Source organism: Variovorax sp. RCC_210 (assembly GCF_041355175.1).
Lineage (GTDB): Bacteria > Pseudomonadota > Gammaproteobacteria > Burkholderiales > Burkholderiaceae_C > Variovorax.
On record NZ_JBFUPJ010000011.1, the window covers coordinates 1 to 55940 of the forward strand.

The following is a 55940-nucleotide window of genomic DNA, read 5'->3' on the forward strand; positions in this document are numbered from 1 at the left end:
ACTCGCACCGCCGCTTGCGGATTGGAGAAGTCCCGGTAAAAGGAGGAGGCCGCAGGCCGGGGGACATTCGCGGAGGGAAGTACCCGACGGCCTGTTCACACGCCCTGAACAGCCATCCTCGGTAAAGCAAACAGCGACAGCCAAAGATTTCAGCGTCCAGTTCAGTTCGTTTCAACAAAACAAGGAGACCTCTCATGAAATTCCGCCGCACCCTGCTCGGCCTCGCCGCCGCTGCGACAGCCCTTGGCATGTTCTCGACCGGCGCCATGGCGCAGGCCGCCTACAAGCCCGAATACAAGATGTCCCTCGTGCTCGGCCCGCCCACCCCCTGGGGCCAGGCCGGAAAGATCTGGGCCGACCTGGTGAAGGAACGCACCCAGGGGCGCATCAACATCAAGCTGTACCCCGGCGTGTCGCTCATCCAGGGTGACCAGACGCGCGAGTTCAGCGCCCTTCGCCAGGGCGTCATCGACATGGCCGTGGGCTCGACCATCAACTGGTCGCCGCAGGTGAAGCAGCTCAATCTTTTCTCCATGCCGTTCCTGATGCCCGACTACGCGGCCATCGATGCGCTCACGCAGGGCGATGTGGGCAAGGAGATGTTCAAGACCCTCGACAAGGCCGGCGTGGTGCCGCTCGCGTGGGGCGAGAACGGCTTTCGCGAAATCACCAACTCCAAGAAGCCCATCAAGTCGCCGGCCGACATCAAGGGCATGAAGATCCGCGTGGTCGGCTCGCCCATCTACTCGGACATGTTCACCGCCCTGGGCGCCAACCCCACGCAGATGAGCTGGGCCGACGCACAGCCCGCGCTCGCCAGCGGCGCGGTCGACGGGCAGGAGAACCCGCTGTTCCTGTTCACCGTGCTGAAGATGCAGACCGTGGGCCAGAAGTTTGTCACCACCTGGGGCTACGTGGCCGACCCGCTGGTGTTCGTGGTCAACAAGGAAATCTGGGCCTCGTGGACGCCGGCCGACCAGGCCATCGTGCGCCAGGCCGCGCTGGACGCGGGCAAGGAAGAAATCGTCATCGCGCGCAAGGGCCTGGTCGAAGCCGACAAGCCCGTGCTGAAAGACATCGCCGGCATGGGCGTGACCGTGACCAGCCTCACCCCGGCCGAGCGCGACGAGTTCGTGAAGGCCACGCGCCCGGTGTACGACAAGTGGAAGTCGACGGTGGGCGCCGACCTGGTGGCGAAGGCCGAGCAGGCGATCGCGGCGCGCAAGAAGTAACCAGGCCGAGCAACGGGGCTTCGAGCAACGGGGCTTCGAGTCACGGGGCTTCGAGCCAGCGGGCGGCTCACGCGCCGTAGCCGCCTTCGCGGTAACGGCTCGGGTTCGCGCCCGCCACCTTTCTCATCAGGCGGCGCAGCGCGGTGGCGTCCTGGTAGCCCACGGCGGCCGCCACCTGCTCGACCGTCATGCGGCTGCCCTCGAGCAGCGCGCGCGCACGCCGCAGGCGCACGCTCTGCACCAGCGCCTGCGTGCTCTTGCCAGTGGCCTTCTGGATGTGGCGCGCCAGCGTGCGCTGCGACATGCAGAACTCGCTGGCCAGCGCGCTCACGGCGGGCGCGCTCGGCAAGGCCGACTCGACCCTGGCCGCAAGCCGCGCCACCAGGCCGTTGCCGTTGGCCAGCAACTCCGCGGCAATGAACGGCGACTGCGCCTGCCGCCCGTCGATCAGCAGCATGCGCGAGACCAGGTCCGTGAGCGCGCTGCCGCAGCGCTCGCGCAGCAGGTGCAGCATGAGGTCGGTCTGCGCGAACGCGGCGCCCGCGGTCACCACCGGGCCGTCGGCGCACACCATGCGGTCGGCATCGACCGTGCAGCCGGGTGACATGCGCGCGAGCAAGGGCGCGTACCACCACGACGTGGTCGCGCGCCGCCCTTCGAGCAGGCCCGCGGCGTTCAGCAGGAACACCGCCGAGCAAGACGCCGCGACCTGTCCGCCGGACTTCACATGGCGCACGAGGGCTTTCACGGCGTGGGCGGCGTCGTCGCTTTCCAGGCACTGGCGAATCTCGCCGGGCGTGTTCAGGCCCAGCCCCGGCACCACCCAGGTCGACCGGTCGTCGCGCGGCCTCGCGGGCAGGCGCGCGGTTTCCAGGCTCATGCCGGCCTGCAGCCCCACGGTGCCGCCCTGTACCGAGCACAGGCGCCAGCGCGGCGGCGCCACGCCGGCACGGGGCGCCACGGCCTGCGCGGCAGCCAGGATGTCGAGCGTGACCGCCACGCTCGAATTGAAGGCGCCGGGCAGCACCAGCACGGTGAAGTCATGCATTGCGGAGGTTGGCCGATAAGGCCCTGAAGCAGTCGAATTGGACACTGCCATTCTCTGGCCCGCGGCGGCCCAATACAAGCCTCGCCCGCTTCCCTCATCGCGCCGCATGCCCACCATCTTCGTGAAGATTCCCCACGGTTCATTCCCCGGCGAGCACCGCGCCTCGCTCGTTCGCAACATCAACGAAGCCGCTGCAGCAGCCGAACAGATGCCCGACGAGCCCCGCGCACGCGCCATGTGCTGGGTGCTGGTCGACGAGCTCGCGGCCGGCGCCCTGACCTGCGGCGGCGCCGACCTGAGCACGGAACTGCTGCCCTGCACCGCGCTGGCCTGCGTGCCGGCGGGCGTGCTCGACGCCGCATCGCGCGCCATGTTCGTCGCGCGCGTGCACGCCGCGTTCAAGCTGGCGATGCCTTCGGACGACAGGCGCCGCCTCGCGACCTCGGTGCTCGTTCACGAGGTGGCCGACGGCGCCTGGGGCGTGGGCGGCGACATCTGGCGGCTGCCCGACTTCGCGCGCGCCGCGGGGTACGCGCACCTGCAGCACCTGGTTCCGCTGACGCAAACCACCTGAACGACAAGGAGACCGCCCATGACACCGACACGCCCCCTGAACGAAGACGACCCGCTCGACGACTTCAGCGCGCGCGCCATCACTCTCGACGGCATCGAGAAGAAGGTCTACCTCACTGGCCAGGGCCCCGCCGTGATCGTGATGACCGAGATGCCCGGCATCAGCCCGCACGTGGCGCGCTTCGCGCGATGGGTGTGCGACGCAGGCTTCACGGTCTACATGCCTTCGCTGTTCGGCCGCGACGGCGCGGTGCCGCAGGCCGAGGAGGGCGCGGCCGTGTTCAGGCGCGCCTGCGTGAGCGCGGAATTTCGCGCCTTCGCGTCGAACGCGTCGAGCCCCGTCACGCAATGGCTGCGGGCGCTCGCGCGGCTGGCGCACGAAGAATGCGGCGGTCCGGGCGTCGGCGCGATCGGCATGTGCTTCACCGGCAATTTCGCGCTGTCGATGATGCTGGAGCCGGCCATGCTCGCGCCGGTGGTGTGCCAGCCCTCGCTGCCGCTGGACGACCCGGCCGGCACGAACGTGGCGGCCGACGAACTGGCCGCCGTGCGCCAGCGCCTGGAGCGCGAAGACCTCACGGTGATGGCCTACCGCTTCGACGGCGACAAGTTCTGCAAGGCCGAGCGCTTCGCGGCGTTCTCCCACGCGCTGGGCCCGCGCTTCGTCACGCGCGTGCTGCCCGACAGCGCGGCCAACCCCGACACGCCGCCCTTCTTCGCGCAGGTGGTGGCCAGCCCGCACAGCGTGGTCACGGCGCACCTGATCGACGAGGCCGGCCAGCCGACGCTGGCGGCGCGCGACGAGATCCTGGCGTTCTTCGCGCGGAGGCTGCGGGGCGGGCGCTGACGGGCGTGCGGGCGACATCACGAGGGGACTTGCAGTCGCGCCCGCAGGCGAACTTGCAAGCTCTGGCAGACTGGCCCGCCAAGGAGCCTTGCCATGCCGACCAACCCCTCCACCCACTCTCCCCACTCTCCCGACACCCCGTTGCACACGCTCATCATCGACACCGACCCCGGCGCCGACGACGTGATCGCGCTGCTGTTCGCCATGGCCGCGCCCGAGGCGCTGCACATCCAGGCGCTGACGACGGTGGCCGGCAACGTGCCGCTGGCCAAGACCTCGCGCAATGCACGCCTGGCCTGCGAGTGGGCTGGGCGGCCGGAGATCGCGGTGTACGCGGGCGCCGAGCGCCCCCTGCAGCGCACACCGATCTACGCGGCCAACATCCACGGCAAGGAAGGCCTCACGGGCGTCGACGTGTACGAGCCCGCCACGCCACTGGCCGAGGGCCATGCGGTCGACTACCTGGTTCGCACGCTGCGCGCCGCGCCCGAGAAGAGCGTGACGCTCGCCATGCTCGGCCCGCAGACCAACCTGGCGCTCGCGCTCGAACAGGCGCCCGACATCGTGCGCGGCCTGCGCGAGCTGGTGCTGATGGCCGGCGCGCATTTCAACGGCGGCAACATCACGCCCGTGGCCGAGTTCAACGTGTTCGCCGACCCGCACGCGGCCGAGGCGGTGCTGAAGAGCGGCGTGCCCATCACCCTGCTGCCGCTGGACGTGACGCACAAGATCCTCACGAGCGAGGCACGCATCGCGCGCCTGCGCGGCCTGGGCAACAAGGCCGGGGCGACGGTCGCGGACATCCTCGACGCCTATGCGCCGCAGGAAATGAAGCACTACGACATGCCCGGCGGCCCGGTGCACGACGCCACGGTCACGGCCTACCTGCTTCGGCCTTCGCTGTTCACGGGCAAGCGCATCCACGTGGAGGTCGACAGCCGCGAGGGCATGGGTTTCGGGCAGACGGTGGCCGACTGGTACGGCAGCCTGCATCGCACGCCCAACGCGACCTGGATCGTCGACGGCGATGCGCAGGGCTTCTTCGACCTGCTGACGGAACACATCGCGCGGCTGCCCTGAGCCGTCTGGCGCCGCTTTTCGCGCACTTCATCGCAATGCGATGGCCGCTGCGCAGCGGCGCGGCCACCATCCGGCTCCCGACACCGTCCAGGAGATCCGCGATGCGCACCGTTTTCCGCCACAGCCTGCTGCTTGCCTCAGGCTTGCTGCTGTCCTTCCAGCTCCTGGCCGCCGAGGCCGGCTGGCGCCCATGGAGCATTCCGGGTGCGACACCCGAGGCCGCGCCCACCGTGGTCGCGCTGTACTACCCGACGCAGGCGGCCGCCCGCGCCATTCCGATGGGGCCGTTCACGGTGCGCGTGGCCATCCAGGCGCCGCCCGAAGAGCGCGTCAAGGGCCTGATCGTGTTGAGCCACGGCGTGGGCGGCACCGAACTGGGCCACACCAGCCTGGCCGAAGCACTCGCGCGCAACGGCTACCTGGTCGCGGCGCTGCGCCATCCGGGCGACAACTGGCAGGACGGCACGCTGCTGCAGAAGGGCGCGGCCGCGTACTTCACGCAACGCCCGCAGCAGGTCTCGCATGTGATCGACGCGCTGCTGAAAGACCCGATGTGGAAAGACCGCATCGCCAGCGACGCGCAAGGCCCGCGCATCGGCGCGCTGGGTCATTCGGCCGGCGGCTACACGGTGCTGGCGCTGGCGGGCGGGCAGGTAGACCTGTCGCGCATCGCCAGCCATTGCGCGAGCGAGCGCGCCGCGGACCCGATCTTCTGCGGTGTCGGGCGCAACGCGGGAGCACCTGCTGCCACGGCAATGCACTCTGATTCGCCCACGCTGCTGCCCTCGCTTCGCGACCCGCGCGTGCGCGCGGTCGTGGCGATGGCGCCGGCCGGCGCGCCCTTCACGGCCGGCTCGCTCGCGCAGATCAGCGTGCCCACGCGCATCTACGAGGCCGAGCAAGACCGCTTCCTGGTTCCGCGCTTCCATGCCGAATGGGTCGCGCAGAACATGCCGGCCGCCGAGTTGCGGCGAATTCCCGACGCCTGGCATTTCGCCTTCATGGACACCCCGGCAAGCGCGATCCCGACCGACGACGGCGACGTTCGGGCCGACCCGCCGGGCTTCGACCGCAAGGCGCTGCTGGCGCGGCTGGGCGACGAGATTCCGGCGTTCTTCGACCGGGCGTTTTCGGCGAGCCCGTCCACGAAATAGGCTGAGGGGCCGGCGCCCGCCGCCATGAAAAAAGGGGCTGCGCCTTTGAAGCGCAGCCCCTTTGGGTCTTCGAAGAACCCTGCAGCGAAATCAGTGCTGCAGGATCTTGTTCAGGAAGTCCTTGGTGCGCGGCTGGCGGTTTTCCGGGTGGCTGAAGAACTCGTCCTTCGGGCAGTCTTCCAGGATCTTGCCGCCCACGTCGATGAAGATCACGCGGCTGGCCACCTTGCGGGCGAAGGCCATTTCGTGCGTGACCACCATCATGGTCATGCCTTCCTTGGCCAGGCTCACCATCACGTCGAGCACTTCGCCGACCATTTCGGGGTCCAGCGCCGAGGTGGGTTCGTCGAACAGCATCACGATCGGGTCCATCGACAGCGCGCGCGCAATGGCCACGCGCTGCTGCTGGCCGCCCGACAGCTGGCCCGGGAACTTGTCCTTGTGCGCCATCAGGCCCACGCGGTCGAGCATCTTCAGGCCGCGGGTCTTGGCCTCGTCGGGCGTACGGCCCAGCACCTTGATCTGAGCGATCGTGAGGTTCTCGGTCACCGACAGGTGCGGGAACAGCTCGAAGTGCTGGAACACCATGCCGACCTTGGAGCGCAGCTTGGGCAGGTTGGTCTTGGGGTCGTGCAGCGGAATGCCGTTGACGGTGATCTCGCCCTTCTGGAAGGGCTCGAGCGCGTTCACGGTCTTGATGAGGGTGGACTTGCCCGAGCCCGAAGGCCCGCACACCACCACCACGTCGCCCTTGGAGATGCTCACCGAACAGTCGTTGAGCACTTGCACCGGGCCGTACCACTTCGATACGTTCTTGATTTCAATCATTTTTTCGGACATTTCTTTCTCTCCGGTTCAGCACTCAGGTCAGCGAATGATGGCGATTTTCTTGTGCAGGCGCTTCACCAGCCAGGAAAGGGCGTAGCACATGACAAAGTAAACGACAGCGGCCAGCAGGTAGGCCTCAATGGGACGGCCGAAGTTCTTGCCCGCCGTCTCGAAGCCCTTGAGCATGTCGTAGGCACCGATGGCGTAGACCAGCGAGGTGTCCTGGAACAGGATGATGGTCTGCGTAAGCAGCACCGGCAGCATGTTGCGAAACGCCTGCGGCAGCACCACCAGGCGCATGTTCTGGCCGTAGGTCATGCCCACGGCCTGCCCGGCGTTCACCTGGCCGCGCGGAATCGACTGGATGCCCGCGCGCATGATCTCGGAGAAGTACGCGGCCTCGAACGCCACGAAGGTGATCACGGCCGAGATTTCGGAGCGGTAGTTGGAGCCCACCGAGCCGAACAGCGAGTAGAACGACGCCGGCACCAGCAGGAAGAACCACAGGATCACCATCACCAGCGGAATGCTGCGCATGCCGTTGACGTACAGGGCCGCGGGCGCGTCGAGCCACTTCTTGCCCGACAGGCGCATCAGCGCCAGCAGGGTGCCGAAGACCACGCCGCCAATGGTGGCCACCACGGTCAGCATGATGCTGAAGTAGAAGCCCTTGACGACGAAGTTGCTGATGACGTCCCAGTTGTAGAAGGACAGGTCGAGATTCATGTCAGTGTCCTCCGCCGCCCGCGCTGGCGGACACGATGAAGCCCGGCACGCGGGTCTTCTTCTCGATGTAGGCCATCAGCCGGTTGATGATGAGCGCCGACACCACGTAGCAGGCCGTCACCGCGAGGTACACCTCGATGCCGCGCGAGGTTTCTTCCTGCGCCTGCATGGCGAACATGGTGAGCTCGGTGACCGACACGGCGAACGCGACGGACGAGTTCTTGAAGATGTTCATCGTCTCGCTCGTGAGCGGCGGGATGATGATGCGGTACGCCATTGGCAGGATCACGTAGCGGTAGTACTGCGTGGTGGTGAAGCCCACCGCCATGCCCGCGTAGCGTTGCCCCTTGGGCAGCGCCTGGATGCCCGAGCGAACCTGCTCGGCGATACGTGCCGAAGTGAAGAAGCCCAGCGCCAGCACCACGAGGATGAAGCTCGGAACGCCCTTCATGACGGGAATGAGCGCCGGAATCACGTGGTACCAGAGAAAGATCTGCACCAGCAACGGAATGTTGCGGAACAGCTCCACCCAGGCATTGCCCAGGCGCACCAGCCACGGGCTGTCAGGCAGCGTGCGGATGATCCCGACCAGCGAGCCCAGCACCAGCGCGACGATCAGCGCCAGCAACGCAACCGACACCGTCCAGCCCCAGGCCGACAGCATCCATTGCAGGTAAGTCGGGTAATCCCCCCCGGGGTCTTGCAGGAAGACCTGCCAATCCCAGTTGCCCATGTTCATTCACTCCTTCAGCACTTAGAAAACCTGTCCCTTGAAAAGAAACGCCCACCGTGAAAGGTGGGCGTCATTCACGCAGCGACGCGACGCTTATTCCTTGGTGACGTACTCTTCAGCCGGCTTGTCGTTCGGGTTGGCCCAAGCGTTCTTGGTGGCTTCGCCGAGCGGCAGGTTGATGGTCACGCCTGCGGGCGGGATCGGCTTGAGGAACCACTTGTCGTACAGCTTGGTCAGCTCGCCCGACTTGGCCTGCGCCTTGATGCTGTCGTCCACGGCCTTCTTGAAGGCCGGGTCGTCCTTGCGGATCATGATGGCGATGGGCTCCACGGCCAGCACGTCCGGCAGGATCTTGTAGTCCTTGGGCGACTTCGACTTGGCGGCCAGGGCGGCCAGGATCGAGCCGTCCATCACGAAGGCGTCGGCACGGCCGGTTTCCAGCAGCAGGAAGCTGTCGGAGTGGTCCTTGCCGTAGACCTCCTTGAAGGTCAGGTTCTCGGCGCGCTTTTGCTTGCGCACGGTTTGCAGCGGCGTGGTGCCGGTGGTGGTGGCAACCGTCTTGTCCTTCAGGTCGGCCAGCGAGTTGATGCCCGAGTTGGCCTTGACGACGATCTTGGTTTCCTCGACGTAGGTGGTCACGCCGAAAGCCACGTCCTTCTGGCGGGTGGCGTTGTTGGTGGTCGAGCCGCACTCGATGTCCACGGTGCCGTTCTGCACGAGCGGAATGCGGTTTTGCGAGGTGACGGGCTGGTACTTGACTTCGAGCTTCTTGCCGGCGGCCTTCTCGAGGTCCTTGATGATGTTGGCGCAGACGTCGTAGTGGAAGCCGGTGTACTGGCCGTTGCCCAGCGTGTACGACAGGCCCGAGGATTCGCGCACACCTTCAGTGATGACGCCCGATGCCTTGATCTTGGCCAGGGTGTCGCTGGCTTGTGCCATTGCACCGCCGGCGGCCAGTGCCGCGATTGCCAATGCCAAAACTTGTTTTTTCATACGGTAAAACTCCTGAGGGTGACGTAAACAAATACAACGAAATTCTAGACACTCACATTTTGCGTGATACCCGGACCAACCCGGTGCACTCGCGCACTCTGCGCACCGCGCCGGCGCACATGGGCGCTGGCATGGTGCGATCCTGCCTCCTGGCATTGTCTGACTTTCACTAAGCAGCCTTTGTGCCCGACCCGCCCACCGGCGTGGTGCCCGAGGGCTCGGCCGCCGGGGGAACCGGCGCGGCCGACAGGCGCACGGGCTGCGTGAGGTTTTCGGGCACCAGCAGCGCCTCCATCTCGGCGCGCGTCATGATGCCCAGCGACTCGGCCACCAGGTCGATGGGCCCGCCCGTGGCCAGCGCGGTCTTGGCAATGAGCGCGGCCTTTTCGTAGCCGATGAGCGGGTTGAGCGCCGTGACCAGCGTGACCGACTCGCGCACCCTTTTGGCGAGGAACTCGCGGTTGGCCTCGATGCCTTCGACGCAGTTGGTCTGCAGCGTGGCGCAGGCGTTGGCCAGGTGCTTGATGCTCTTGAACAGGCTCCAGCCCATGATCGGCTCGAAGGCGTTCAGCTGCAGCTGGCCGGCCTCCGACGCCATGGTCACGGTGATGTCGTTGCCGATGACCTCGAAGGCCACCTGGTTCATCACCTCCGGGATCACCGGGTTGACCTTGCCCGGCATGATCGACGAGCCCGCCTGGCGCGCCGGCAGCCTGATTTCCCCGAACCCCGCCTGCGGGCCGCTGGACAGCAGCCGCAGGTCGTTGCAGGTCTTGCTGAGCTTGGTGGCCACGCGCTTCAGCACGCCCGACAGCTGCACGAAAGCCCCCGTGTCCTGCGTGGCCTCGATGAGGTTGGCGGCCTGCTTCAGCGGCACGCCGGTCTGCTCGGCCAGGTACTGGCAGGCCAGGTTGGCGTAGCCGTGCGGCGCATTGATGCCGGTGCCGATGGCGGTGGCGCCCAGGTTGATTTCCTCGATGAGCGCGCGGGCCTCGCCCAGGCGGGCCTCGTCCTCGCCGATCATGATCGCGTAGGTCAGGAACTCCTGGCCCAGCGTCATGGGCACGGCGTCCTGCAGCTGGGTGCGGCCGATCTTCAGCACGTCCTTGAACTCCAGCGCCTTGGCCTCGAAGGCGCGGCGCAGCGAGGCCATGGCCTCCAGCAGCCGGCCGATGGCGAACCACAGCGCCAGGCGCACCGCCGTCGGGTACACGTCGTTGGTGCTCTGCGAGGCATTGACGTGGTCGTTGGGGTGCAGCACGTCGTAGCGGCCCTTTTCGTGGCCCAGCTTTTCCAGCGCGAGGTTGCAGATGACCTCGTTGGCGTTCATGTTGGTCGAGGTGCCGGCGCCGCCCTGGATCACGTCGACCACGAACTCGTCGAGCAGCTTGCCTTCGATGAGGTCCTCGCAGGCCAGGATGATGGCCGCGGCGCGGTCGCGGTCGATGGCGCCCAGGTCGGCATTGGCGCGGGTGGCGGCCTTTTTCACGAAGGCCAGCGCGCGCACCAGGTCGGGCATGGCCGAGATGCGGGTGCCGGAGATGGCGAAGTTCTCGACCGCCCGCGCCGTGTGCACGCCCCAATAGGCGACGGCGGGAATCTGCTTCTCGCCGAGGAAGTCGTGTTCGGTCCTGAAATTGGTGCTCATACAGGTTCCTCGGCTTAAAAAAAAGCACGCGTGGGACGCGTGCCGGGAGTGTGCTTGTGACAGCGGCTAAAAAGCAGCCGCGACTGTAGTAGCGCCCGGCCCGGGGCGCCAATGCCGTATGCGGGGAGGCTCATGCGCGGCATTTATAGATTGTGCAGTGCACAAATTCAAGCGCGTCGTCAGTCCGCCGGCTGCGTGCCCACCAGGTACGACCACAGCGCGTCGGCCGTGCGCTTGGGCTGCAGCGCGGTGTCGGGCGCGGCGGTCTTGGCGGCGCGGCCGGTGCCGGTGCCGGTCTTGGCCGGGGCCGGCGCGGTCGGGCGCTCGCGGTAGGCGCGGATTTCCATCGTCGCCTCCAGGCTGTCGATTTCCGGGGGCAGCGCGCTCACCAGCTTGCGCGCCTTGATTTCGTTGCGCACCGCGCTCTGCGGCAGGAAGGCGATGCCATGGCCTTCGAGCGCCATCACCTTCAGGCCCTCGGCCATGTCGGTCTCGTAGACGCGGTCCAGGTGAATGGCGGTGCCCGACTCTTTCAGCAGCTGGTCGACCACCCTGCCCAGGTAGGCGCCCGGCGCATAGCCCAGGTAGGGCAGCGGCTGGCCCGGGCGGCCCGGCAGCCGGTAGCGCGGTGCGCCCTCGGCGTCGGCCTTGACCCAGGGGGCCACGGTTTCCTCGCCCAGGCTGACCATCTCGTACTTGTTGGCGTCGAGCTGCAGCGGCTGCGACGGGTGGTGGTACGCAATGAGCAGGTCGCAGCTGCCCTCGACCAGCCGCAGCACCGCGTCGTGCACGTTCAGCGCGATGAGCCGGCTCTTGATCGGCCCGAAATGCTCGCGCAGGCTGGTCACCCACGAGGGGAAGAAGGTGAAGGCCAGCGTGTGCGGCACCGCGATCTCGATCACGTCCTGCCCGGCCGCCGAATGGCCGCGCAGCATGGCGCGCGTGCTCTGCAGCGACTGCAGCATCTCGATGGCCTGGCTGTAGAGCGTCTGGCCCGCGGGGGTGAGCCGCGTGGGGTACGAGCTGCGGTCCACCAGGTCGGTGCCGGCCCAGCCTTCGAGCGCCTGGATGCGGCGGGAGAACGCCGGCTGGGTCACGTGCCTGAGCTGGGCCGAGCGGCTGAAGCTGCGGGTCTCCGCAAGGCTGATGAAGTCTTCTAGCCACTTTGTTTCCATGGGCGACGATTATGCGAGCGGCGCGCCATACTGGGCGCCCCCACCTTCCTCCCCTCTTTTTTACGCCTGCGCCATGCCTTCAGCCGACGACCTGCTCGCCCTCAGCGCCACCGAACTTTCCCGCCGCATCGCCTCGCGCGACGTGTCCTGCCGCGAGGTGATGCAGGCGTCGCTCGCGCGCATCGAGGCGCTGAACCCGCGCTTCAACGCCATCGTCTCGCTGCGCGAGCCGGCGCAATCGCTGGCCGAGGCCGACGCGCGCGACGCCGAGCTGGCGCGCGGCGAGCGGCGCGGCTGGATGCACGGTTTTCCGCTGGCCGTGAAAGACCTGAGCCACGCCGCCGGCCTGCCGACCTCGATGGGCTCCCCGCTGTCGCCGCGCTCGCCCGCGCGCACCGACAGCCTGCACGTGGCGCGCGCCCGCGCGGCCGGCGCGGTGGTCATCGGCAAGACCAACACGCCCGAGTTCGGACTGGGCTCGCACACCTACAACCCGGTGTTCGGCATCACGCGCAACGCCTATGCGCCCGAGCGCAGCGCGGGCGGCAGCAGCGGCGGCGCGGCGGTGGCGCTGGCCCTGGGCATGCTGCCGGTGGCGGACGGCAGCGACATGATGGGCTCGCTGCGCAACCCGGCGGCCTTCAACAACGTGATCGGCATGCGGCCCTCACGCGGGCGCGTGCCCGGCGACCCGGAGCAGGAGCTGTTCTTCCAGCAACTGGGCAGCGAAGGCCCGATGGCGCGCACGGTGGAAGACACGGCGCGGCTGCTGGCGGTGCAGTCGGGCTTCGACGCGCGCGTGCCGCTGTCGTCGCCGCACGCCATCCACCCGTCCTCGTCGCCCGACACGCTGCAGCTGGACGGCGACGGCAAGGGCCTGCGCATCGGCTGGCTCGGCAGCATCTGGCCCGACCTGCCGCTGGCGCCCGGCATCCGCGAGCTGGGCGAGAAGGCGCTCGACACCTTCCGCGCCATCGGCTGCGAGGTCGAGCCCTGCACGCTCGACGTGCCGCGCGAGCACAACTGGAGCGCGTGGCTGCGGCTGCGGCAACTGCTGGTGGGCGGCAAGCTGGGCGCGTACCTGAGCGATGCCAAGCTGTTCGCGCAGCTCAAGCCCGAGGCGCAATGGGAAATCGAGCAGAGCCGGCACCTGGACGCGGCGTCGCTGTACCAGGCCTCGCTGTACCGCTCGAACGTGTACCGCGCGTTCGTCAAGCTGTTCGAGCGCTTCGACTTCGTGGTGGCGCCGACGGCGCAGGTGTTCCCCTTCGATGCCGAGCTGCACTGGCCGGCCGAGGTGAACGGCGTGAAGAGCGACACCTACCACCGCTGGATGGAGATCGTGACGCCGTTCACGCTGGCCGGCTTGCCGACGCTGAATGTGCGCGCCGGGTTCGGCGAAGGCGGGCTGCCGATGGGGTTGCAGCTGGCGGGGCCGATTCATGCGGACCTGGATGTGCTGCGGCTGGGGCATGCGTATGACCAGGCCTGCGGGTGGGCGGCGCACCGCCCTTCGGTATTGGGTTGACTCCCTCCCCCGCTGGGGGAGGAGCCATGCATTTCTCCCTCCCCCTTTAGGGGAGGGCCGGGGTGGGGGCAAGCGGCGTACCCATCGGGCGCTCTGCCCGCCCGCATCCCAGCCTTCCCCCAGAGGGGGAAGGAGCAAGACGTCAGACCGGCGTGACGACGCCGCGCCCTGCGAAGTGCCCTTCGGCGTTCGCCATGAAATGGTCCACCGAGCGCTGCGTCGCCTCGGGCGACCAGCCGGCCACGTGCGGCGTCAGCAGCACGTTGTCCAGCCCGACCAGCGGTTCCGGCCGCTTCGGCTCGCTCTCGTACACGTCGACGCCCGCGCCCGCGATGCGGTTTTCGCGCAGCGCCGCGCCCAGCGCCTCGGTGTCGACCACGCTGCCGCGGCCGATGCTCACCAGGTAGCCGCGCGGGCCCAGCGCGTCGAGCACCTCGGCGTTCACCATGTGCTTGGTGGCCGGCCCACCCGGCGCCACCAGCACCAGGAAGTCGGCCCACGCGGCCAGCGACTTCAGGTCGCCGAAGTAGCGCTGCGTGGCGCCCTCGCGCGGCTTGCGGTTGTGATAGCCGACCTCCATGTCGAAGGCCGCCGCCCGCTTGGCGATCTTCTGGCCGATGGTGCCCAGCCCCAGGATGCCCAGCTTCTTGCCCGACACGTTCGCCGGCTGCTCGATGGCGTCGCGCCACACGCCTTCGCGGCACAGCCGGTCGAGCTTGCGAAAGTCGCGCACGATGCCAATCAGCAGGCCGAAGGCATGGTCGGCCACGCAGTCGTCGTTGGTGCCCGCGCCGTTGGCCGTCGCGATGCCGCGCGCGCGCGCGACCTCGAGCGGCACGCCTTCATAGCCCGCGCCCAGGCAGCAGATGAGCTCCAGCGCCGGCATGGCCGCGATTTCTTCGGGCGTGATGCCGATCACGCCGATGGTCAGCACCGCGCGAAACTTCTTGCCGTGCTCGGCCACGGCGGCGGCGCGCTCGGCCGCGCCGAAGGCGAAGGTCGCGTCATAGACCTCGGCAATCTGGGCCTGATGGGCGCTCGAAAGGCCGTTGAGCACCAGCAGGGGAATCTTGGTCGACACGTGGGAACTCCTGGAATCGATGGAAAAAAGAAATGGAAATGAATGATCGCGCTAGAGCAAGGGCGCCGCTTCGCTCTTCTGCAAAGCCCACATCTGCGCGTAGCGGCCTCGCCTGGCCAGCAGCTCGGCATGCGTACCGCGCTCGACGATCACGCCGGCCTCGAGCACCAGGATTTCGTGCGCGTCGACCACCGTCGACAGCCGGTGCGCGATGACCAGTGTGGTCTTGTCCTGCGCGGCGCTCTTCAGCTCCGACTGGATGGCGCGCTCGTTGGCCGAGTCGAGCGCCGAGGTGGCCTCGTCGAAGATCACGATGGGCGGGTTCTTCAGCAGCGTGCGCGCGATGGCCACGCGCTGCTTCTCGCCGCCCGAGAGCTTCAGCCCGCGCTCGCCCACCGTGGTCTCGTAGCCGCCCGGCGTGGCCGCGATGAAGTCGTGGATGCGCGCGGCGCGCGCGGCGTTTTCCACCTGCTCGCGCGTGGCGCCGGGGCGGCCGTAGGCAATGTTGTATTCGACCGTGTCGTTGAACAGCACCGTGTCCTGCGGCACGATGCCGATGGCGCGGCGCACGCTGGCCTGCGTGACCTCGCGGATGTCTTCGCCGCCGATGGTGATGCGGCCCTGCTGCACGTCGTAGAAGCGGTACAGCAGCCGCGCGAGCGTCGACTTGCCCGAGCCCGACGGGCCGACCACGGCCACGGTCTTGCCGGCCGGGATCTCGAAGCTCAGGTGCTTGAGGATGGGGCGGGCGGGCTCGTAGGCGAAGCTCACGTCCTCGAAGCGGATGGTGGAGTCCACCCCGGCCAGCGGCTGCGCGCCGGGCGCGTCGCGCACCTCGCGGTCTTTTTCCATCAGCACGAACATCTTGTCCAGGTCGGTCAGGCTCTGCTTGATCTCGCGGTAGATCACGCCCAGGAAGTTCAGCGGAATGTAGAGCTGGATCATGAAGGCGTTGACCATCACCAGGTCGCCCAGCGTCATGCGCCCTTCGACCACGCCCGAGGTGGCGCGCCACAGCATCAGCACAAGGCTCACGGCAATCAGCGCCTGCTGGCCGGTGTTGAGCATGCTCAGCGTGCGCTGGCTCTTGATGGCGGCCTTGCGGTAGCGGTCCAGGCTGGCGTCGTAGCGCCTGGCCTCGAACTCCTCGTTGTTGAAGTACTTGACCGTCTCGTAGTTGATGAGCGAATCGACCGCGCGGCTCTGCGCCACCGAGTCGAGCTCGTTCATGGTCTTGCGGAATTGCGTGCGCCACTCGGTCACGGTGACCGTGAAGCCGATGTACAGCACCAGCGCCGCCCCGGTGATCCAGACGAACAGCGAGTCGAACTTCACGCCCAGGATGGTCAGCACCAGCACCAGCTCGATGATGGTGGGCACGATGCTGTAGAGCGACATCGAGATCAGCGAGTGCACGCCGCGCGTGCCGCGCTCGATGTCGCGCGTCATGCCGCCGGTCTGGCGCTCCAGGTGGAAGCGCAGGCTCAGCGAGTGCAGGTGCTGGAACACCTCCAGCGCAATCTGGCGCGCCGTGCCCTCGGTGGCCTTGGCGAAGATCAGCTCGCGCAGCTCGCCGAACAGCGAGGTCGAGAAGCGCAGCAGCCCGTAGGCCAGCAGCAGCCCGATGGGCACGATGAGCAGCGCCTGGGCCAGGTCGGGGGCACCGGCCTTGGGCGTCATCGTGTCGACCAGGTTCTTCAGCAGCACCGGCACGCCCACGTTGGCCACCTTGGCGCCCACCATGAACGCCAGCGCGGCCGCCACCCGCCACTTGTATTGCCAGAGGTAGGGAAACAGCCGGCGCAGCGTGGCCCAGTCGGACCGGTCGCTGCGCTCGGGCGGATGGCCGGAGACAGGGTGGGAGGGGGACGTGGAGGAAGAAGACGCGGGGGGGAGGGCTTCGCCGCTGCGGCGCATGGAGGACAATCGTGGTTGCTTGTTTGTTCCAGATTGTGCCCATGTCAGATACTTCCAGCGCTGCCGCTGCCGCCACCCTCAAGAGCCTGCCCGCCGACATGGAGCTGGTGCTCAAGGTCATCCCGATGCCGGCCGACTGCAACGCCAACGGCGACATCTTCGGCGGCTGGGTCATGGCGCAGTGCGACCTGGCCGGCTCGGTGATCCCGGCGCGCTACGCCAAGGGCCGCATGGCCACGGTGGCGGTGAACGAGTTCATCTTCAAGCAGCCGGTGCGCCTGGGCGACATTCTTTCCTTCTATTCGAAGCTGGTGCGCATCGGGCGCACGTCGGTCACGGTCACGGTCGAGGTGTTTGCCGAGCGCTTCCGGGCGCAGGGCGAATACATCAAGGTGACGCAAGCCACCTTCACCTACGTGGCCATCGACGACAACGGCCGCCCGCGCCCCATCGACAAGCCGGCCGAATAAGCGCTCCCCGGTCGCTCAAACGCCGGGGTCGCGCACCCGCTCGAAGCGCTCGAACTCCCGGTTGACCCAGCGCCCGTCGCGCCGCTCCACGCGGCGGATGTACACGTTCTGCACGATGTCGCGGGTGTGGGCGTCGACCTCGAGCGGACCGCGCGGGCTGTCCAGCCGCAGGCCGCGGAAGGCGTCGACCAGGCGCTCGCCGCCCGTCACGCCGCTGACGCCCAGGCCTGCATTGCCGCCCGCATTCACACCTGCATTCACACCCGCATTTCCGCGCATGGCCGGCGAGCTCATCGCCGCATCGATGGCCGCCATCGCGTCGTGCGCCGCCACCGCGAAGTACGCCGGGCGCAGGTGGCTGCCGTACTCCGCCTCGAACGCGGCCGTGAAGCGCCGGTTGGCCGGCGATTCGTGCGCGAACGAATAGTGATGGCTCGTCACCAGCCCCTCGGCCAGCTCGCCCATGTTTTCCAGGTAGTTGTCGTCGGTGGCGTCGCCGGTCGCCAGCAGGCGGATGCCAGTGTCGGCCATGCCGCGGTCGCGCCAGAACTTCAGGAAGCTCGCCGGCATCTGCCCCGAGGGCAGGAAGAAGAACACCGCCTGCGGCTTCAGCTCGCGCAACCGCAGCATGTAGGCCGAGTAGTCGAGCGTGGCCAGCGGCACGCGCAGCATCGCGCCGACCCGCCCGCCACCCGCGGTGATGCCCGAGACGAAGGCGCTTTCGGCGTCCACGCCCGAGGCGTAGTCGGCCACCACCGTGCACACGTCGCGCAGCCCCTGCTGCAGCGCCCAGCGCGCCAGTGGCAGCGTGACCTGCCCGATGGTGAACGACAGCCGCACCGCGAACGGGCAACGCGCCGTGATGCCCGACGACGCCGCGTTCATCACCACCAGCGGAATGCGCGCCTGCGTGGCGACGGTGCCCACGGCGTAGGCGTTGGAGCTGAAGTCGAGGCCCGCGAGCAGGTCGACGCGTTCGGTATCGACCAATTCCTGGGCATGGCGGCGCGCCTGTTCGGGGGCGCTGCCGGGCACGTCGCGCCGCAGCAGCTCGACCGGCCGCCCGGCAATGTGCTGGTTGTGCGCCGCCAGCCAGACGGCCATGCCGGCATCGAACTGCCGGCCGCCGCCGGCATAGGGGCCGGTCCACGAGCCGATGACGCCGATGCGCAACGGCCGCACGCGCGCCAGGGCGAAGGTGGGAACGGTGGCAGCCGCCGCGGTGCCCGCAACCGCCGCCAGCAGCCCCAGAGTGCGCCGGCGCATCGGCTGGCCTGCTACTTTTTCAGTAGCACCATCTGCCCGCAGGCCGGTCGTTTCGGGCGTTTGTATCTCTGAGGCTGGCACGCCGGGGAGTTTAAGCGCCCGGGCATCGCCCGCCTGTAGGCCGGCGCGAGCTCAGAGCTTCGAAAAGTTGGGCTTGCGCTTTTCCATGAAGGCGCCGAAGGCCTCGCGCGCCGCGGGTTCGCGCAGCATGCGGCCGAAGCTGGCGCCCTCTTCGCCCATGCGTTCCAGCACGGCGGGCATCTGCGCCTTCTTCAGCAGGCGCTTGGTCTCGACCAGCGCGCTCAGCGGCTTGGCCGCGAGCTTGCGTGCCTGCGTCTGGGCGATGGCGTTGGCTTCGGTGGGGGGCACCACGCGGTTGACCAGGCCCACTTCGAGCGCGGCCTCGGCCATGAAGGGCTCGCCCAGCAGCAGCGCCTCGGCCGCGCGGTGGTAGCCCAGCATCTGCGGCACCAGCAGGCTGGAGGCCGCTTCGGGGCACAGCCCCAGGTTCACGAAAGGCATGGAGAACGCGGCGTTGTCGCCAGCGTAGACCAGGTCGCAATGGAACAGCAAGGTGGTGCCGATGCCCACGGCCGGGCCGCACACCGAGGCGACGATGGGCTTGGGAAAGGTGGCAATGCCGCGCAGGAAGCGGAACACCGGCGAATCCTGCGTCGACGGCGGGGCGTTCAGGAAGTCGCCGATGTCGTTGCCGGCGCTGAAGATGGTCGGGTCGCCCTGGATCAGCACGCAGCGCACGGCCGCGTCGGCCTCGGCCGTGGCCAGCGCATCGGCCAGTTCGGCGTACATGCCGCTGGTGATCGAGTTCTTCTTGTCGACGCGGTTGAAAGTGAGGGTCATCACACCGGCTTCGGTGTGGACGAGGATGTCGCTCATGGGAATGGTCCTTGAATGAAAACGTGAGGGCGGCGCGCTCAGGCCGCCAGTGCTTCGCGCACGAAATCGAGTCGGTCCTGGCCCCAGAACATCTGGGCGCCGACGAACATGGTGGGCGCGCCGAACACGCCGCGCTCCACCGCTTCCTGGGTCACGGCCTTCAGCCGGTCCTTGGTTTCCTGCGCCCCGGCCAGCGCGAGCAGGCCCTGGGCGTCGAAGCCCGCATTCTGCAAGACGGCGCCCACCGTGGCCGGGTCGTTGAGGTTCTTGGGCTCGACCCACATCGCGTGGTAGACCGCGTCGACGTAGGCGCCGAAGCGCGCCGGCTCCTTCATCTGGATGCCGGTGGCGCCGCGCATGAGCAGCAGCGTGTTGATCGGGAAATGCGGGTTGTGCTCGAACGGCACCCCGTAGCGCCTGGCGAAGCGCTGCAGGTCGGCGGTCATGTACGGGCCCTTGGGCTTGATCTCGGCGGGCGAATGGTTGCCCGTGGCCTGGAACACGCCGCCCAGCAGAATGGGCTTCCACACCAGCTCGGCGCCGGTGTCCGCGCACACGTGCGGTAGCTGCGTGGCGGCCAGGTAGGCGGCGGGGCTGCCGAAGTCGAAATAGAAGTCGACGGATTTCGTCATGGGGTGTCTCCTTCGCTGGATTCTTGTCAGAACTTCTCGGACCAGGGGCGCACGTCGATCTCGTGCGTCCACGCATCGCGCGGTTGCGAGTGCAGCATCCAGTAGGTGTCGGCGATGTGCTCGGGGTTGAGGATGCCGTCGCTCTCCTTCAGCGCGTAGCGCTCGGGGAAGTTGCTGCGGATGAACTCGGTGTCGATGGCGCCGTCGACCACCACGTGCGCCACGTGGATGCCTTGCGACCCCAGCTCTCGCGCCATCGACTGCGCCAGCGCGCGCAGGGCCATCTTGGCGCCCGAGAAGGCGCCGAAGTTCGCCGCGCCGCGCAGCGAGGCGGTGGCGCCAGTGAAGATGATGGTGCCGCGGTGCGCGCCCTGCGGCAGCGCGCGCGCCACCATGCGCCTGGCCACCTCTCGCCCGTTGAGAAAGCCCGAGAAGCAGGCCATTTCCCACACCTTGAAGTACTTGCGCGCCGTTTCCGTGAGGATGCTCTCGGGCACGTTCGCGCCGATGTTGAACACCAGCACCTCGATGGGCCCGATGGTCGACTCGATCTGCTCGACGAGCGCGACCACCTCCTCTTCCTTGCGGGCGTCGCAGGCAAAGGCGTGCGCCTGGCCGCCGTCGGCCTCGATCTGCGCCACCAGCGGTTGCAGCTTGTCGAGGCTGCGGCGCGTGACGCAGGTGGCATAGCCCTCGCGGGCGAAGCGCCGGGCAATGGCGCCGCCGGTGGCGTCGCCGGCGCCGACGATGAGCGCGGTCTTGGTGAGTGCCATGGCGTTCATTCCTTGTAGTACACGATCTGGTTCGACGTGGCCAGCAGCACGCCGCTCTCGCTCCACAGCTGCGCCGCCTGGTCGAAGAAGCCGTTGCTGAACTGCTGCCCGGTCGCGCTGCCCAAAAGGTAGCCCGTGCCCACCTCGGCCAGTTGCGCCGCGGTGGCGTGGAAGTAGGTGGTGATCGACACCGTGCCCGCCGGCACCGGCTTGGCGCGGCGCAGCCACACGCGCGGGAAGAACACGTCGCTCATGGCCGCGAGCGAGGGAAAGTCGAGCGCGCGCGATTGCGCGTCGCGCACCCAGATGCGGGTTTCGCTGTGGTGGCCGCTGCCGTCCCACTTTGCGGGGATGCCGCCGCTGACGGGGCGCATGTCGTACTGGCCGATCCACGCCACGCCCGACGGCCCGATGCTGATGCGCTCGACCGCCTCGGGCCGGGGCACCTCGGGCATGGGCAGGTCGTTCTCGCCCCAGGTCTCGCGGCGCACCGCCGTCACCACGGTGGCGGTGGTGGTCATGTTCGGCGCGCCGCTGGCGCCGGCCTGCGTGATCTGCACCGTCCAGTGCTGCGTCGAGCGGTTGGTGCGCACTGCCGTGGCCTGGATGTCGAAGGCGCCGGCCTCCAGCGCCGCGGCGTAGTTCACCGTGAGCGCGATGGGCGCGCCCAGCAGGTCCGGGTGCTTCAGCACCGCCTGCAGCGCCAGCGCCGCCGTGGTGCCGCCGAAGGGCCCGACCATGTTCCAGTAGTCGGGGCTGGTCATGCCCGTGAAGTGCCCCACGCGGATGTCGCTGTGGTGGATGTCCAGGGCCTTGTCGAAGGGATGGTGTTGCGTGCTCATGGTGATCGGCAGTGTGCCCTCGGTGGATGTCGCCACGCAGTCGTGTGCGGGACGTTGGCTTGCTGCACTGCGGAACGCGTGGCCCCGCCGGGGCACAGCACTCCCGGCAGGCATCGAGGGGGCGCACCGCCGCCGGTGCGTCCCCTCGCGCGGAGGGTGGGTCAGACCCTTTCGAAGATGCCCGCCGCGCCCTGCCCCATGCCCACGCACATCGTGACCATGCCGTACTTCAGGTTCTCGCGGCGCAGCGCGTGCACCACGGTCGCCGAGCGGATGGCGCCGGTGGCACCCAGCGGGTGGCCCAGCGCAATGGCGCCGCCCATCGGGTTGACCTTCGACGGGTCGAGCCCCAGCGTGTTGATGACGGCCAGCGATTGCGCGGCGAAGGCCTCGTTGAGCTCGAACCAGTCGATGTCCTCGTGCTTCAGCCCGGCGTAGCGCAGCGCGGCCGGAATGGCCTCGATGGGCCCGATGCCCATGATGTGCGGCGGCACGCCCTTGCTGGCGAAGCTCACGAAGCGCGCGAGCGGCGTGAGGCCGTACTGCTTTACCGCCTTCTCGCTCGCCAGGATGAGCGCGCCCGCGCCGTCGGAGGTCTGCGAGCTGTTGCCGGCCGTGACGGTGCCGCGCGCAGCGAACACGGTGCGCAGCTTGGCGAGGCCTTCGATGCTGGTGTCGGGGCGCGCGCCTTCGTCCAGGCTCACGGTGCGGGTCTTTGCAATCGTCTCGCCGGTTTCCAGGTCGGGCACGCGGTCGGTCACCTCGATGGGCGTGATCTCGTCGGCGAACTTGCCGGCCTTCTGCGCGGCCAGCGCCTTCTGGTGCGAAGCGAGCGCGAATGCGTCCTGCGCCTCGCGGCTCACCCTCCACTGCTGCGCGACCTTCTCGGCCGTGAGGCCCATGCCGTAGGCGATGCCCACGTCGCCTTCGCGCTCGAAGATGGAGGGCGACAGCGAGGGCGAGTTGCCCATCATGGGCACCATGCTCATGCTCTCGACACCGGCCGCGATCATCACGTCGGCCTCGCCCACGCGGATGCGGTCGGCGGCCATCTGCACGGCCGAGAGGCCCGAGGCGCAGAAGCGGTTGACGGTGATGCCGCCCACGCTGGTCGGCAGGCCGGCCAGCACCGCGCCGATGCGCGCGACGTTCAGGCCCTGTTGCGACTCCGGAATGGCGCAGCCGCAGATGATGTCCTCGATGGCCTTGGGGTCGAGGCTGGGCACGGCGGCGAGCGCGGCGCGCAAGGTCGTGGCCAGCAGGTCGTCGGGGCGGTAGTTGCGGAAGTAGCCGCGGTGGGACTTGCCGATGGGGGTGCGGGTGGCGGAGACGATGTAGGCGTCTTGGACTTGTTTCATGGCTTTCAATTCCTGGTGTCTTGTCTTTGTCTTGCTCCCTCTCCCGCTTGCGGGAGAGGGCTGGGGTGAGGGCTGCCTTCGTGCAGCGCCTGCAGGATTCGCTCGCGCACCGCGCCGGTCTGCGTCAGCACTTCGTTGTTCCAGAACCGCAGCACGCGATAGCCCTCGGCCTGCATGAAACGCGTGCGGCTCTCGTCGTAGGCGACAGCTTCCGCGTGTTGCCCGCCATCGAGCTCCACGATCAGCTTCGCCTCGAGGCACGCGAAATCAGCGAAGTACGGGCCGATCGCACGTTGGCGGCGAAACTTGAAGTCGGCCATGCGGCGATCGCGCAGATGGAACCAGAGCAGGGCTTCGGCGTCCGTCGGGGTTTCTCGAAGGCTGCGAGCCCTCACCCTAGCCCTCTCCCGCATGCGGGAGAGGGGACCGGACGTGTCGAGGTTGTCGCTCATGGTCCTTGCGTGAATGCCTGCGTCAGTTCCGCACCGGCTTACCCGTGCTCAACATCCCCATGATCCGCTCCTGCGTCTTCGGATGCACGATCAGCGAGCAGAACGCCTTGCGCTCCAGCGCCATCAGGTACTCCTCGTTCACGAGCGAACCCGCGTCCACGTCACCGCCGGTGACCACGTTCGCGATCAGGCTCGCAATGTGGAAGTCGTGTGCGCTGATGAAGCCGCCGTCGCGCATGTTCACCAGCTGCCCCTTGATGGTCGCGGCGCCGCTGCGGCCCGCCACGCGGAAGGTGCGGCGCAGCGGCGGGCGGTAGCCGGCGTCGGCCATCGCCTTGGCCTGCTGCAGCGCCACGTACAGCAGCTCGTCCTTGTTCGCCACGATCACGTCGCTGTCGAGCAGGTAGCCCAGCTTCTTCGAGTCGAGCGCGCCCGTGCCCACCTTCGCCATCGCGGCGGCGGTGAAGCCTTCGGTCAGGAACGGCAGCAGGTCGGTGCCCGTCGAGGCCGCGGCGTTCTCGGCCGCGCGGCGTGCGATGTAGGTCAGGCCGCCCGCGCCGGGAATCAGGCCCACGCCCACTTCGACCAGGCCGATGTAGCTTTCCATCGCCGCCACGCGCTTCGACGAATACACGGCCAGCTCGCAACCACCGCCCAGCGCCAGGCCGCGCACGGCCGACACCACGGGCACGTTGGCATAGCGGATCTTGAGCATCACGTTCTGCAGCTCTTCTTCCGCGCCTTCGACCGCGCCGATGCCCGCGACCACGAAGGCCGGCAGCATCGCCTGCAGGTCGGCGCCCACCGAGAACATCTCGTCGGGCGACCAGATCACCAGGCCCTTGTACTCGGCCTCGGCCAGCTCGACCGCGGCGCCCAGCGCCTCGGCCACGTCGGGGCTGATGGCGTGCATCTTCGAATGGATGCTGGCAATGAGCACTTCACCGTCCAGCGTCCACACGCGCACGTCGCCTTCGTCGCTGATCGTCGTGCCGGCCTTGTTGGCGTCGGCCGCGTTCGCGCCCAGCACGCTCTCGGGGAACAGCTGGCGGTCGTGCACCGGCAGCTTGCGCTGCGGCACGAACTTGTTCTGCGATGCGCTCCACGAGCCTTCGGGCGTGTGCACGCCGCCGGCCTCGGCCACCGGGCCTTCGAACACCCACCTGGGCAGCGGCGCCGTGCTCAGCGCCTTGCCCGCGTCGATGTCTTCCTGCACCCACTTGGCGACCTGCGCCCAGCCGGCTTCCTGCCACAGCTCGAACGGGCCCTGCTTCATGCCGAAGCCCCAGCGCATCGCGAAGTCGATGTCGCGCGCGCTCTCGGCAATGTCGGCAAGGTGCACCGCGGCGTAGTGGAAACCGTCGCGCAGGATCGCCCACAGGAATTGCCCCTGCGGCCCTTCGCTCTCGCGCAGCAGCTTCAGGCGCTCGCCGGCGGGCTTCTTCAGCATGCGGCCGTACACCTCGTCGGCCTTCGCGCCGGCGGGCACGTACTCGCCGCTCTTCAGGTCGAAGCGGAGGATGTCGCGGCCCACCTTCTTGAAGAAGCCGGCCTTGGCCTTCTGACCCAGGTTGCCCAGCTCCAGCAGCTTGGCAAGCACCGGCGGCGTCGCGAAGTTGGCGTAGAACGGATCGAACTTGGGAGCCCCTTCGCTGGCATCGGCGCTCAGGTTGTCCTGCAGCGTCTTCACGACGTGGGCCATGGTGTCCAGGCCCACCACGTCGGCGGTGCGGAAGGTGCCCGAGCTCGCACGGCCCAGCTTCTTGCCCGTGAGGTCGTCCACCACGTCGGGCGTGAGGCCGAACTTCTCGACTTCCTTCAGCGTGGCCAGCATGCCGGCGATGCCGACGCGGTTGGCGATGAAGTTGGGCGTGTCGTGCGCGCGCACCACGCCCTTGCCGAGCGTGCTGGTCACGAAGGTCTCGAGGTCGTCGAGCACCTGCGGCTGCGTGGTGGGCGTGTTGATCAGCTCCACCAGGAACATGTAGCGCGGCGGGTTGAAGAAGTGAATGCCGCAGAAGCGCGGCTTCAGCGCCTCGGGCAACGCCTCGCTCAGCTTGGTGATCGACAGGCCCGAGGTGTTCGAGGCCAGGATCGAATGCTTGGCCACGTGCGGCGCGATCTTCTTGTACAGATCGAGCTTCCAGTCCATGCGCTCGGCAATGGCCTCGATGATGAGGTCGCACTCGCCGAGTTTGGCCAGGTCGTCTTCGTAGTTGGCCTGCTCGATCAGCACCGCGTCGGCCACGTCGCCGAGCGGCGCGGGCTTGAGCTTCTTGAGGTTGTCGATGGCGCGCGTGACGATGCCGTTCTTCGCTGCGCCTTGAGCAACGGCGCCGGTCGCGTCCTTCGCGGCCAGGTCGAACAGCACCACAGGCACGCGCACGTTGACGAGGTGGGCCGCAATCTGCGCGCCCATCACGCCGGCGCCGAGCACGGCGACCTTCTTCACTTGAAATCGGGACATGTTGATTGGTATGTGTTGTGAGAAACCGTGCGCCGCTTACTGCACGCGGTTCCAGGTTTGGGTGCGCCAGAAGGGGCCCAGGTAGCCGCGCACTTCGAGCTTCTTGCCACCGTCGATGGGCGTAAAGCTCGCGCGGTATTCCTTGCCGTTCTCGGGGTCGAGGATCTTGCCGCCCTCCCAGACGTCCTTGCTCTCGGCCTTCTTGCCGCCGCGGATGATGTCCAGCCCGACCATGGGCTTGCCCTTGCGGTCGTCGCTGCATTCGTCGCAGGTGGCGCCGGGCTTGGCGTCCTTGCCCAGCGCCTTCTCGATGCGCCCGATCAGCGCGCCGTTGTTCTCGGCGATGCTGATCTCGGCCTTGACCTCGCCGGTCTTGTCGTCCACGTTGCGCCACACGCCCACCGGCGTGACCTGGGCCACGGCCGAGGTGGCACCGATGGCACCGACCGCGGCAACGGCGAACAGAACGGCTGCGAATGTTTTTCTCATGCGTGTCTCCCGGGAAGGTAAAGAAGAAAGGGCAAGGCGCCCGCGTGTCAGGCCAGCGCCGCGTCGGTGTCCATCAGCACCTTGCTGCCGGCGCGCGCGGTGCGCATCAGCGTCGCGGTCTCGGGGTACAGCTTGGCGAAGTAGAAGCGCGCGGTCTGCAGCTTGGCCACGTAGAACGGGTCTGTGTTGCCCGCGGCGATCTCGCGCAGCGCCACCTGCGCCATGCGTGCGAACAGGTAGCCGAACACGAAATGGCCGGCCACGCGCAGGTAGTCCACCGCGGCGGCGCCCACTTCGTCGGGGTTCTGGAAGCCCTTGAAACCGATCTCGGTGGTGAACTTGGTGAGCTGGTCGCCCAGCACGGCGATCGGGTTGATGAACTCGGCCATCTTCTCGTTCACGCCCTCTTCTTCCACGAGCTTGGCCACCAGCTTGCCGAACTTCTTCAGCGACGCGCCGTTGTTGCCCAGCACCTTGCGGCCCAGCAGGTCCAGCGACTGGATGGTGTTGGTGCCTTCGTAGATCATGTTGATGCGGTTGTCCCGCACGAACTGCTCCATGCCCCATTCCTTGATGAAGCCGTGGCCGCCGAACACCTGCATGCAGGCGTTGGTGGCAATGTGGCCGTTGTCGGTAATGAAGGCCTTCACGATGGGCGTGAGCAGCGCCACCAGTTCGCCCGAGTCCTTGCGCACCTTCTCGTCGGGGTGGTTGTGCTCCTTGTCGAGCAGCAGCGTGCAGAAGATCTGCAGCGCGCGGCCGCCTTCGGCGTAGGCCTTGGCCGTGAGCAGCATCTTGCGCACGTCGGGGTGCACGATGATGGGGTCGGCTTCCTTGTCCTTGGCCTTCACGCCCGAGAGCGAACGCATCTGGATGCGGTCCTTGGCGTAGGCCAGTGCATTCTGGTAAGCCACTTCGGTCAGGCCCAGCGACTGGTTGCCCACGCCCAGGCGCGCGGCGTTCATCATGACGAACATCGCGGCCAGGCCCTTGTTGGGCTCGCCCACCAGCGTGCCGGTGGCGCCTTCGATCACGATCTGCGCGGTGGCGTTGCCGTGGATGCCCATCTTGTGCTCCAGGCCGGCGCAGAAGATCGGGTTGCGTCCGCCCAGCGAGCCGTCGGCCTTCACATGGAACTTGGGCACCACGAACAGGCTGATGCCCTTGCTGCCCTTGGGCGCGTCCGGCAGGCGGGCCAGCACCAGGTGAATGATGTTGTCCGTCATGTCGTGCTCGCCGGCCGAGATGAAGATCTTGCTGCCGGTGATGCGGTAGGTGCCGTCGGCCTGCGGCTCGGCCTTGGTGCGCAGCAGGCCGAGGTCGGTGCCGCAGTGGGGTTCGGTCAGGCACATGGTGCCGGTCCATTCGCCGCTGGTGAGCTTGGGCAGGTAGGTCTTCTTCTGCGCTTCGGTGCCGTGGGCCACCAGCGCCTCGTACGCGCCGTGCGACAGGCCGGGGTACATGGTCCAGGCCTGGTTGGCGCTGTTGAGCATCTCGAACAGGCACTGGTTCACCACGAAGGGCAGGCCCTGGCCGCCGAAGGCCGGGTCGCACGACAGCGCGGGCCAGCCACCCTCCACGTACTTGCCGTAGGCCTCCTTGAAGCCCTTGGGCGTGGTCACTTCATGCGTGGCCTTGTCGAGCGTGCAGCCTTCTTCGTCGCCACTGATGTTCAGCGGAAAGGTCACCTCGGCGGCGAACTTGCCGGCCTCTTCGATCACCGCGTTGATGGTGTCGGCATCGGTCTCGGCATGGGCCGGCAGCGCCTTGAGTTCCTCGGCGACGTTGAGCACTTCGTGCAGCACGAATTGCATGTCGCGCACGGGGGGGTTGTAGGTAGGCATCCGGAACTCTCCTGGTCGAAGCTAGATAGAAAAAGAAAAGGGGAAAAAACGAGAAAGCGAAAAAGCGGGGAAAGCAGGGAAAGCGGGGTCGGGCCGCGCGCGCGTCAGCGCACGGTCTTCAGGCGGCGCCCGGCCGGTGCGGCCGCGGGCGCGCCCTCGGGCTTCGGTGCGTCGGGCGTGGCGCTGCGCGCGAGGATGTTGTCGAAACCGACGTTGGCGCGGCCGATGGAGCCGGGCACCTGCAGAAAGCGCGCCTCGTAGTGCAGCGCGAGGATCAGCCCGTGGATCTCGAACGCCACCTGGCGCTCGTCGGCGTCGGCGCGCAAATGGCCTTCGCTTTGCGACTGCACGATGGCGCGCAGCACGGCGGCCTGCCAGATGCTGACCGACTCGACCAGCGCATCGCGCACCGGGCCCGGACGGTCGTCGAATTCGGAGGCGCCGCTGATGTAGATGCAGCCCGAGTCGATTTCGGTGGAGGTGCGCTTCATCCAGTTGGCGAACATGGCGCGCAACCGGGGCAGGCCGCGCGGGGCCTTCAGCGCGGGGAAGAACACTTCCTGCTCGAAGCGCGAGTGATACTCGCGCACCACCGAGATCTGCAGTTCTTCACGCGAGCCGAAGTGGGCGAACACGCCCGACTTGCTCATCTTGGTGATCTCGGCCACGGCGCCGATCGACAGGCCTTCGAGCCCGATCTGGGCGGCCAACGCCAGCGCGGCGTCGACGATCACGGCCTTGGTCTGCTGGCCCTTCTGGGCAGCCCGTGCGGGCTTGGCGGGAACGGCGGTGGCGGTCATCGTGGAAATCCCAAATAAAACGAACGGTCGTTCTATTTTGCAGGGACTTCGAACTTTCGGCTTTCAAAAACCTTCTGTTATCAAAGGTTAATTGAAATGGGAAGGGATGGGAAGAGATGGGAAGGGGCCGCAATCGGCCCCTTCCCTTCCTGTCGTCGATCAGGCTGAAAAGCCTGGGATCAGAAGTCCTGCGACACCGGCCGCACCACCACTTCGTTGATGTCCACGTCGGCCGGCTGTTCCACCGCGTAGACCACGGCACGCGCCACCGCGTCGGCCGGGATCTGGTTGGCCTCGTAGAACGCCTTCACCCCGGCGGCGGCATCGGCGTCGGTGGTGCCGAACTTCAGCTCCGACTCCACCGCGCCCGGCGACACGATGGTCACGCGCACGCCGCTGTTGCCCATTTCCACGCGCAGCCCTTCGGAAATGGCGCGCACCGCGAACTTGGTGGCGCTGTACACGGTACCGACGGGCGTGAACACCTTGAACCCGGCAATGGACGCCACGTTCAGGATGTGGCCGCTGCCCTGCGCCTGCATGCGCGGCAGCACGGCGGCAATGCCGTACAGCACGCCCTTGATGTTCACGTCGATGGTGCGGTCCCACTCGTCGACCTTCAGCTTCTCGATGGGCGACAGCGGCATCACGCCCGCGTTGTTGACCAGCACGTCGATGCGGCCGAAAGCCTCCACGGTGGCCGCGGCCAGCGCGTCGAGGTCGGCGCGCTTCGCCACGTCGGTGGCCACGGCGATGGCTTCGCCGCCGGCCTCGCGGATCTCGGCGACCACCTTGTCGAGGCGCTCGGTGCGGCGCGCGGCCAGCACCACCTTGGCGCCGCGGGCGGCCAGGTGGCGCGCCATCGATTCGCCGATGCCGCTGCTCGCGCCGGTGACGATGGCGACCTTGCCCTTGATGTTGTCTTGAACGGATGTCATGGGAAATTCCTTTCGGGGGTTGAAAAGGTTTGAAGAAGTGCATGCAGTGTGGAAAATCCAGCCGTTCCAGTAAATGAAACTCTGGCGACTTCAGAATTCCTTTGAAAGGAACACTCCATGTCCAACCGCCTCGAAGCCCTGCGCGTGTTCTGCACCGCCGCCGATGCCGCCAACTTCCGCGAGGCGGCCGTGCGCCTGTCGGTGTCACCGCAGGTGGTGACGCGCGCCGTGCGCGAGCTCGAAGAAGAACTGGGCGAGCCGCTGTTCCACCGCAGCACGCGCGGCGTGCAGCTCACCGACTTCGGCAGGCAGCTGGCCGAGCGCGCGCGCACGGCGGTGGTCGGGGTCGATGCGCTCTTTCACCGCACCGACCGGCGCGCGCTCTCGCAGCACGCGGGCACGGTGCGGGTCACGGCGCCCAACGTGTTCGGGCGTCGGCTGATTCCGCAGGCGCTGGCGCCCGTGCTGGCCGCGCACCCGGGCCTGGTGCTCGACCTGCGCCTGTCGGAGCAGCATGCCGACGTGGTCGACCAGCAGATCGACATCGGCGTGCGCGCCGGGCCGATCCGCGACGCGCGCTTCGTGGCGCGCACGGTCGCGAAGATGCGGCTGTACGTGGTGGCCGCGCCGTCGCTCGTCGCGCGCACCGGCATGCCGAAAACCCTCGACGCGCTCGCATCGCTGCCGCTGACGGCGCTCATCGACCAGAGCTCGGGCCGACCGTGGTCGTGGTTCTTCAGCAAGGGGCGGCAGATGCCGGTGGTGTCGCCGGCCTTCGTGACCAACGACGTCGATGCGGAATGCGCGGCGGTGCTGGCGGGCATCGGCTTCGGCCAGCTCGTGGGGCCGCTGGCGGAGCCGCTGCTGCAATCGGGCGCGCTGGTGCCGGTGCTGGAGGCCGAGGCGCCCGAGCCCTGGCCCATTCATGTCTACCGCTCGCAGCGCGCGCCGGTGCCGGCGCGCGTGCGGCTGGTGTACGACGAGCTGGTGCGGGCGCTGCGCTGAAGTGCCGGCCCAGCCGCAGCTTCAGTCGCAGTTTCAGTCGTAATTTCAGTCGTACTTTTGGCCCGTGCGCATCAGCTCCGGCGTGCCGATCACCTCGTTGAGCGCGTCGAAGTCCAGCATCTGCGCGCGCCACGGCTGCGTGGTGCGGTGCTGGTGCAGGCTGGCGTAGTAGCCGCGCAGCGTGTGCACCACCGCGCGCGCCGTGCCGCCCGGGAAGATGGCGATGCGAAAGCCGTGCTTCTGCAGCGCGTCCGCGTCCTGGATCGGCGTCTTGCCGCCTTCGACCATGTTGGCCAGCAGCGGCACGCGGTGCGCGAAGCGGCTGCAGGCCGCGTCCATCTGCTCGGGCGAGCGCAGTGCCTCGATGAAGAGCGCGTCCACCCCGCACTCGAGGTAGGCCTCGGCGCGGTCCAGCGCGGCGTCGAGCCCTTCGACGGCCACGGCGTCGGTGCGCGCGAGGATGAGCGTGTCGGCCGAGGCGCGCGCGTCCAGCGCGGCCTTCAGCTTGCCGACCATCTCGCGCTGCGGCACCACCGCCTTGCCGTCGAGGTGGCCGCAGCGCTTGGGAAAGGTCTGGTCCTCGATCTGCACCATGGCCGCGCCCGCGCGCTCGAAGCCGCGCACCGTGCGCTGCGTGTTCAGCGCGTTGCCGAAGCCGGTGTCGGCATCGACGATCACCGGCAGGCTCACGCGCTCGGTGATGCGCGCCAGCGTGTCGGCCACCTCGGTGAAGGTGGTCAGGCCCACGTCGGAGCGGCCCAGCCGCGTGTAGGCGATGGACGCGCCCGACAGGTACAGCGCCTCGAAGCCGGCCTGCTCGGCCACCAGTGCGCTCAGCGCGTCGTACACCCCAGGGGCCAGCACGATGTCGTTGCGCGCCAGCCGGGTCTTGAAGTTCTCGGTCGTCATGCGGACGCCTCCTTGGATCGAATGAGCGCGGCCGCCGTGTGCGCCGCGATGTAGCCCCCGGCCACGGCGCTCAGCAGCCCGTTGCCGGAGAGGTAACCCCACACCGCGTCGCCCGAGACGCCGCCCGCCGCGCCGCCCGCTGCGAGCAGGTTGGGCAGCGGCGTGCCGTCTTGCCGCAGCACGCGCATGTCGGGCGCGGTGTCGAGCCCGCCCTGGGTGTGGAAGAGCGCGCCGGTCACCTTGACGGCGAAGTACGGCGCATCGAGCCCGCGCGCGAACACGCGGCCGTCGGGTGCGGGCGTGGCGGCGCGCATCGCGTCGAGCGTGGCCTGCAATGCAGCCGCCTCGCAGCCGATGCAGTCGGCCAGCGCCGCCACCGAGTCGCAGCGGCGCAGCGCGCCCGCCGCCTCCGCGTCGCAGAAATCGGGAAAGCCGCGCGCCAGGGCCAGCAGCGGCGTGTCGAACACGTTCCACGCGATGCCGCCCGGCTGCGCGAGCACATGCACCGCGGCCTCCGAGTAGCCCTGCGTCTCGTCGTGGAAGCGACGGCCTTCGCAGTTGAGCTGCACGCCGCCTTCCATCATCACGGCCCACGACATCAGCGCGCCCTGCGGCGTCACCCACGAGCCGTGGCCCTGGTAGCCGCCCAGGTCGCGCAGCCGCGCGCCCAGCGCCTCGCCCCAGAGGATGGCGCTGCCGTCGTTGCCCACGTGCCCGCCGAAGGTGGCCTCGGCCATCTCGGGCAGCAGCGTGCGCACCATGCGCGTGTTGCCGCCGAAGCCGTTGCAGGCCAGCAGCAGCGCGCCGCAGCCCAGCGTCTCGTGCCGGCCGTCGGGGCGCAGGTAGTCGATGCCGATCACCTGGTCTTGCGCGTCGAGCACCAGCGTGTCGACCACCGCTTGCGTCAGCACCGGGACGCCCGCGGCCTCCACCGCCGCCTGCAGCGCCGCCATCAACGCGGCGCCCGTCTTCTGCGGCAGCGCGTGCATGCGGTGCACGCTGTGGCCGGGATAGAGAAAGCCGTCGAGCAGCGTCCACGCCAGGCCGTGGCGCTCCTGCAGCGCATCGAGCGCGGGGCCGATGGCGTTCGCATACGCATCGACCAGCGCGGGTGCAGCCCGGCCGTGCGCCTTGGCCTGGATGTCCGCCGCGAAGCGCGCGGCGCTGTCGTCGGCCACGCCGTGTTCGCGCTGCGTGCGCGTGCCGGGCGCGGGAATGAAACCCGACGAGAGCGCGGTCGATCCGCTGGGCAGCGCGTCGCGTTCCAGCACCACGCAGTCGATGCCCGCGTCGGCCAGCATCAGCGCGGCCGTGAGCCCGCAGGCACCGCCACCGACGATGGCCACCGCCACGTGCACCTCGGCCTCGGCCTTGACCTCGACCGACGCGGCACGGCGAAGGGTGCGCACAGGCTGCGTCATGCGATCGAATCGATGAAGGCCTGGCACGCCGTCACCTCCGCCACGTTGCGCATGTCGGCCAGCGAGGTGCTGTGGCGCTCCTCGCCGAAGGCCGCGCAGCCGTCGCCCAGCACCAGCGTGCGGTAGTCGCGCATGTGCGCGTCGCGCACCGTGCTGGCCACGCCGCCGTTGGTGACGATGCCGCACACCGCCACGGTGTCGATGCCCGCGCGCCGCAGCACCCAGTCGAGCTGCGTGTTGAAGAAGGCCGAATACGCGACCTTGCTCACCGTGACATCGACCAGCCCCGCGAGCGCATCCACATTCGCCTGGCCCCAGCTGCCGGGCGCGAAGTCGCCCTTGGCCAGGTACGGGCGCAGCGCCTTCAGGTGGGGCGACACCATCGGCTCGCCCCGGGCGTCGGGCCACAGCGTGAACTGGCTCGCGACCACCATGCCGCCCGCCGCCTTCAGCGCGCGCGCCACGGCGGCCACGCGCCCGGGCAGCAGCAGCGCGGGCGGGTTGGTGTCGCCGCCTCGCGCATAGGCGCCCTTCGCGTCGAGGAAATCGTTCTGCAGGTCGATGACGACCAGCGCCGTCTTCGCCCCAATGACCTTTGCGCCTTCGCTCATGACGGCCTCACCAGCAGGTTGCCGTGTGCGTCGACCTCGGCATGGAAGCCGGGCTCCAGCCACACGGTGGTGTCGGCCTGCTCCAGGATCGCGGGGCCGTCGATGCGCGCGGCCACCGGCAGGTCGAGCCGGGCGTAGCGCACCGCGTCGTGCCACCGGCCCTGGTGGAACACGCGCTGCGTGCCCAGCGGCGCGGTGCTGCCCTCGCCTTCCGGCGCCAGCACCTTCAGGTCGAACTTGGGCCGCACGCCGATGCGCGCGTAGCGCAGGTTCATCACGCGAATGGCGATGCCGTCGAGCACGCGGCCGAAGGCGGCGGTGTAGGCCGCCTCGAAGGCCGAGCGAATCGATGCGGCCGTGAGCGGCGCCTGGCTTGCCTGGCCCGCTTGGCCCTCATTCGCCAGCACCACCGGCAGCGTGTGCGTCTGGCCGGCGTAGAGCATGTCGAGCGCGACCACTTCCTTCACCGCGTCGAAGCGCACGCCCGAGGAATCGAGCCGCTGCTGGCAACTGGCCGCCAGCGCGTCGATGCGGCGCTGCACGTCGGCCACGTCGAGCTCGGCCAGCGGCTTGTTCAGGGTCTGCACCGCGTCGTGGCGCATGTCGGCAATCACGCAGCCCAGCGCGGAGGTCACGCCCGGGTAGCGCGGCACGATGCCGGTGGTCACGCCCACCTCGCGCATCATGGCGCACACATGCAGCGCGCCGCCACCGCCGAAGGGCATGTAGGCGAAGCGGCGCGGGTCGTGTCCCCGCTCGATGGACACGAGGCGGATGGCGCCGGCCATGCGCGCGTTCGCCACGGTGAGGATGGCCTCGGCCGCCGCGTGCACGTCGAGCCCCAGCGGGCGCGCGACGTGCTCCTCGATGGCCTGGCGCGACTTGTCGGCGTCCAGCGCGGCGAGCAGCCCGCCGCCCAGCGGACGGTCGGCCGCGATGCGCCCCAGCAGCACGTTGGCGTCGGTCACCGTCGGGCGCATGTTGCCGCGCCCGTAGCAGGCCGGGCCGGGCACGCTGCCGGCCGACTCGGGGCCCACCTGCAACATGCCGCTCGCGTCCACCGACGCGATGGAGCCGCCGCCCGCGCCGATGGTCTCGATCTGGATCATGGGCGAGCGGATCACCATGCCGAACTCGATGGCGGTCTGCGCGGCCAAGGCGGCCTCGCCGTTGGCCACCAGCGACACGTCGAACGACGTGCCGCCCATGTCGCCCGTGATCGCGTTCGGAAAGCCCGCCGCCCGCGCGATGGCCGCGCAGGCGATCACGCCCGCCGCCGGGCCCGACAGCGCGGTGCGCACCGGCAGGTCGCTGGCGGTCTGGCGCGACATCACGCCGCCATTGCTCTGCACCACCAGCAGTTCGCCGGCGAAGCCCTGCGCGCGCAGGTCGCTTTCGAGCCGGCCCAGGTAGCTGCCCACCACCGGCTGCAGCGCGGCGTTGAGCGTGGCGGTCGAGCAGCGTTCGAACTCGCGGATCTCGGGCAGCACCTCGCTGGCCGAGGTCACGTGCGGGTTGGGCCACAGCTCGCGCACCGCAGCCACGGCCAGGCGTTCGTTCTCGGGGTTGGCGTAGGTGTTGATGAAGAACACGCACACCGCCTCGCAGCCCGCTTCGAGCAGCGAGCGCGCTTCGGCGCGCACCTGTTCGAGGTCGACCGCGGTGTGCAGCGTGCCGTCGGCCAGCACGCGCTCGTCCACCTCGCGGCGCAGGTCGCGCGGCACCACGGGCTTGAAGCTGCCGCGCAGGCCCCAGGTCTCGGGCCGGTCGCGCCGGCGCATCTCGAGCACGTCGCGAAAGCCGCGCGTGGTGATGATGCCGGTGCGCGCCACCTTGCGCTCCAGCAGCGCGTTGGTGCCCACGGTGGTGCCGTGCACGATGGTGGCGATGGCCGCGGCCGAATCGGCCACGCGCGCCACGCCGTTCATGAAGCCGCGCGCTTCTTCGCCGCGCGTGGAAGGCACCTTGACGATGCGCGCGGTGCCGTTGGCCTCGTCGAGCACGAAGAGGTCGGTGAAGGTGCCGCCGACATCGACGCCGACGACAAGTGATTTACCAGGGGAAGTCATTCGGATGCTTTCTTCTTGCTGTCGGTGCTCACGTAGCCCATGGCCGCGTCGGCCTCGCGCTGCGCGGGGTTGCGTTCGGCGCCATGGCCCCAGCCGCCGCCGCCGGGTGTTTCCAGGCGCACGCGCTCGCCGCGCGCCAGCGCGATGCCGCGCATCTTGGAGACCATGGGCGGCGTGTGCCACTCGCCCGCGTTCTCGTAGCTGAACACGTTCACCGCGCCTTCGCCGCCGCCGGCGATGCCCTTGGGCGGCGAGGTGCCGCGCTCGCCGAAGACGAACACCTCGGCGTCCTTCTCGAGCAGCTCGATTTCATACACCGCGCCCAGCCCGCCGCGGTGCTGGCCGTCGCCGCCCGAGTCGGCGCGCAGCGACCATTCGGTGAAGCGCACCGGGTAGGCGGCCTCCAGGATTTCCAGTGGGGGAATGGTCGCGGTCGAAATCGGGGCGTTGCCGTGCGACAGCCCGTCGCCGCCCGAGTGGCCGCCATGGCCGCCACCGAAGAAGCTGAACATCACCCAGCGCTGGCCTTCGCGGCCCTTGTCGCTGCGGTGGCCCGCGATCGACAGCGCGTTGATGGTGCCGTAGGCCTGCGCCACGGCGCGCGTGGGGTCGGCCTGCGCGGCGGCGCTGAAGATCACGTCGATCATGCGCAGGATGGTCTCGGTGTAGCCGCCCACCGGGCGCGGACGCTCGCAGCTGATGACCAGCCTGTCGGGAATCACGAAATCGACCGCGTCGAGCACGCCGGCATTGGCCGGCACGTCGGGGAACAGGTGCTTGAGCGCCACGTAGCACGCGGCCACCGCGGTGGCGCGGCTGATGTTCACCGGCCCCGCGCACTGCGCCGAGGTGCGCGAGAAGTCGAGCGTGAGCCGCTCGCCGGCCACCGTCATGTCCAGCGCGATGGTCAGCGGCGTGTTCACGATGCCGTCGTTGTCCAGCACGTCCTCGAAGCTGTAGCGGCCGTCGGGCAGCGAGGCGATGTGCGAGCGCATCAGGCGCAGCGCGCGGGCGCGCAGCTCGCCCAGCGCGCTGAGCACAAGGTTGTCGCCGTATTCGTCGAGCAGGCCGTTCAGCCGCTTCTCGCCCAGTTCCAGCGCGGCGAGCTGGCCGTTCAGGTCGCCCCACAGGCTGTCGGGCAGGCGCGTGTTGGCCTGCAGGATGGCCAGCACGTCGGCGTCGAGCACGCCGTTGCGCACGATGCGCACCGGCGGGATCTGCACCGCCTCCTGCCAGCACTCGGTGGCCGCGGGGTTGTAGTTGCCGGGCACCGCGCCGCCCACGTCGTGCCAGTGCGCGGCCGAGGCCATGTGGCAATAGAGCTTGCCGTTGCGAAAGAAGGGCTTCACCAGCTTGAAGTCGTTGGCGTGCGTGCCGCCGTCGTACGCGTCGTTGCTGATCCAGATGTCGCCGTCCTTCATGCCGCCGCGCGGCTCGGCCGCCTTGGCGGTGGCGCGCACGGCGAACGCCATGGCGCCCACGAACACCGGCAGGCCCGACTTGCCCTGCACCAGCGTGTCGCCGGTGGCGGCGTCGTACAGGCCGTGGCAGGCGTCGTGCGCCTCGGCAATGATGGGGTTGAACGCGCTGCGGTAGAGCGTGGCGTCCATTTCGTCGGCCACCTGTTCGAGGCGGCCGCGCAGCACGGCGAGCGTGACGGGGTCGAGTGTCGGGTTCATTTTTTTCAGTCCACCTTTGCGCCGCTGGTCTTCACGACCTTGGCCCATTTGTCGATTTCTTTCTTCACGTGCGCGGTGAACTCCTTCTGCGTGGAGCCCACCGGTTCGGCGCCCAGCGCGGCGAGCTTGTCGCGCACCTCGGGCAGCTTCAGGATGCGCTGCACCTCGGCCGAGAGCTTGTCCACCACCGGCTGCGGCGTGCCCTTGGGCGCGAACAGGCCCGACCACGCATCGGCATAGAAGCCGGGGTAGGTCTCAGCGATGGTCGGCAGGTCGGGCAGCGAAGGCGCGCGGTGCAGGCTGGTGAGCGCAATGGCGCGCAGCTTGCCGGCCTTGACGTGCGGCAGCGCCGAAGGCAGCCCGTCGACCATCATCTGCACCTGACCGGCCAGCAGGTCGGACACGGCGGGCGCGCTGCCCTTGTAGGGCACGTGCGTGATGTCCACGCCGGCCTCCGACTTGAGCATTTCCATGCCCAGGTGCGCGGCCGTGCCGTTGCCCAGCGATGCGTAGTTGAGCTTGCCGGGCTCCTTCTTCGCGAGCGCCATCAGCTCGGCCAGGTTCTTCGCGGGCACCGAGGGGTGCACCACCAGCACGTTGGGCACCACGGCCACCTGGCTGATGGCGACGAAGTCGGCCACCGGGTCGTAGGGCATCTTGGTGTACAGCGAGGTGTTGATGGCGTGCGAGCCGGTCACGCCCATCACCAGCGTGTAGCCGTCGGCCGGCGACTTGGCCACCAGGTCGGAACCCACGTTGCCGCCCGCGCCCGCGCGGTTGTCGACCAACACGGGCTGGCCCCAGTGCTCGGCCATCTTCACCGCGACGAGGCGCGCGGCCGCGTCGGTGGCGCCGCCCGGCGGGAACGGCACGACGATGCGGATCGCCTTGGTCGGAAAGTCGCTCGCCTGGGCGGCGGCGGCAAGCGGCAGGCACACAAGGAGCGTGCTCGCGAGGTAGCGCAGGAGTTTCATGGGGGTGGGCCGTGAGAGTGAAGTGACTGGGTCAGGCGACGAGCTGTTGCCACAGCGCGCCGAGGGCGGTGGCGGCGGGTGCGTCGAGCACGCCGTCGCAGAAGTGCATGGCGTTGATGCGATTGACGCCACCGATGCGATTGACGCCACCGACGTCATCAGCGCCATCGACGCCGTGAGCCGCGTAGTGCGTGAACTTGGCGGCGAGCGCCGCGCGGTCCAGCGGGTGGGCGGCGTCGCCGGCGATGGTGCCGACGGTGTCTTCGCAAGTGCCTGCGCCGTGCGTCACCGTGAGCGTGGCGCCGCGCTGACCGCGAGTAGTGAGGCCGGCATCGGTCTGGAGCTCGACCAGCGCCTCGAGCCGGCGCAGCTCCGCGTCGTCGAAGCGCGGCGCGGCGTACACCGACGGATCGACATCGCCGAAGCGCAGCATCGCCGCGACGCCGAACGACAGGCTGAACTGCGCCTGGATCGGCGTGTGCGGCGCGCGGTTGCCGCAGTAGACGATGGCTTCCTCGTACACCTCGAGCACGATGCGGCTGACGCCTTGCGTGCCGCCGGCCAGCTGCGCGCGAAGGTTGCGCGCGGCGGTCGCGCCGTAGTGCACGTGGCGCACGGCCGCGAAGGGCTTCAGGTAGGCGTCGCGCAGCAGCAGGACCGATGCGCCGGGCAGTGGTTGTGACTGCACTGCGTTCCCCGCGTGGTTCGCGGCATAGTGCGCCAGCGCGCCTTCGGGCGCGTCGATGCCGGCCGCGCTCGCGAAGGCCGCCTGCAGCCCCAGCGACGCGCTGTGGCCCAGGTAGGTGTTGCGCGCGGTGCGCCCCTGCGCCACCGGCAGGTAGAGGCTGGTCGCGAGCTGGCAGGCCGCGATGTCGATCGCCTGCACGATGCCTTCCGGCGCAAGGCCGAGCAGCCGCGCCACGCCCGCCGCCACGCCGAGCGCGGGCCAGTTGGCATCGACGTGCATGCCCGGGCGAATGCGCAGCCACGCGCCGCAGCGCGCGCCCACCTCGTAGCCGAGCACGAAGGCGTCGACGAACTCGCCGAGGCGCGCGCCGCGCTTCAGCGCGAGCGGCAGCAGCGCCGCCACCAGCGGCACGCCGGGCCGCCCGTGCGCGAGCGCATGGCCTTCGCAGGCCTCGTCCCAGGTCGCGGCCATGGCGAGCACCTGCGCGGCCGACTGCACGCTCATCGACGGGCCCGCGGGCAGCGAGAACTCGCCGGGCTCGCAGGCGGCAAGCGCCGCTTCGAGCCGCTGCACTTCTTGCGCATGCCGGCCCGCCAGCGCGCAGCCGACGGTGTCGACCAGCAGCCGCCGCGCCTGCGCCGCGGCTTCGGCACCGGCCGGCTGCGCCGCATGCAGCGCCACCACGGCCTGCAGCACGGCGCGCTGCGCGTCGGGTGCATGCGGTTGTTGCTGGTCGTGTTCGTGTTCAGCGCGCATCGGCTTCTTTCTTCGCGGCCATGCGCCGGCGCAGCAGTGGCAGCAGGCCGCCGGCCTCGACCATGTCCGTCAGGAAAGCCGGCACCGGCTCGCAGGCGAGCGTGCGCGCATCGGCGGTGCGCAGCGCGGGCGTGCGGGTGTCGAGCGCGATGCGGTCGCCGTCCTGCAACGTCTCGGCCTCCGCGCAGGTCAGCAGCAGCAGGCCCACGTTGAAGGCATTGCGAAAGTACAGGCCGCTGTACGAGGGCGCGATGACCGCGGCCACGCCGAGCTGCACCAGCACGGCGGCGGCCTGCTCGCGCGAGGAGCCGATGCCGAAGTTGGGCCCGGCCACCAGCACGTCGCCCGGGCGCACCTCGCGCGCGAACTCGGGGCGGATGGCTTCGAGGCAGTGCTTCGCGATGATGTCGATGCCGTGCTTCATCGCATGGCCCGGCGCGAGCGCGTCGGTGTCGATGTCGGCGCCCAGGCGCCACACGCGATGCGTGTCGAGGGTGGTGGGCGCGCTCATGCCAGCACCTCGCGCGGATCGGTGACCTGCCCGCGCAATGCGGCAGCGGCCACGGTGTAGGGCGAGCCCAGGTACACCTGCGCGGTGGGCGAGCCCATGCGGCCCTTGAAGTTGCGCGCCGTGGTCGAGATGACGGTGATGTCGTCCCCCATCGGGTCGCCGTAGCCCGAGCAGGCGCCGCACGCGGTCGGGAACAGCTCGGCGCCCGCGTCCATCAGCACCTGCAGCACGCCCTCGGCGCGCGCCTGCTCCTGGTCCTGGATGCTGGCGGGCGCGACGATGAGCCGAATGCCCGCCGCCACCTTGTGCCCGCGCAGCACCTGCGCCGCGGCGCGCAGGTCGTCGAGCTTGGCGCCGGTGCACGCGCCGATGTAGGCCACGTCCACGCGCGTGCCCGCATAGCGGCTCACGCCGTGCGAGTTGGCCGGGCTGTGCGGCGCGGCGATGTGGGGTTCGAGCGTGGTGGCGTCGAAGCGGTGGCGGGTGAAGTCGGCCGCTTCGTCGGTGAACCAGCGCGCCAGGTCCGGGCGCGGCGCGCCCGCGCTTTCGAGAAAGGCGGCCGTGGTCTCGTCGGGCGCGATGAGCCCGGCCTGCGCGCCCAGCTCGGCGCTCATGTTCGACAGCGTCATGCGCTCCTGCATCGACAGTGCGGCCACCGCCGGCCCCGCGAACTCCACCGCCTGGTAGCGCCCGCCATTCATGCCGAAGCGCCCGATCATGTGCAGCATCATGTCCTTGGCGGTCACGCCCGCGGGCAGCGCGCCGTCCCACCACATGCGGATGGTCTCGGGCACGCGCAGCCAGATTTCGCCGGTGACGACCACGCCCAGCATCTCGGTGCTGCCCACGCCGAACATGTAGGCGCCGAAGGCACCGCCCGTGGGCGAGTGCGAGTCGCCGCCCACGCACAGCATGCCGGGGCGGATGTGGCCGTGCTGCGGCACCACCACGTGGCAGATGCCCTGGCTGTCGTACACGTGCGGCAGCTGTTGGTCCCGCGCCCAGTCGCGCGCGATGCGCACGATGCGCCGCGAGTCGTCGTCGCGCTCGGGCACGTAGTGGTCCATCACGAGCACGATGCGCGAGCGGTCCCAGATCTGCGCGCCCAGCTCCTCGAGCATGGGCTTCAGGCGGCGCGGGCCCGAGGAGTCGTGGAACATGGCGAGGTCGACGCCGCAGGTCACGATCTCGCCCACCGCCACCTGCTCGCGGCCGCTGGCGCGCGCGATGAGCTTCTGCGCCAGCGTCTGTGCGTGCGTCCGTGCCGGCGCTGGGGTTGCTGCGGAAAGGCTCATTCCGGCTTGGCTCCTGAAAACTTGACGACCTTGGCCCAGCGCGGGATCTCGCTCTGCACGAACGCGCTGAACTGCTCCGGCGAGTTGCCCACCGGAATCGCGCCCTCGGTTTCCAGCCGCTTGAGCATGTCGGGCTGCTGCAGCGCGTGGCGTGCCGCGTCGCTCAGCTTGCGCGCCACGTCGGCGGGCAGTCGCGCGGGGCCGAACAGGCCGAACCACGCGCTCGACTCGTAGCCCGGCAGCGCCTCCGCGATGGCGGGCACGTCGGGAAACGCGGGCAGGCGCCTGGCGGTGGTGACGCCCAGCGCCTTGAGCTTGCCGGCCTGGATGTGCGCCTTGACGTTGCCCACGGCCGCGAACATCAGCTGCACCTGGCCCGCGAGCAGGTCCTGCACGGCGGGCGCGGTGCCCTTGTAGGGAATGTTCACGATGTCCACGCCCGACTGCATCTTGAAGGCCTCGCCCGCCATGTGCAGCGACGAGCCCACCGCGCCGATGGCGAAGTTGAGCTGCCCCGGCTTGGCCTTGGCCAGCGCGATGAGCTCACGCACATCCTTCACCGGCAGGCTCGGGCTGGCCACCAGGATCGACGGCGAGGTGGCCACGCAGGTGAGCGCGGTGAAGTCCTTCACCGGGTCGAAGGGCAGCGTCGGGTACAGCGTGGCGTTGATGGCGTGGCTGGTAAAGCTCAGCAGCAGCGTGTTGCCGTCGGGCGCGGCCTTGGCGACCGCGTCGGCGGCAATGTTGCCGCCGGCGCCGGGCTTGTTCTCGACGATGACGGTGCGGCCCAGCGCGGGGCCCATGCTGACGGCCAGCGAACGGGCCAGCGTGTCGGTCGAGCCGCCGGCCGGCGCGCCGACCAGGATGCGCACGGGCGCGTTGCCGATCTGCGCGCGGGCACCGGCGGCAAAGGCCAATGCAGCCAGCGCGGGAGGCGCGATGAGGATGTCGCGGCGATTGATCATGGGGAAGTCCTTTGTGTGTCTCGTGTCTTGTGACGCATGCTTCGTGGTCCGGTGCTTCGCGGGCGCTCAGAGCCCGAGGTACGCGCGCCGCAGCTCGTCGCTGCCCAGCAGCGCGTCGGGCTTGCCCGAGAAGCGCACGCTGCCGTTCTCCAGCACGTAGGCGCGGTCGGCAATCTCCAGCGACTGGCCCACGTTCTGCTCGACCAGCAGCACCGCGAGGCCGCCGTCGCGCAGCTCGCGAATGAGCGTGAACATCTCTTCGACCAGCAGCGGCGAGAGGCCGAGCGACGGCTCGTCGAGGATCAGCAGCACCGGCTCCGCCATGAGCCCGCGCGCGATGGCCAGCATCTGCTGCTCGCCGCCGCTCATGGTGCCGGCGTGCTGCGCCATGCGCTCGCGCAGCCGCGGGAAGATGTGGAACATCTTCTCGACGTTGGTCGCGCGCCGTTCGCGGGCGCGGGTGAAGGAGCCCAGCTCCAGGTTCTCCAGCACGCTGAGGTTGGGGAACACCTTGCGCCCTTCGGGCACCTGAATGAGGCCGGCCTTGACCACGTCGCGGTAGTGCGCGCCGCTGAGGTCCTTGCCGTCGAAGCGCACCGTGCCGCTCCACGCGGGCACCAGGCCGCACACCACCTTGTTGAGCGTCGACTTGCCCGCGCCGTTGCTGCCGAGCAGCGCGACCATTTCGCCCGCGTCGACCTGCAGGTCGACGCCGCGCAGCACTTCCACGCGGCCGTAGCCGCCGCGCAGGCCTTGAATGTCCAGCAATGCAGTCATGCCGCAGCTCCCGTTCCTGCCGCGGCGGCCTTGCGCAGCCGTGCCGCCGTGCCGTGGCCCAGGTAGGCCTCGACCACCCGGTCGTCGGAGGTGACCTGCGCCGGGTTGCCCTCGGCGATGAGCTGGCCCTGCGCCAGCACCCACACATGCTCGGCGAGGTTCATCACGGCCTGCATCACGTGTTCGATCATCAGCACGGTCACGCCGCTGTCGGCAATGCCGCGCACCACCGGCATCATCTCGGCGATCTCCTGCGGGTTGAGGCCTGCGAGCACTTCGTCGAGCAGCAGCAGGCGGGGCCGCGTGGCGAGCGCGCGGGCGAGTTCGAGGCGCTTGCGCCCGGCCACGGTGAGGTCGGAGGCGGGCTTGTCCAGCTGCGGCGCCAGGCCGACGCGCTGTGCGACGGCCTCGGCGTTGCGCAAGGCCTCGGCGCGGTTGCGCACGTGCAGGTGCGCGCCCACGGCGATGTTCTCGCGCACGGTCTGGGCAGCGAAGGGCTTCACGATCTGGAAGGTGCGCGTCATGCCGAGCGCGGCGTTGCGGTGCGGCTCGTGGCCGGTGATGTCCTGCCCCGCGAAGCGCACGCTGCCGGCGTCGGGCTTCAGAAAGCCCGACATCAGCGCGAACAGCGTGGTCTTGCCCGCGCCGTTGGGGCCGATGAGCGCCGTGAGGCTGCCCTGCTTCACGGCCAGGCTCACGTTCTGCACGGCCTTCAGGCCGCCGAAGGAGCGCGAGACGCCGTCGAGTTTCAACAAGGGCTCAGTCATTGCGGCCTCCCTTCGCCTTCCACAGCTGCCGCACCGACAGGCCCAGGCCCGCCACGCCGCGCGGCAGGAAGATCACGATGAGCACGAGCACCGTGCCGTAGATGACCATGTTGATGCCCGGCAGCTCGCCGAACAGGTTGCGCGTGAAGTCCGACAGCAGGTGCAGCACGGCCGCGCCCAGCACCGGCCCCCACAGCGTGCCCATGCCGCCCACGATGGCCGCGACCAGCGCCTCCACCGAGGTGACCGAGCCGTAGGCGATGCCCGCGTCGATGTACTGGAACACCTGCACGTAGAAGGCACCGGCCGCGCCCATGAAGGCCGCCGACAGGCCGATGGCCGCGTGCTTGACCCGGAACGGGTTCACGCCCACGGCGCGCGCGGCGTCCTCGTTGTCGCGCACCGCCTGCATGTAGGCGCCGAAGCGGCCGTTGCGCAGCCACCAGGTCACCAGCAGCGCCACGACCACCATCGCCAGCACCACCCACAAGTAGCCCGCGCGCGACGCGAACTGCATGTTGCCCACCGACTCGCGCAGCGGCACCATCAGCCCGACGCCGCCGCCGGTGAACGGCACCGAGGTCGCGACGATGCGGAACACCTCCGCAAAAGCCAGCGTGACGAGCGCGAAGTACGAGCCCTTCAGGCCGTAGCGGAAGGTGAGCGCGCCCACGAAAAGGCCGACCGCCGCGGCGCCCGCCACCGCCAGCGGCAGCGCGACCCAGGCGTTGATGCCGCCCTGCAGCTGCGCGATGGCCTGGATGTACGCACCGGTGCCGAAGAACAGCGCATGCCCGAAGGAGAACTGCCCGCCGAAGCCGCCGAGGATGTTCCAGGCCTGCGCGATGAGCGTGGCGTAGAGCGCCATCATCACGAAGTTCAGCATGACGCCCGACTTCGTGACCAGCGGCACGCAGCCGATGACCACGGCGAAGAGCGCGATGGCGGCGAGTTGCCCGTATCCCGAGTTCGTTCCCGCCTTCATGCCTTGGCTCCGAACATGCCCTGCGGGCGGAACAGCACCACGCCGATGAAGATTGCGAAGATGCCGATCTGCCCGAGCGACTCGCCCAGGTACAGCCCACCGAGCGACTCGACCACGCCCACCAGGAAGCCGCCGATGAGCGCGCCCACGAAGCTGCCCATGCCGCCGAGCACGACGATGGTGAAGGCCACCAGCACGAAGCCGCCGCCCACCTGCGGGTTGACGTAGTACGCGGGCAGCAGGAAGCAGGCCGCGGCACCCAGGCACGCCAGGCCGATGCCGAAGCTCATGGCGTAGACGTGGTCGACGTCGATGCCCATGAGCTTGGCGCCCTCCTTCTCCTTGGCGACGGCGCGAATGGCGCGGCCCAGGTCGGTGCGGCCCATGATCCAGAAAAGAATGCCCGACACCACCAGCGCGCCGGCGAAGGCGACGAGCTTGGGCACGGCGATCATGGCGGGGCCGATGGCCACGGTGCTCAGCGAGTAGGCGGTGTCGATGCTGCGCGTGTCCGACTTGAAGAACAGCAGCGCGAGGTTCTCCATGACGATGGCGATGCCGAGCGTGGCGAGCAGGATGTTCTCGTCCTTGCCGTGGCCCGCGCGGTTGATGACGATGCGCTGCAGCGCGTAGCCGAGCGCGAACATGCCCGCGATGGCGATGGGCAGGGCCATGTAGGGGTCGATGCCCCAGCGCTCCTTCAGGAAGTACACGGCGTACAGGGCCAGCATCAGGCAGGCGCCGTGGGCGAAGTTGATGATGTGCAGCACGCCGTAGATGAGCGTGAGCCCCACCGCGATCAGGGCGTACACGGCACCTGTCGTCAGTCCGTTGAGGACCGAGGGGAAGAGGATGTTGATGTCTGGCATGTGGCTGGCGCGTGCTTGGCTGCTTGTCTCGTGGTGCGTGTTCTAGAGGCGTGCCGCTCCACCGGACCCCGTGCGTGCCCGGAATCCGTGGAAGCGCTTCATGGATGTCGCCTGGCCGCTGCTCAGGCCTTGAGCGGGAAGACCGGGTCCACCTCGCGGTAGTCGCGCGGGATGATGACCTTGATGTCGTTCTTCACCACCTGCGTCATCAAAGGCTGCGCGCCTTCGTTCTGCCCGTTGACGAACCTGGTGGGGCCGTACGGCATGATGTGATTCGAGAAGGTGCTCTTCTCCAGCGCGTCGATGATGGCGGCGCGCTCGGTCGACTTGGCGCGCTCGATGGCATCGGCCAGCAGCCACATCGAGGTATAGGTCATGAACACCTCGTAGCTGAAGAACTGGCCCTTGGCCTCCACGCGCTTGCGCAGCTCCTGCGAGCGCTTGTCCTTCGGGTTGAACCAGTGGTTGCAGTCGATGATGCCGTTGGCCGCCTCCGGAAACTCCTTCACGAACTTGTAGCTCGACGCGGCGCCGCCCAGCACCGAGAAGATGGCCTTGGGCACCACCTTCTGCTGCTGCATGGTGCGCACCAGCAGCGCGTACTCGTTGTAGTAGTTGGCCGGAATCACGATGTCGGGGTTGACCGACTTCATGCGCAGCACGATGTTGTTGAAGTCGCGCGTGGGGTTGGCGTGCTTCACCACCTCCTTCACGTCGAAGCCGTAGCCGGGCAATTCGCGCGACAGCAGCTGCGCGGTGCCGGCACCGAAGAGCGACTCCTCGTGAATGATCATCACCGTCTTCGCGGGGCTGCCGGCGGCCTTGTTCAGCACCAGCAGGTTGGCCATGGCCACCTCGGTCGACTTCTTGTAGCCGGGGCCGAAGCGAAAGGTGTTCTTCAGGCCGCGCTCGACGATCTGGTCGGCCACGCCCACGTCGACCACGTGCGGCAGGTTGTACTTGGCCGCGGCCTGCGTGGTGGCCAGGCAGATGGCCGACGCGAAGGCGCCCACGATGGCCGACACGCCGGCCTCGTTCATCTTCTCGACCTCGGCCGCGCCGGCCTGCGGCTGCGATTGCGCGTCGCCCAGCAGGGCCTCGAGCTTGGCGCCGCCCAGCGACTTGATGCCGCCGGCGGCGTTGATGTCCTCGATGGCCATGAGCGCACCCAGGCGGCACTGCTGGCCCGAATAGGCCAGCGCACCGGTCACGGGGTGCAGCACGCCGACCTTCACGGCCTTGGGCTGGGCGCCGGCCACGAGCGGGAAGGCGACGGCGGTGGCCAGCGCGGCGGACTGCGACACGAAACGGCGACGGTTCTGCATGGTGAGGCTTTTCCTTTTCTTCTCTTCAGTTGAACTGGGCTGACACGTCTTTGCTGACCCACACCTTGGCGTCGATGCTGCCCACGCGGGAGAGCTGCATTTCGTAGGTGTAGCGGTCGGGGCGGTAGAAGCCGTGCAGCCACTGCACGGGCCGCTCGTCTTCGTCGTAGATCAGGCGGCGCACCGCGAGCAGGGCCGAGCCGACGGACACATCGAGGTGCTGCGCGAGCACGTTGTCGGCCAGCCGCGCGGAAATGGTCTGGTGGGCGCGGCCCACCTTCACGCCCGACTCCTCGAGCAGCACCAGGATGGGCTTCTTCGACAGCTCGCGCCGCCCGAAGCGCCGCGCGATGGTGTCGGGCACGTAGGTGGTGATGTGCGAGAGCGGGCCCTCCTTGGTGGAGCGCACGCGCACGGCCTTCTGCACCGCGTCGCCCAGCTTCAGCTCCAGCGCCTCGGCCACCTGCGTGGAGGCGGTGATGGTCGCCACGTCGATCACCTTCACCGAGGTGTGCAGGCCCATGGTGACCAGGTTCTCGAGCAGGCCGCGCAGATTGGCACGCTCCATGCTCCTGCCGCTGGGGCCTTCGCCCGCGGTGGGCGGCGGCAATGCGCGCGTGCGGCGCCCGGGGTTGCGCTCGATGAGGCCTTCGGTGGCCAGCTGCTCCAGCGCGCGGCGCACGGTGACGCGCGCCACCTTGAACTGCGCCATCAGCGCGAGCTCGCCGGGCAACCCTTCCGCGAAACGGCCTTCGTGCAACTGCTCACGCAGGACCAGGTAGATCTGGTGGTATTTCGGCAAAGGCATTTGCGACATGCCTTTGATGTTTTTGCAGTTTCAATGTTCTGTCAATGGGACATTTGAAGCACCAGGACAAGGGGCGCCCGAAGGCGCCCCTGGAAAACCCGTAGATGCTATGCAGGCCGTGAAGCCCGTGAAGCCTTCGCAGGGTCAGAGCTTGAAGGGCACCACTTCCTGGCGCTGCTCGCCCAGGCCTTCGATGCCCAGCGTCATCACGTCGCCCTTCTTCAGGAACAGCGGCGGCTTCATGCCCATGCCCACGCCCGGGGGCGTGCCGGTGGTGATGACGTCGCCGGGCATCAGCGTCATGAACTGGCTCACGTAGCTCACGATCTTGGCCACGCTGAAGATCATGGTCTTGGTGCTGCCCGTTTGCACGCGCTGGCCATTCAGGTCGAGCCACATGGCGAGCTTCTGCGGGTTCTCGATCTCGTCGCGCGTCACCAGCCAGGGGCCGATGGGGCCGAAGGTGTCGCAGCCCTTGCCCTTGTCCCAGGTGCCGCCGCGCTCGATCTGGTACTCGCGCTCGCTGATGTCGTTGATGGTGCAGTAGCCGGCCACGTAGTCGAGCGCGCTCTTTTGCGACACGTAGCGTGCGCGCGTGCCGATGACCACGCCCAGCTCGACCTCCCAGTCGGACTTGACCGAGCCCTTGGGCAGCATCACCGGGTCGTTCGGGCCCTGGATGCAGCTGTTGGCCTTCATGAAGACCACGGGTTCCTTGGGCACCGGCAGGCCCGACTCGGCCGCGTGGTCCGCGTAGTTCAGGCCGATGGCGATGAACTTGCCGACGTTGGCCACCGGGCTGCCGAAGCGCGGCTTGCCGCGCACCAGCGGGAGCTTGTCGAGCTTCTGCTTGCGCAGCTTGGCAATGGCGGCATCGCCGAGCTGCTCGGGCCCGATGTCCTTGACGACGGCGCTCAGGTCGCGCAGCTGGCCGTCGTCGTCGATGAGGCCGGGCTTTTCCTTGCCGGGGTTGCCGTAGCGGACGAGTTTCATGCTTTCCTTTCAGTGCATTGAATTGAATTAGTACGTGGAGCGTCCACCCGACAGGTCGAAGACCGCGCCGGTGGAGAACGAACAGTCTTCGGTGCAGAGCCAGCCGACCATCGCGGCCACCTCTTCCACCGTGCCGAAGCGGCCCATGGGAATCTTCGAGAGCATGAAGGCAATGTGCTCGGGCGTCATCTGGTCAAAGATGGCCGTCTTCACCGCCGCGGGCGTCACGCAGTTCACGCGGATGCCGGTGTCCGCCAGCTCCTTGCCCAGCGACTTGGTCAGGCCGATGACGGCCGCCTTGCTCGCGCTGTAGGCGCTGGCGTTGGGGTTGCCGTCCTTGCCCGCCACCGAGGCGATGTTCACGATGCGGCCATGGCCGCCCTGCTTGCGCATCTGCGCCACCACCTCGCGGCAGCACAGGAACACGCCGTTGATGTTCACGTCCATCACCTGGCGCCAGTCGTCCACCGGGTAGTCCCACAGCCTGGTGTTGGGCCCGGTGATGCCGGCGCTGTTGACCAGCGCGTCGATGCGCGGGGCATGCCCCAGCGTGGCGGCCACGGCCTTGGCGACCGAGGGCTGCTGCGCCACGTCGACCTTCAGCGCGAAGGCCCTGGGGCCCAGCGACTGCGCGGCGCGCAGGGCGGCCTCTTCGTCGCGGTCCCACAGCGTGACGCTGCCGCCCGAGGCCACGAGCCGCTGCGCAATGCCCAAGCCCAGCCCCGTGGCGCCGCCGGTGACCACCGCGTGGCGGCCGGCGAAGTCGAGCTGGTTCATATGGTGATGCCGCCGTCGACCGTGAAGGCCTGGCCGGTGGCGAACACCGATTCGTCGCTGGCCAGGAACACCACCACGGGCGCGATTTCCTCGGCCTGCGCGAGCCGGCCCATGGGCTGGCGCGCGATGAAGGCCTTGCGTGCCGCGTCGGGGTCGGCGTTGGCGTTGATGCGGTCGCCCAACGAGGGCGTGTCGACCGTGCCCGGGCACACCGCGTTGCAGCGGATGCCGCGCGCCACGTAGTCGGCCGCCACGCTCTTGGTGAGGCCCAGCACGGCCGCCTTGGTGGTGCCGTACACGAAGCGGTTGGGCAGGCCCTTCATGCTGGAGCACACGCTGGCCATGTTGATGATGCTGCCGCGCCCGGCCGCCAGCATGCCGGGCAGCACGGCCTGGATGATCCACATCTGCGCGCGCACGTTCAGGCCGAAGGCGAACAGCAGCTCGTCGTCGGTGGCCTGCTCGATGGTGCCGTTGTGCACCACGCCCGCGCAGTTGAAGAGGATGTCGAGCGCCGGCAGCGTGCCCACCAGCGCGCCGATGGCGGCCTTGTCGAGCACGTCGAGCCTGAGCGCGGTGACGTTGGGCACGCCGTTGTAGCGCGCGAGCAGCGCCTCGTTCACGTCGGTGGCGAACACCTGGGCGCCTTCGGCCGCCATGGCGAGCACGCTGGCGTGGCCGATGCCCTGGCCCGCGGCAGTGACCAGCGCGATCTTTCCCTTCAGTCTCATCGGTGTCTCCTCGAATTCCCCGGGTTCCTCGGGTTTGGCCCGATGGTGTCGCGGGCGGCGTATCGTATTCTGAATTGGCCTTACCACTTGTCCAATTCAGGACAACCCTTAACCTGCGCACCGGCGCTCCCCCGCTCTTCTCCATCAGTCCAATTTCTTCGTCAGCCGTGCCGATCCAGACCCTCGAACCCCAGCGCCTCTACCGCCAGATCGCCGAACAGCTGCGCGTGCTCATCGGCAAGGGCGAGTTCGCGGCCGGCACGCGCATTCCCGCCGAGCGCGACCTGGCCAAGCAGCTGGGCGTGAGCCGGCCGTCGGTGCGCGAGGCGCTGATTGCGCTGGAGGTGGAAGGCTGGGTCGAGATCCGCACCGGCTCGGGCGTGTACGTGCTCGACCGGTCGCACCGCACCGCTCCCCCGGCCAACGGCCTGAACGGCGCGAACAGCGCGAACGGGTCCGGTGCCGAATGGGGCCCGCTGGAGATCATTCGCGCGCGCCGCCTGGTCGAGGGCGAGACCGCCGCCACCGCCGCGCAGCACGGCAAGCGCAAGGACGTGGACGCCATGCGCCGCGCGATCCGCACGATGCGCGAGCTGGCCGCGCGCAACGAGGTGCCGCACGAAGGCGACCGCGCCTTCCACCTGGCCATCGTCAACGCCTGCGACAACGTGGTGCTGACCGAGACGGTGCAGGGCTTCTGGGAGTCGCGCCACGGGCCGATCTTCGCTCGCATGATCGACTACTTCGAGACCATGGGCTCGTGGCAGGCCGCCATCGGCGAGCACGAGGCCATCCTGGACGCCATCGCCGCGCGCGACCCCGGCGCGGCACGCGACGCCATGCACCAGCACATGGACAAGTTCCACCAGAGATTCAGCGCGAGCTGGCGGCGCGCGAAGGCCACCTGAGCCCATCCAAGCCGCGCGACAGTTCGTACCGACAAGCCAGCCCTACACCCGTACAGCCAGCAGGTTCCCACCATGACCCCCTACATCCGACTCCACCCCGCCGACGACGTCGTCATCGCGCGCGCCCAGCTGCTCGGCGGCACCGCCATCGAAGGCGTGGCCGTGCGCGGCCTCATTCCGCCGGGCCACAAGGTCGCGATGCGCGCCATCGCCACCGGCGAGCCGGTGCGCCGCTACAACCAGATCATCGGTTTCGCGAGCAAGCCCATTGCCGCGGGCGAGCACGTGCACACGCAGAACCTGGACATGGGCCCCGACAAGGGAGCCGTCACAAAAGGTTTTGAGCGCGACTACGCCTTCGGCGCCGACGTGAAGCCCGCGCCCGCGAAGCGCGAGGCCACCTTCATGGGCATCAAGCGCGCCGACGGCCGCGTGGCCACGCGCAACTACATCGGCGTGCTGACCAGCGTGAACTGCTCGGCCACGGCCGCGCGCGCCATTGCCGACCACTTCTCGCGCAAGACCAACCCGCAGGCGCTGGCCGACTACCCGAACGTCGACGGCGTCGTCGCGCTCACGCACGGCACGGGCTGCGGCATGGACACGCAGGGCATGGGCATGCAGATCCTGGAGCGCACGCTCACGGGCTATGCCACGCACCCCAACTTCGCGGGCGTGCTGGTGGTGGGGCTGGGCTGCGAGGCCAACCAGATCAACGCCTGGCTGGCCACCGGCCACCTGGCCGAGAGCGAGAACTTTCGCACCTTCAACATCCAGGACACGGGCGGCACGCGCAAGACGGTGGACAAGGGCGTGGCGCTCATCAACGAGATGCTGCCGCGCGCCAACGCGGTGAAGCGCGAGCCGTGCAGCGCGGCGCACATCACCATCGGGCTGCAGTGCGGCGGCTCCGACGGCTACTCGGGCATCAGCGCCAACCCGGCGCTGGGCGCGGCCGTCGATTTGCTGGTGGCGCACGGCGGCACGGCCATCCTGAGCGAAACGCCGGAGGTGTACGGCGCCGAGCACCTGCTCACGCGCCGCGCGGTGAAGCGCGAGGTGGGCCAGAAGCTGGTGGACCGCATCAAGTGGTGGGAGCACTACACCGAGATCAACCAGGGCGAGATGAACAACAACCCCTCGCCCGGCAACAAGGCCGGCGGGCTCACCACCATCCTGGAAAAGTCGCTGGGCGCGGTCGCCAAGGGCGGCACCAGCAACCTGGAGGCGGTGTACGAATACGCCGAGCCCGTGACGGCGCACGGCTTCGTCTACATGGACACGCCGGGCTACGACCCGGTGAGCGCCACGGGCCAGGTGGCCGGCGGCGCCAACCTCATCTGCTTCACCACGGGGCGCGGCTCGGCCTACGGCTGCGCGCCTTCGCCCTCGCTCAAGCTGGCGACCAACTCGGCGCTGTGGCAGCGGCAGGAAGAAGACATGGACATCAATTGCGGCGAGATCGTGGACGGCACGGCCTCCATCCAGGAAATGGGCCAGCGCATCTTCGAGCTGGTGCTGGCGACGGCCTCGGGCGCGCACTCGAAGAGCGAACAGCACGGCTACGGACAGAACGAGTTCGTGCCGTGGCAGGTGGGCGCGGTGATGTAGCCGCCGCATCGGCAACAGGCAACGGGCAACGGGCAACCGGCAACCGACAGGGGCATTCAGCGCCCCGATGCGCGCGCACTGACCGGCGCGGCATCGCACCAGGGGCATCCGCAGGAGACAAACGAACCCGGGCCAGCGGGGTCGTACACCAAGGACAACGCCATGAAGAAGATCCAGGTTCCTCTCTCTCGCACGGCACTCGCTGCCGCCCTCGTGCTCGGCGCCGCGGCGCTGCACATGCCCGCGCAGGCGGCCGACACCAAGGCCAAGAAAATCGCGCTGTCGAACAACTTCGCCGGCAACTCGTGGCGACAGGCGATGCTCAAGAGCTGGGACAAGGTCACGAAGGACGCGGTCGCCAAGGGCGTGGTGGCGCAGGCACCGAGCTTCACCACGTCGGAGAACCAGGCCACGGAGCAGGCCGCGCAGATCCAGAACATGATCCTGCAGGGCTTCGACGCCATCGTGATCAACGCGGCCTCGCCCACGGCGCTGAACGGCGCGGTGAAGCAGGCCTGCGACGCGGGCATCGTGGTGGTGTCCTTCGACGGCGTGGTGAACGAGCCGTGCGCCTACCGCATCGCGGTGGACTTCAAGCAGCTGGGCGCGATGCAGATCGACTACTTCGCGAGCCGTGGCATCAAGGGCAACCTGCTGGAGGTGCGCGGCATCGCGGGGGTGTTCGTGGACGACGAAATCCACCAGGGCATCACCACCGCGGTGGCCAAGCGGCCCGAATACAAGATCGTCGGTTCGGTGCACGGCAACTGGACGCAGACGGTGGCGCAGAAAGAGGTGTCGGCCATCCTGTCGACGCTGCCGCCCGTGACGGCGGTGGCCACGCAGGGCGGCGACGGCTACGGCGTGGCGCAGGCCTTCAAGGCCGCCGGCCGCCCGACCCCGGTGATCTTCATGGGCAACCGGCAGGACGAGCTGGCGTGGTGGAAGGAACAGCGCGACGCCAACAAATACCAGACCATGTCCGCCAGCATCGCGCCGGGTGCGTCGACCTTCGCGTTCTGGGTGGCGCAGCAGATCCTCTCGGGCGCCAAGGTGCCCAAGGAAATGAAGCTGCCGATCAGCGTGGTGACGCAGGAGACGCTGGACGACGCGGTGAAGAACACCGAGGTGGGGAGCGTGGTGAATGTCGAGTACTCGCAGAAGGAAGTGATCGACTTCATCGCCAAGGCGAAGTGATGTTCGGGGCTGGCGTGCGATGTTTGGGGCGTTGTTCAGGGCGTCATTCAGGGCGCGATCACGCCGACACGGCACCCCTTTCCTCGAATGTCCCCCGGCCTTCGGCCTCCTCCTTTATTTCTCGGAAAGGGGCACCGCGCCGTCGTGATCGTTGTCAGCAGTGGTCGTTGATCGCGGTTCACCAGCAGCGTGCACAGGTGCGCAGGGCGTCGGGTGCTTCCCGCAGCGAAATAAAGGAGGAGGGGCGCAGCCCCGGGGGACATTCGCGGAGGGAAGTACCCGGCGGCCTGTGCACGCGCCCCGAACCAAAGACCGAAGCGACACGACAAGAAGCGAGACAAACATGACAGTCACGCACAGTGAAGTCCTGGTCGAAGCACGCGGCGCCGCGCGCTCGTTCGGTGCCGTGCAAGCACTGCGCGGCGTCGACCTGCAATTGCGGCGCGGTGAATGCGTCGGCCTCGTGGGACACAACGGGGCGGGCAAGTCGACACTGGTCAACGTGCTGTGCGGCGCGCTCGCACCGGACCGTGGCGAACTGCACTTTGCGGGGCGGCCCGCGGACAGTGCCGCATGGAGCCTGCGCGAGGCGCGGCGCTGGGGGCTGCGCTGCGTGTTCCAGGAACTGTCGCTGTGCGACAACCTCACGCTCGCGGAGAACATGCGCATCGCGCAACCGCAGTCCGCCGAGTGGGCCTGGCGCAAGCGCGCGGGGGCGCAGTTGATGGCCTCGCTGGACCGCATTTTTCCGGGGCACGGCCTACGGCCCGACGACGTGGTCGGCGAACTGCCCATCGGCAAGCGGCAGATCGTGGAAGTGGCGCGGGCGTTCACCGTCACGCCCGGGGCGCAGCCGCTGGAGCTGATGATCCTCGACGAGCCGACCTCCTCGCTCGACGGGCAGGCGGCCGCGCAGCTGCTGGCCTACATCCGCAGCTTCGTGGCCGAGGGCAAGACCTGCGTGCTCATCACGCACAAGCTGCGCGAGATCTTCGCGGTGACCGACCGGCTGGTGGTGATGCGCGACGGGCAGGTGGTGCAGGCCACGCCCACTGGCGAGACCGACCGCGAGCGGCTTGTGACGGCCATGGGACAGGCCGTGGCGAAGGACGCGCCGGCTTCGGACACATCGACCGCGCGACGGCATGAAGCGGACACGCAGCCCGTCGTGCAGGTGCAGGCGTCGCCCCAGCGCGGCATGGCGATGCGGGCGGCGCGGGGGGAAATCATCGGCCTCGCGGGGCTGGCGGGGCATGGACAGACCGCGATGCTGCTGGCGCTGCAGGAGGCCGCAATTCAAACGCACAGGCACAAGGACGCGATGCGCGTCGAAGGCGGCACCGCCTTCGTGGCGGGCGACCGGCAGACCGACGGCGTGTTCGCGCTGTGGTCCATCGCGCGCAACATGACGGTGGGCTGGCTCGCGCAGCTGCGCGCGCGCAGCCCGCTGATCGACCTGAAGCGCGAGCAGGCGCAGGCACAGCAATGGCGCCAGCGGCTGGGCCTGGTCACGCCGGA

The 55940-nt window shown here is 68.8% G+C and carries 52 protein-coding genes (1 of these 52 running past the window's edge); 12 read left to right on the forward strand and 40 right to left on the reverse strand.

All coding sequences use genetic code 11. The features are described 5' to 3' along the window. Positions 1-194: 194 nt before the first annotated feature. A complete protein-coding gene (locus AB6807_RS26200; RefSeq protein WP_116910651.1) occupies positions 195-1232 on the forward strand; it encodes a DctP family TRAP transporter solute-binding subunit in 1038 nt (345 codons plus the stop codon). 67 nt (positions 1233-1299) lie between these two features. Here the strand turns inward: AB6807_RS26200 and AB6807_RS26205 are convergent, their stop codons facing one another. Beyond that, positions 1300-2280: a GlxA family transcriptional regulator gene (locus AB6807_RS26205; protein WP_371086844.1), complete on the reverse strand. Its 981-nt coding sequence runs from the start codon at positions 2278-2280 to the stop codon at positions 1300-1302. A 106-nt stretch (positions 2281-2386) separates the two neighbouring features. Between AB6807_RS26205 and AB6807_RS26210 the strand changes: the two genes are divergently transcribed. The 4 genes from AB6807_RS26210 (at position 2387) to AB6807_RS26225 (ending at position 5934) form a co-directional block, all read left to right on the forward strand. Beyond that, complete coding sequence (locus AB6807_RS26210; protein WP_371086845.1) at positions 2387-2854, forward strand: tautomerase; 468 nt, start codon at positions 2387-2389, stop codon at positions 2852-2854. 18 nt (positions 2855-2872) lie between these two features. After that, the gene (locus AB6807_RS26215; protein ID WP_371086846.1) at positions 2873-3700 is read left to right on the forward strand and encodes a dienelactone hydrolase family protein; all 828 of its coding nucleotides are present in this window, start codon (positions 2873-2875) and stop codon (positions 3698-3700) included. A gap of 93 nt (positions 3701-3793) precedes the next feature. Beyond that, the gene (locus AB6807_RS26220) at positions 3794-4780 is read left to right on the forward strand and encodes a nucleoside hydrolase (RefSeq protein WP_371086847.1); all 987 of its coding nucleotides are present in this window, start codon (positions 3794-3796) and stop codon (positions 4778-4780) included. Between the two features lie 101 nt (positions 4781-4881). Beyond that, entirely contained in the window at positions 4882-5934 is a 1053-nt protein-coding gene (locus AB6807_RS26225) for an alpha/beta hydrolase family protein (RefSeq protein ID WP_371086849.1), read from the forward strand. Positions 5935-6024: 90 nt separating this feature from the next. On the opposite strand, the gene AB6807_RS26230 is transcribed toward AB6807_RS26225, so the two are convergent. The 6 genes from AB6807_RS26230 to AB6807_RS26255 all read right to left on the reverse strand — a co-directional run bounded on the left by AB6807_RS26230 (position 6025) and on the right by AB6807_RS26255 (position 12037). Continuing rightward, on the reverse strand, positions 6025-6762 hold the full coding sequence (locus tag AB6807_RS26230) for an amino acid ABC transporter ATP-binding protein (RefSeq protein ID WP_093057334.1): 738 nt from the start codon (positions 6760-6762) through the stop codon (positions 6025-6027). Between the two features lie 39 nt (positions 6763-6801). Continuing rightward, on the reverse strand, positions 6802-7488 hold the full coding sequence (locus AB6807_RS26235) for an amino acid ABC transporter permease (RefSeq protein ID WP_116910657.1): 687 nt from the start codon (positions 7486-7488) through the stop codon (positions 6802-6804). Between the two features lies 1 nt (position 7489). Next, complete coding sequence (locus tag AB6807_RS26240) at positions 7490-8221, reverse strand: amino acid ABC transporter permease (RefSeq protein ID WP_116910813.1); 732 nt, start codon at positions 8219-8221, stop codon at positions 7490-7492. Positions 8222-8314: 93 nt separating this feature from the next. Then, positions 8315-9214, reverse strand: coding sequence for an amino acid ABC transporter substrate-binding protein (locus AB6807_RS26245; RefSeq protein WP_116910658.1), 900 nt, complete (start codon positions 9212-9214; stop codon positions 8315-8317). A 169-nt stretch (positions 9215-9383) separates the two neighbouring features. After that, on the reverse strand, positions 9384-10862 hold the full coding sequence (locus AB6807_RS26250; protein ID WP_116910659.1) for an aspartate ammonia-lyase: 1479 nt from the start codon (positions 10860-10862) through the stop codon (positions 9384-9386). A 179-nt stretch (positions 10863-11041) separates the two neighbouring features. Further along, the gene (locus AB6807_RS26255; RefSeq protein WP_371086850.1) at positions 11042-12037 is read right to left on the reverse strand and encodes a LysR substrate-binding domain-containing protein; all 996 of its coding nucleotides are present in this window, start codon (positions 12035-12037) and stop codon (positions 11042-11044) included. 73 nt (positions 12038-12110) lie between these two features. Between AB6807_RS26255 and AB6807_RS26260 the strand changes: the two genes are divergently transcribed. Then, on the forward strand, positions 12111-13565 hold the full coding sequence (locus tag AB6807_RS26260) for an amidase (RefSeq protein ID WP_371086851.1): 1455 nt from the start codon (positions 12111-12113) through the stop codon (positions 13563-13565). Between the two features lie 142 nt (positions 13566-13707). Here AB6807_RS26260 and AB6807_RS26265 read toward each other — a convergent pair whose 3' ends face one another. Together AB6807_RS26265 and AB6807_RS26270 are read right to left on the reverse strand one after the other, a co-directional pair. Further along, positions 13708-14646: a 2-hydroxyacid dehydrogenase gene (locus AB6807_RS26265; protein ID WP_371086852.1), complete on the reverse strand. Its 939-nt coding sequence runs from the start codon at positions 14644-14646 to the stop codon at positions 13708-13710. Positions 14647-14697: 51 nt separating this feature from the next. Beyond that, positions 14698-16563, reverse strand: coding sequence for an ABC transporter ATP-binding protein/permease (locus AB6807_RS26270; RefSeq protein WP_116910663.1), 1866 nt, complete (start codon positions 16561-16563; stop codon positions 14698-14700). A gap of 41 nt (positions 16564-16604) precedes the next feature. On the opposite strand from AB6807_RS26270, the gene AB6807_RS26275 reads away from it, so the two are divergent. Then, positions 16605-17033: an acyl-CoA thioesterase gene (locus tag AB6807_RS26275; RefSeq protein ID WP_116910814.1), complete on the forward strand. Its 429-nt coding sequence runs from the start codon at positions 16605-16607 to the stop codon at positions 17031-17033. 15 nt (positions 17034-17048) lie between these two features. Here AB6807_RS26275 and AB6807_RS26280 read toward each other — a convergent pair whose 3' ends face one another. The 12 genes from AB6807_RS26280 to AB6807_RS26335 all read right to left on the reverse strand — a co-directional run bounded on the left by AB6807_RS26280 (position 17049) and on the right by AB6807_RS26335 (position 29791). Beyond that, a complete protein-coding gene (locus AB6807_RS26280) occupies positions 17049-18215 on the reverse strand; it encodes an ABC transporter substrate-binding protein (protein ID WP_371086988.1) in 1167 nt (388 codons plus the stop codon). A gap of 216 nt (positions 18216-18431) precedes the next feature. After that, a complete protein-coding gene (locus tag AB6807_RS26285) occupies positions 18432-19196 on the reverse strand; it encodes an enoyl-CoA hydratase (protein ID WP_371086853.1) in 765 nt (254 codons plus the stop codon). Positions 19197-19234: 38 nt separating this feature from the next. Beyond that, positions 19235-19828 (reverse strand): 2-hydroxychromene-2-carboxylate isomerase, encoded by a 594-nt coding sequence (locus tag AB6807_RS26290; RefSeq protein ID WP_371086854.1) that lies wholly within the window; start codon positions 19826-19828, stop codon positions 19235-19237. A gap of 26 nt (positions 19829-19854) precedes the next feature. Beyond that, on the reverse strand, positions 19855-20601 hold the full coding sequence (locus AB6807_RS26295; protein ID WP_371086855.1) for an SDR family oxidoreductase: 747 nt from the start codon (positions 20599-20601) through the stop codon (positions 19855-19857). 5 nt (positions 20602-20606) lie between these two features. Next, positions 20607-21443, reverse strand: a complete 837-nt coding sequence (locus AB6807_RS26300; RefSeq protein WP_371086856.1) for an acyl-CoA thioesterase — start codon at positions 21441-21443, stop codon at positions 20607-20609. A 161-nt stretch (positions 21444-21604) separates the two neighbouring features. Further along, positions 21605-22801 (reverse strand): acetyl-CoA C-acyltransferase, encoded by a 1197-nt coding sequence (locus tag AB6807_RS26305; protein ID WP_371086857.1) that lies wholly within the window; start codon positions 22799-22801, stop codon positions 21605-21607. A gap of 5 nt (positions 22802-22806) precedes the next feature. Then, on the reverse strand, positions 22807-23253 hold the full coding sequence (locus tag AB6807_RS26310; protein WP_371086858.1) for an endonuclease domain-containing protein: 447 nt from the start codon (positions 23251-23253) through the stop codon (positions 22807-22809). 22 nt (positions 23254-23275) lie between these two features. Further along, complete coding sequence (locus tag AB6807_RS26315; RefSeq protein WP_371086859.1) at positions 23276-25720, reverse strand: 3-hydroxyacyl-CoA dehydrogenase/enoyl-CoA hydratase family protein; 2445 nt, start codon at positions 25718-25720, stop codon at positions 23276-23278. A 36-nt stretch (positions 25721-25756) separates the two neighbouring features. Beyond that, positions 25757-26209, reverse strand: a complete 453-nt coding sequence (locus tag AB6807_RS26320; protein ID WP_116910670.1) for a DUF2147 domain-containing protein — start codon at positions 26207-26209, stop codon at positions 25757-25759. Positions 26210-26256: 47 nt separating this feature from the next. Continuing rightward, positions 26257-28053: an acyl-CoA dehydrogenase C-terminal domain-containing protein gene (locus tag AB6807_RS26325; protein ID WP_116910671.1), complete on the reverse strand. Its 1797-nt coding sequence runs from the start codon at positions 28051-28053 to the stop codon at positions 26257-26259. 104 nt (positions 28054-28157) lie between these two features. Further along, positions 28158-28853, reverse strand: a complete 696-nt coding sequence (locus AB6807_RS26330; RefSeq protein ID WP_371086860.1) for a TetR/AcrR family transcriptional regulator — start codon at positions 28851-28853, stop codon at positions 28158-28160. A gap of 179 nt (positions 28854-29032) precedes the next feature. After that, on the reverse strand, positions 29033-29791 hold the full coding sequence (locus AB6807_RS26335) for an SDR family oxidoreductase (protein WP_371086861.1): 759 nt from the start codon (positions 29789-29791) through the stop codon (positions 29033-29035). Between the two features lie 117 nt (positions 29792-29908). Between AB6807_RS26335 and AB6807_RS26340 the strand changes: the two genes are divergently transcribed. Beyond that, complete coding sequence (locus AB6807_RS26340) at positions 29909-30796, forward strand: LysR family transcriptional regulator (RefSeq protein ID WP_371086862.1); 888 nt, start codon at positions 29909-29911, stop codon at positions 30794-30796. 45 nt (positions 30797-30841) lie between these two features. On the opposite strand, the gene AB6807_RS26345 is transcribed toward AB6807_RS26340, so the two are convergent. The 19 genes from AB6807_RS26345 to AB6807_RS26435 all read right to left on the reverse strand — a co-directional run bounded on the left by AB6807_RS26345 (position 30842) and on the right by AB6807_RS26435 (position 50706). Next, the gene (locus AB6807_RS26345; protein WP_286516934.1) at positions 30842-31705 is read right to left on the reverse strand and encodes an oxaloacetate decarboxylase; all 864 of its coding nucleotides are present in this window, start codon (positions 31703-31705) and stop codon (positions 30842-30844) included. Beyond that, complete coding sequence (locus tag AB6807_RS26350; protein ID WP_371086863.1) at positions 31702-33126, reverse strand: FAD-dependent oxidoreductase; 1425 nt, start codon at positions 33124-33126, stop codon at positions 31702-31704. The genes AB6807_RS26345 and AB6807_RS26350 overlap by 4 nt, the downstream gene beginning before the upstream one ends. Further along, entirely contained in the window at positions 33123-33737 is a 615-nt protein-coding gene (locus tag AB6807_RS26355; RefSeq protein ID WP_371086864.1) for a cysteine hydrolase family protein, read from the reverse strand. Before AB6807_RS26355 ends, AB6807_RS26350 begins: the two co-directional genes overlap by 4 nt. Further along, a complete protein-coding gene (locus AB6807_RS26360) occupies positions 33734-35806 on the reverse strand; it encodes a hydantoinase/oxoprolinase family protein (protein ID WP_371086865.1) in 2073 nt (690 codons plus the stop codon). The genes AB6807_RS26355 and AB6807_RS26360 overlap by 4 nt, the downstream gene beginning before the upstream one ends. Continuing rightward, positions 35803-37485, reverse strand: coding sequence for a hydantoinase B/oxoprolinase family protein (locus AB6807_RS26365; RefSeq protein WP_371086866.1), 1683 nt, complete (start codon positions 37483-37485; stop codon positions 35803-35805). Before AB6807_RS26365 ends, AB6807_RS26360 begins: the two co-directional genes overlap by 4 nt. A 5-nt stretch (positions 37486-37490) precedes the next feature. Next, a complete protein-coding gene (locus AB6807_RS26370; RefSeq protein WP_371086867.1) occupies positions 37491-38459 on the reverse strand; it encodes a Bug family tripartite tricarboxylate transporter substrate binding protein in 969 nt (322 codons plus the stop codon). A 31-nt stretch (positions 38460-38490) separates the two neighbouring features. Continuing rightward, positions 38491-39903 carry an MmgE/PrpD family protein gene (locus tag AB6807_RS26375; RefSeq protein WP_371086868.1) on the reverse strand — a complete coding sequence of 471 codons (1413 nt, stop codon included), beginning with the start codon at positions 39901-39903 and terminating at the stop codon, positions 38491-38493. Continuing rightward, the gene (locus AB6807_RS26380) at positions 39893-40414 is read right to left on the reverse strand and encodes a 3-isopropylmalate dehydratase (RefSeq protein ID WP_371086869.1); all 522 of its coding nucleotides are present in this window, start codon (positions 40412-40414) and stop codon (positions 39893-39895) included. The genes AB6807_RS26375 and AB6807_RS26380 overlap by 11 nt, the downstream gene beginning before the upstream one ends. Continuing rightward, complete coding sequence (locus AB6807_RS26385; protein ID WP_371086870.1) at positions 40411-41709, reverse strand: 3-isopropylmalate dehydratase large subunit; 1299 nt, start codon at positions 41707-41709, stop codon at positions 40411-40413. Before AB6807_RS26385 ends, AB6807_RS26380 begins: the two co-directional genes overlap by 4 nt. Continuing rightward, positions 41706-42671, reverse strand: a complete 966-nt coding sequence (locus AB6807_RS26390; RefSeq protein ID WP_116910817.1) for a tripartite tricarboxylate transporter substrate binding protein — start codon at positions 42669-42671, stop codon at positions 41706-41708. The genes AB6807_RS26385 and AB6807_RS26390 overlap by 4 nt, the downstream gene beginning before the upstream one ends. Positions 42672-42740: 69 nt before the next feature. Continuing rightward, positions 42741-43451: an ABC transporter ATP-binding protein gene (locus AB6807_RS26395; RefSeq protein ID WP_371086871.1), complete on the reverse strand. Its 711-nt coding sequence runs from the start codon at positions 43449-43451 to the stop codon at positions 42741-42743. Next, the gene (locus AB6807_RS26400; protein WP_371086872.1) at positions 43448-44218 is read right to left on the reverse strand and encodes an ABC transporter ATP-binding protein; all 771 of its coding nucleotides are present in this window, start codon (positions 44216-44218) and stop codon (positions 43448-43450) included. The genes AB6807_RS26395 and AB6807_RS26400 overlap by 4 nt, the downstream gene beginning before the upstream one ends. Continuing rightward, positions 44211-45203 (reverse strand): branched-chain amino acid ABC transporter permease, encoded by a 993-nt coding sequence (locus tag AB6807_RS26405; protein ID WP_371086873.1) that lies wholly within the window; start codon positions 45201-45203, stop codon positions 44211-44213. Before AB6807_RS26405 ends, AB6807_RS26400 begins: the two co-directional genes overlap by 8 nt. Then, positions 45200-46072, reverse strand: a complete 873-nt coding sequence (locus AB6807_RS26410; protein ID WP_116910686.1) for a branched-chain amino acid ABC transporter permease — start codon at positions 46070-46072, stop codon at positions 45200-45202. The genes AB6807_RS26405 and AB6807_RS26410 overlap by 4 nt, the downstream gene beginning before the upstream one ends. Before the next feature lie 122 nt (positions 46073-46194). Beyond that, entirely contained in the window at positions 46195-47397 is a 1203-nt protein-coding gene (locus AB6807_RS26415; protein WP_371086874.1) for an ABC transporter substrate-binding protein, read from the reverse strand. A 25-nt stretch (positions 47398-47422) separates the two neighbouring features. Continuing rightward, the gene (locus tag AB6807_RS26420; RefSeq protein ID WP_116910819.1) at positions 47423-48205 is read right to left on the reverse strand and encodes a GntR family transcriptional regulator; all 783 of its coding nucleotides are present in this window, start codon (positions 48203-48205) and stop codon (positions 47423-47425) included. Positions 48206-48349: 144 nt separating this feature from the next. Continuing rightward, on the reverse strand, positions 48350-49198 hold the full coding sequence (locus AB6807_RS26425) for a fumarylacetoacetate hydrolase family protein (protein WP_371086876.1): 849 nt from the start codon (positions 49196-49198) through the stop codon (positions 48350-48352). A 27-nt stretch (positions 49199-49225) separates the two neighbouring features. Beyond that, positions 49226-49975: an SDR family NAD(P)-dependent oxidoreductase gene (locus AB6807_RS26430; protein WP_371086877.1), complete on the reverse strand. Its 750-nt coding sequence runs from the start codon at positions 49973-49975 to the stop codon at positions 49226-49228. Continuing rightward, positions 49972-50706, reverse strand: a complete 735-nt coding sequence (locus tag AB6807_RS26435; protein WP_371086878.1) for an SDR family oxidoreductase — start codon at positions 50704-50706, stop codon at positions 49972-49974. Before AB6807_RS26435 ends, AB6807_RS26430 begins: the two co-directional genes overlap by 4 nt. 167 nt (positions 50707-50873) lie before the next feature. Between AB6807_RS26435 and AB6807_RS26440 the strand changes: the two genes are divergently transcribed. From AB6807_RS26440 to AB6807_RS26455, 4 genes are all read left to right on the forward strand, one after another. Continuing rightward, complete coding sequence (locus AB6807_RS26440) at positions 50874-51614, forward strand: FadR/GntR family transcriptional regulator (protein WP_371086879.1); 741 nt, start codon at positions 50874-50876, stop codon at positions 51612-51614. A 72-nt stretch (positions 51615-51686) separates the two neighbouring features. Beyond that, positions 51687-53225 carry a UxaA family hydrolase gene (locus AB6807_RS26445; protein ID WP_371086880.1) on the forward strand — a complete coding sequence of 513 codons (1539 nt, stop codon included), beginning with the start codon at positions 51687-51689 and terminating at the stop codon, positions 53223-53225. Between the two features lie 162 nt (positions 53226-53387). Next, complete coding sequence (locus AB6807_RS26450; protein WP_371086881.1) at positions 53388-54422, forward strand: ABC transporter substrate-binding protein; 1035 nt, start codon at positions 53388-53390, stop codon at positions 54420-54422. Positions 54423-54765: 343 nt separating this feature from the next. Continuing rightward, positions 54766-55940 carry the 5' portion of a sugar ABC transporter ATP-binding protein gene (locus tag AB6807_RS26455; RefSeq protein WP_371086882.1) on the forward strand. The gene runs 328 nt beyond the window's last position, so the window shows 1175 of its 1503 coding nt (coding positions 1-1175); its start codon is at positions 54766-54768; the stop codon falls past the right edge of the window.

Excerpts from the sequence above, each read along its gene's own strand:
- AB6807_RS26200 (WP_116910651.1), top strand. The coding sequence starts at position 195 with ATGAAATTCCGCCGCACCCTGCTCGGCCTCGCCGCCGCTGCGACAGCC.
- AB6807_RS26205 (WP_371086844.1), bottom strand. The coding sequence starts at position 2,280 with ATGCATGACTTCACCGTGCTGGTGCTGCCCGGCGCCTTCAATTCGAGC.
- AB6807_RS26210 (WP_371086845.1), top strand. The coding sequence starts at position 2,387 with ATGCCCACCATCTTCGTGAAGATTCCCCACGGTTCATTCCCCGGCGAG.
- AB6807_RS26215 (WP_371086846.1), top strand. The coding sequence starts at position 2,873 with ATGACACCGACACGCCCCCTGAACGAAGACGACCCGCTCGACGACTTC.
- AB6807_RS26220 (WP_371086847.1), top strand. The coding sequence starts at position 3,794 with ATGCCGACCAACCCCTCCACCCACTCTCCCCACTCTCCCGACACCCCG.
- AB6807_RS26225 (WP_371086849.1), top strand. The coding sequence starts at position 4,882 with ATGCGCACCGTTTTCCGCCACAGCCTGCTGCTTGCCTCAGGCTTGCTG.
- AB6807_RS26230 (WP_093057334.1), bottom strand. The coding sequence starts at position 6,762 with ATGATTGAAATCAAGAACGTATCGAAGTGGTACGGCCCGGTGCAAGTG.
- AB6807_RS26235 (WP_116910657.1), bottom strand. The coding sequence starts at position 7,488 with ATGAATCTCGACCTGTCCTTCTACAACTGGGACGTCATCAGCAACTTC.
- AB6807_RS26240 (WP_116910813.1), bottom strand. The coding sequence starts at position 8,221 with ATGGGCAACTGGGATTGGCAGGTCTTCCTGCAAGACCCCGGGGGGGAT.
- AB6807_RS26245 (WP_116910658.1), bottom strand. The coding sequence starts at position 9,214 with ATGAAAAAACAAGTTTTGGCATTGGCAATCGCGGCACTGGCCGCCGGC.
- AB6807_RS26250 (WP_116910659.1), bottom strand. The coding sequence starts at position 10,862 with ATGAGCACCAATTTCAGGACCGAACACGACTTCCTCGGCGAGAAGCAG.
- AB6807_RS26255 (WP_371086850.1), bottom strand. The coding sequence starts at position 12,037 with ATGGAAACAAAGTGGCTAGAAGACTTCATCAGCCTTGCGGAGACCCGC.
- AB6807_RS26260 (WP_371086851.1), top strand. The coding sequence starts at position 12,111 with ATGCCTTCAGCCGACGACCTGCTCGCCCTCAGCGCCACCGAACTTTCC.
- AB6807_RS26270 (WP_116910663.1), bottom strand. The coding sequence starts at position 16,563 with ATGCGCCGCAGCGGCGAAGCCCTCCCCCCCGCGTCTTCTTCCTCCACG.
- AB6807_RS26275 (WP_116910814.1), top strand. The coding sequence starts at position 16,605 with ATGTCAGATACTTCCAGCGCTGCCGCTGCCGCCACCCTCAAGAGCCTG.
- AB6807_RS26285 (WP_371086853.1), bottom strand. The coding sequence starts at position 19,196 with ATGAGCGACATCCTCGTCCACACCGAAGCCGGTGTGATGACCCTCACT.
- AB6807_RS26290 (WP_371086854.1), bottom strand. The coding sequence starts at position 19,828 with ATGACGAAATCCGTCGACTTCTATTTCGACTTCGGCAGCCCCGCCGCC.
- AB6807_RS26295 (WP_371086855.1), bottom strand. The coding sequence starts at position 20,601 with ATGGCACTCACCAAGACCGCGCTCATCGTCGGCGCCGGCGACGCCACC.
- AB6807_RS26300 (WP_371086856.1), bottom strand. The coding sequence starts at position 21,443 with ATGAGCACGCAACACCATCCCTTCGACAAGGCCCTGGACATCCACCAC.
- AB6807_RS26305 (WP_371086857.1), bottom strand. The coding sequence starts at position 22,801 with ATGAAACAAGTCCAAGACGCCTACATCGTCTCCGCCACCCGCACCCCC.
- AB6807_RS26310 (WP_371086858.1), bottom strand. The coding sequence starts at position 23,253 with ATGAGCGACAACCTCGACACGTCCGGTCCCCTCTCCCGCATGCGGGAG.
- AB6807_RS26315 (WP_371086859.1), bottom strand. The coding sequence starts at position 25,720 with ATGTCCCGATTTCAAGTGAAGAAGGTCGCCGTGCTCGGCGCCGGCGTG.
- AB6807_RS26320 (WP_116910670.1), bottom strand. The coding sequence starts at position 26,209 with ATGAGAAAAACATTCGCAGCCGTTCTGTTCGCCGTTGCCGCGGTCGGT.
- AB6807_RS26325 (WP_116910671.1), bottom strand. The coding sequence starts at position 28,053 with ATGCCTACCTACAACCCCCCCGTGCGCGACATGCAATTCGTGCTGCAC.
- AB6807_RS26330 (WP_371086860.1), bottom strand. The coding sequence starts at position 28,853 with ATGACCGCCACCGCCGTTCCCGCCAAGCCCGCACGGGCTGCCCAGAAG.
- AB6807_RS26335 (WP_371086861.1), bottom strand. The coding sequence starts at position 29,791 with ATGACATCCGTTCAAGACAACATCAAGGGCAAGGTCGCCATCGTCACC.
- AB6807_RS26340 (WP_371086862.1), top strand. The coding sequence starts at position 29,909 with ATGTCCAACCGCCTCGAAGCCCTGCGCGTGTTCTGCACCGCCGCCGAT.
- AB6807_RS26345 (WP_286516934.1), bottom strand. The coding sequence starts at position 31,705 with ATGACGACCGAGAACTTCAAGACCCGGCTGGCGCGCAACGACATCGTG.
- AB6807_RS26350 (WP_371086863.1), bottom strand. The coding sequence starts at position 33,126 with ATGACGCAGCCTGTGCGCACCCTTCGCCGTGCCGCGTCGGTCGAGGTC.
- AB6807_RS26355 (WP_371086864.1), bottom strand. The coding sequence starts at position 33,737 with ATGAGCGAAGGCGCAAAGGTCATTGGGGCGAAGACGGCGCTGGTCGTC.
- AB6807_RS26360 (WP_371086865.1), bottom strand. The coding sequence starts at position 35,806 with ATGACTTCCCCTGGTAAATCACTTGTCGTCGGCGTCGATGTCGGCGGC.
- AB6807_RS26365 (WP_371086866.1), bottom strand. The coding sequence starts at position 37,485 with ATGAACCCGACACTCGACCCCGTCACGCTCGCCGTGCTGCGCGGCCGC.
- AB6807_RS26370 (WP_371086867.1), bottom strand. The coding sequence starts at position 38,459 with ATGAAACTCCTGCGCTACCTCGCGAGCACGCTCCTTGTGTGCCTGCCG.
- AB6807_RS26375 (WP_371086868.1), bottom strand. The coding sequence starts at position 39,903 with ATGCGCGCTGAACACGAACACGACCAGCAACAACCGCATGCACCCGAC.
- AB6807_RS26380 (WP_371086869.1), bottom strand. The coding sequence starts at position 40,414 with ATGAGCGCGCCCACCACCCTCGACACGCATCGCGTGTGGCGCCTGGGC.
- AB6807_RS26385 (WP_371086870.1), bottom strand. The coding sequence starts at position 41,709 with ATGAGCCTTTCCGCAGCAACCCCAGCGCCGGCACGGACGCACGCACAG.
- AB6807_RS26395 (WP_371086871.1), bottom strand. The coding sequence starts at position 43,451 with ATGACTGCATTGCTGGACATTCAAGGCCTGCGCGGCGGCTACGGCCGC.
- AB6807_RS26400 (WP_371086872.1), bottom strand. The coding sequence starts at position 44,218 with ATGACTGAGCCCTTGTTGAAACTCGACGGCGTCTCGCGCTCCTTCGGC.
- AB6807_RS26405 (WP_371086873.1), bottom strand. The coding sequence starts at position 45,203 with ATGAAGGCGGGAACGAACTCGGGATACGGGCAACTCGCCGCCATCGCG.
- AB6807_RS26410 (WP_116910686.1), bottom strand. The coding sequence starts at position 46,072 with ATGCCAGACATCAACATCCTCTTCCCCTCGGTCCTCAACGGACTGACG.
- AB6807_RS26415 (WP_371086874.1), bottom strand. The coding sequence starts at position 47,397 with ATGCAGAACCGTCGCCGTTTCGTGTCGCAGTCCGCCGCGCTGGCCACC.
- AB6807_RS26420 (WP_116910819.1), bottom strand. The coding sequence starts at position 48,205 with ATGCCTTTGCCGAAATACCACCAGATCTACCTGGTCCTGCGTGAGCAG.
- AB6807_RS26425 (WP_371086876.1), bottom strand. The coding sequence starts at position 49,198 with ATGAAACTCGTCCGCTACGGCAACCCCGGCAAGGAAAAGCCCGGCCTC.
- AB6807_RS26430 (WP_371086877.1), bottom strand. The coding sequence starts at position 49,975 with ATGAACCAGCTCGACTTCGCCGGCCGCCACGCGGTGGTCACCGGCGGC.
- AB6807_RS26435 (WP_371086878.1), bottom strand. The coding sequence starts at position 50,706 with ATGAGACTGAAGGGAAAGATCGCGCTGGTCACTGCCGCGGGCCAGGGC.
- AB6807_RS26445 (WP_371086880.1), top strand. The coding sequence starts at position 51,687 with ATGACCCCCTACATCCGACTCCACCCCGCCGACGACGTCGTCATCGCG.
- AB6807_RS26450 (WP_371086881.1), top strand. The coding sequence starts at position 53,388 with ATGAAGAAGATCCAGGTTCCTCTCTCTCGCACGGCACTCGCTGCCGCC.